Origin of the sequence: Sporosarcina sp. NCCP-2331, from assembly GCF_023707945.1 — a bacterium.
In the GTDB taxonomy this organism is placed as follows: domain Bacteria; phylum Bacillota; class Bacilli; order Bacillales_A; family Planococcaceae; genus Sporosarcina; species Sporosarcina cascadiensis.
Map to the genome: position 1 here is coordinate 112,602 of NZ_BRCD01000004.1, position 52,433 is coordinate 165,034.

Consider the following 52,433-nt stretch of genomic DNA (forward strand, 5'->3'; position numbering starts at 1 on the left):
TTGCTGGATGAGGTTTCTCTGTCCTGGCTGTTCACGGGAATCCCTGCGGCATTTTTAGAGAAGGTCTCTTCTATTATCGGTTATGAGGAAATGATCTTGTATATGGAACAGTATAAACTGCAATAAAAAAAGCGCTGCATCTCTGCAGCGCCTGTAATATGATATTAAACGTTCAATTCTTTCAGTAATTCAGGCGTAAACTTTTTGTTCTTCAGCATAGCGATTTCAACTGCATACGGAGCTCTTTTATTTGCTTTGTCCGTCCCGATGAAAGGCGTCTCCAAAATTTTTGGAACGTCTTTAAACGTCGGGTGATGGACAATATATGCGAGCGGGTCAAAACCAATATGACCAAAACCGATGTTTTCATGACGGTCTTTTCCTGCGCCGCATTCGTTTTTGCTGTCGTTGACGTGGATAACAGAAATCCGGTCAAGCCCGACAATTTTGTCGAACTCTTCAAGAACGCCTGCAAAGTCATTCACGATATCATAGCCTGCGTCGTGAACGTGGCATGTATCGAAACAGACGGAAAGCCGTTCATTGTTTTCCACGCCGTCAATGATCTTTGCAATCTCATCGAAACTTCTGCCGCATTCTGTACCCTTCCCCGCCATTGTCTCGAGTGCAATACGTACATTTGCATTTTCAGAAAGCACTTCATTAAGACCTTCAATGATTTTAGCAATGCCTGTCTCTGCTCCTGCACCTACGTGAGCGCCAGGATGAAGTACAATTTGATTGGCACCCAGCGCTTCCGTGCGTCGAATTTCCTGCTGCAGAAAATCTACGCCCAGACGGAAGGTTTCTGGCTTTGTCGTGTTGGCGATATTGATGATATAAGGCGCGTGGACAACGATATTTGACTGTCCGCTCTTATTCATCAGCGCAGTTCCGCTCTCTATATTCAATTCCTCTATCGGTTTACGTCTGGTGTTCTGCGGTGCTCCAGTGTAGATCATAAATGTGTTGGCTCCGTAGCCTGCCGCCTCTTCACTGGATCCTTCCAGCATCTTCTTGCCGCTCATGGATACGTGGGAGCCTAATAGGATTTCATTTGCACTCATGATTTCTTTTTTATTCTCCTTTGTCTCTTCTTGAACTTTTCTTTTTCTTCTGCCATTTTCTTCTTATAGCCAGGCTTCACTTTATCAGGTTTACGGACAAACGAATCTGCTTTCTTATCGATTTCATCTGTTTCTCTAACCCGTTTCTTCCGTGCCTGACGTTCTTTCACTTCGATCCATTCGCCGTTTTTGACATCTTCGTGGGCGAACGGTATGCCAAGCTTTTCAATACGGTTAATCGCATCTTCATCTGCCGGTTCGTATAACGTGATCGCTGTGCCCTCTAAACCTGCACGCGCTGTACGACCGACACGGTGAATAAAGAACTCAAGATCTTCCGGCAATTCAAAGTTGATAACGTGGCTGACACCCGGGATATCGATTCCTCTCGCAGCCAAATCAGTTGCGACGATGTATTGATATTCAAGATCACGCACCTGCTTCATCATCCGTGTACGTTCACGCGGTGTCAGGTCTCCGTGTATACGGCCCGGCTTAAAACCATGTGCCGATAAATAGTTCGCAAGCTGATCTGCGTTTTGCTTCGTATTCGTAAAGATGATCGCCAAGTAAGGCTGTATCGCATCCATTACATGAAGCAGTTTCTTATTTTTGTCCATACTTCTGACAGGAACCAATGAATAGTGCATGTTCTCCGTCAACGGCTTTTTATCATCCATTTGTACATGTACAGGCGAATTCATATATTTAGCAAGGAACGGTTTCAGCTTTTCGGGAATTGTTGCTGAAAATACATACATGTTGAGCTTATTCGGCATTCTGGAAGCAAATTTATCAATATCTTCAATGAATCCCATATCAAATGCAAGATCGGCTTCATCAATTACAAGCTGAGTCGCCGTATGAATTGCCAAGGCACCTGTCTCAGACATATCCTGTATCCGGCCTGGTGTTCCCACGATGATATGCGGCGTACTGCGCAAACGATCTGCAGACCTTTTCTTATCGGTACCGCCAATAAGAATTGCACTTTTAATATCGGTGCCGTCAATCAGCTTCTTCAATTCATTATGAAGCTGGGTCGCTAATTCACGGGTTGGTGCAGTGATCACCGTCTGCAGTTCATCTGTCTCTGTGTCGATTTTTTCCACAAGAGGAATCAGGAAACTGTGTGATTTTCCTGTCCCTGTATGTGCCTGTCCAATCGCACTGGTATTTTTCATTATAAGTGGAATCATTTCTTTTTGAATGGGTGTCGGTTCTTCAAACCCTAATTTTTGAATGGCTTCCCTCAAAAACGGTTTGAATTGATAATCTGTAAATTTAGACATATCGTTCCTCCTCTAGCGTATTTCTTATTGTAACATGATTCGGTGCCATCAGCTGTTTTTTTCGCATAGGATATGAAGAGAAGCAACTAAAAAATTTCAGAAAGGAGTTTGTGATGAGATATCAATCATTTTATCCGTTCAGCAATCAGCAGCAGCCCATGAGACAGATGCCACCTGCGTCGCAACTTCCTCCCGGCGGTCAGTCTTTTCCTCAGGGTATGGGCACGCAGCAGAACCCAGGATTTCAGCAGGCTGCTAATCAGCAGATGAGGGCCGGGGCCGGGGCCGCGACCGGAGCAGGAGCTGGCGGTGCGTCGAGAGCTGATCAGTATATGCAGACCGCCAACCGTTTCCTGAACACTGCACAGCAGTTTGCGCCGCTCGTGCAGCAGTTTGCACCGATGATTCAAAACCTGCCTGCCATGTGGAAATTATATAAAGGGTTTCAATCCATGCCTGATGCCCCGGCTCCCTCTTCCATTGCAAGAGGGAATAATCCGGTGCCGCCTGTTTCCAGCACACCCGGCCCGATAGCAGAACAGCCATCTTCGCCAAGGATTTTTCAGCCTCCGTTCTGAACTCTTTGAATCAGCCGCGAATCTCCGCTATAATGAAAGAGAAGTTACTAGAGGAGTGGAGTGGAATAAATGAAAGTACTCAAGATTTCACCTAGAGGTTATTGTTATGGTGTGGTTGATGCGATGGTCATTGCAAGAAATGCTGCACTTGATACATCCCTGCCGAGACCCATTTATATATTAGGCATGATCGTCCACAATAAACACGTTACCGACGCTTTTGAAGAAGATGGGATCATTACGCTGGATGGAGAAAACCGACTGGATATATTGCGTAAAGTAGATAAAGGAACTGTCATCTATACAGCACACGGAGTTTCTCCTGAAGTCCGCAAACTGGCAAAAGAGAAAGGCCTAGTGGCCATTGATGCCACTTGTCCCGATGTCTCTGTGACGCATCACCTGATTGAAGAAAAAGTTGCGGAAGGCTACGACATTCTCTATATTGGTAAAAAACATCATCCTGAACCGGAGGGAGCCATCGGCGTAGCACCGGAGTCTGTTCATCTAATTGAGAGACTGGAAGATATTGATAATCTGAATATCAGCAATGAGAAGCTGCTGGTTACCAATCAAACCACCATGAGCCAGTGGGATGTTGCACATCTTATGGAAGAGCTGCAGAAGAAGTACCCGCATATAGAAGTTCATGAAGAAATCTGTCTGGCGACTCAAGTACGTCAGGAAGCAGTGGCAGAGCAGGCGGGAGAGGCAGATCTGCTGATCGTTGTAGGCGATCCGAAGAGCAATAACTCAAACCGTCTGACGCAGGTATCTGTAGAGATTGCCAATACTCCTTCCTACCGTATCTCTGATGTCTCGGAGATTGACACAGCATGGCTGATGGATATAGAGACAGTCGCGGTGACGGCAGGAGCTTCTACACCTACTCTCATCGTCAGAGAAGTAATTGCTTATTTGACTGCATTTGATCCGGCAGACCCTTCGACTCACAAGGCAGAGCGCCAGTTCAAACTGGATAGAATTTTACCTAAAATCAAAAATCCTTCACCTGTCATTCGAATTGAACCATAAATAATAAAAAACCGCTAAGAGATAATTTTTCTTAGCGGTTTTATTTATTTACAGAAACTGAAAAGGTTCGGTAATCACGCGGGATTCGAGAATTTCGATATCAAAATTCTTATCCTGACAGAGAGAAATCAATTTTTCAGCCACTCCCCCGATCATAATTTTTTCAATATTATGTCCCGGGTCGACAACAGCCAGTCCCAGCGCCTCCGCGTCTTGTGCCGTATGATAATATAAATCGCCAGTCACGAGCACATCTGCACCTTTGCGCTTTGCGGCTAAAATGTATTTGTTGCCGTCTCCACCGAGAACAGCCACTTTGCGTACAACCGTCTCCGGATCTCCGACGAAACGCAGAGCAGGCACTTGAAATGCCTCTTTTACATGCGCGGCAAATTGCTTCAATGTCATATCTTCTGCCAAACGGCCTACTCTACCGATTCCCTGAATATTCGTTGTCTGCTGCATTTTAAACAGATCAAACGCCGGTTCTTCATAGGGATGGACTGTACACATGGTCTTGATTATTTTAGACTGCAGACTTTCAGGGAACACAACTTCGATTCGCTCTTCTTTCACTTCCGCCGGCTTCCCTACTTCACCGATTGCCGGATTCGCTCCATTGACAGGCGTGAAACGTCCTATCCCCTGTGAGCTGAAGCTGCAGCCTGTATAATCCCCAATCGCTCCTGCGCCTGCTGCTGCCAGTTCACTGCGCAGTTGATCTGCATCTCCTTGTGGACAGAATACCGCAAGCTTTACTAAGTGTTCGGAATCCGTCACTTCAATCGGCTCCGTCTCTGTCACGTTAAGACGATCAGCCAGCATATCATTCACACCGCCTTCCGCAATATCAAGATTGGTGTGCGCGGCATAGACAGCAATGTCATGCTTGATGCATTTTTCAATCATCCGCCCTTGAGGTGTATCCGTCAAAATTGCTCTCACCGGTCTGAATAAAGGGGGATGATGCGCAATGATCAGAGCGGCACCCTGTTCAACCGCTTCGTCAATCACCTGCTCATTGACGTCGAGTGTTACCAGCAACTTATTCACCTGGCGATTTAACTGGCCTATGTGCAATCCCACCGGGTCTCCTTCAAACGCAAGCCGCTTCGGTGACCACTTTTCAAATAGCTCAATGATCTGATATCCATTTACCTTTTTCATGCAGTTAACACCTTCCTGACTAATTCTATTTTTTGTTCTATCTCTGTTTTTTTCTTTTGAATTTCTTCGGTTCTTTCTGCTTGCTCCAAGGCTCTTATAACACGTTTCCATTCATGCATTTCTCTTTCCCACTTTGCCTGGAAAACGTCTGAGTTTTTCTTTCGCAGGATGGGGCCTACAAGAAGGTCGGCATCCGAATAATCTGCAATGCCTCTCTCCAAAACCACGACCTCATATATCTTTCCGTCTTCTTGCAAAATCTCTTCATCCGCAATCAAAAAACCATTTTTCACAGCCCACTGCCTGATCGCAATCGCATGAATATTCGGCTGTGCTACAATCCGTTTCACTCCGTCAAGGCGTTTCATGCCGTCTTGAAGAATTGTTGTGATCAGCGTTCCGCCCATGCCTGCAATTGTTACAGTTTCCACTTTATCTGCTGGTTCGATTGCCTGCAGTCCATTTGCCAACCGCACTTCAATATGATCGGAAAAACCATTCAACTGCACATTGCGGCGTGCAGATTCGAAAGGACCTTTGACGACTTCCCCGGCTACTGCGCGCTGTATCTTTCCTATGTTTTTTAAATAGCATGGTAAATAGGCATGGTCGCTGCCGATATCGGCCAGTACCGTGTCTTGCGGAACAAAACTTGCGACCATCGCAAGACGTTCTGATAAGTGATTGGTGTTCATAATTTCCCGCCTTTCATTCCACTCTATTGTATAGTCGGCAAACATTTCATGCAATGCAAAAGAGCTATTAAACCAGGGAAGTAATCCTTGATTTAATAGCTCTTATTCATAAGTAGGCGATCAGTCTAATGATAAAATGTAGTCAACCATTTCATCTATGTTCTCATCTGGAACAAGTCCAGCAGGCATTGCAGTTCCTGGAACGCCGTTTTTGATTGCGTCATGCATTTCATCCGCTTCGAATGATGAACCAGCTAATGCAGGTCCCATTCCGCCGGACAAGCCTTCACCGTGACAGCTTATGCATTTCTGCTGCGCAACTGCCTCCGCATCAAATTCGCCGGTATTTGCATTTTCTTCTTCCTTGCCTTGCTCAGTACCTTCTTCTTCGTTAGCACCGGCAATTTCTTTCTTTTGATCTAAACCATAAAGTGACATGAAGAAAATCAGTCCAATTCCCAGCGCAAAAATCAAAAGATAAGGTATAACAGGATTTTTATTCATTGGATTACCCTCCTTCATCAGAATCTATTCTGTAAAAGATACAGTACACAATTAACATTGTACTGTATCTTTGAGAAAACTGAAAGTGTTATTGGGCGACTTTTCACCTTTTGTGACAGATTGGACATAATTCCGCAGTCAGCAGCCAATTTGTCCTGCGATGACCATACGCTGTACTTCTGAGGTGCCTTCTCCAATTTCGAGCAGCTTCGCATCCCGCAGATATCGTTCGACTTCGTATTCCCGCATATAGCCGTATCCGCCGTGTATTTGAATGGCTTCACTGGCTATCTGCATGGCAATTTCGGAAGCGTAAAGTTTACACATCGATACTTCTTTCGTGAATTTCCTGCCTTGATCCTTCATCCATGCCGCTTTATAGACCATATTTCGGGCAAGTTCGATTTTCATCGCCATATCAGCCAGTTTAAATTGTGTAATTTGAAATGATGACAAACTTTTTCCGAATTGCTTTCGTTCTTTTGAATAATTCAAGGCGCGCTCGTAGGCTGCTTGGGCGATTCCGACTGCCATCGCTCCAATTCCGATACGCCCGCCGTCCAGGGTGACGAGGAACTGCTGAAAACCCCTGCCTCTTTCGCCAAGTAAATTTTCTTCCGGCACGGCAACCTGATCGAGTATCAGCTCCGTTGTATTGGAGGCATGCAGCCCCATCTTTTCATAGTTGTCGATGATAGTGAAGCCTTCTGTGTCTGTCGGAACAATAATCGCGCTGATTTCTTTCCGGCCGTCCTTTCGACCGGTCACAGCTGTCAAAGCCAGATGCTTTGCATAGCTTGCGTTCGTTATATAGACTTTCGAGCCGTTTATTATATATTTACCTTCTTCAAGCACCGCGGCCGTCTCCGTTCCGCCTGCATCCGACCCCGCGTTTGGTTCCGTCAGACCAAATGCTCCCAGTGATGCACCTGTGCAGATTGGCATCAGAAAATCCTGCTTCTGCTGCTCTGTTCCAAATAAATGCAAAGGTGCCCCCCCAAGTGAAATATGTGCCGAATACGTAATCCCTGTGGAAGCGCACGCACGGCTCAGTTCTTCAGTCACAATCGCAAAACTTATTGTATCTGCACCTGCACCGCCATACTTTTCCGGAAAAGGCAGCCCCATCATACCCATCTGAGAAAGCGTTTTGAAGATATCAAGCGGAAACTTCCCGGATCGATCACGGTCTACTGCTCCCGGCGCCACCTCTTCATTAGAAAAATCTCTCATTAACTTCTTCACCATTTGCTGTTCTTGAGTTAAATCAAAGTTCATTTTGATCATCCTCTCATAATGAAAGCCTTTACATTTCATTATATAGAAATCGGATGAAATATAGCAATGATTTCCTTATATTCCACCCAATCTATCAAAAAGATAATATCAAAAATCCGACGATCACTAATAAACCAAGTAAACCTGAGATTGTGAAATAAAGCAGTTTCATCAGTCTGCCTGTAAACAGCCACAGCGCACAATTCAAGACGAGCAGGCCGATTAATAAAGACGTTTCTCCATCAAAAAATGCTGTCCAGATTTTCAATGACATCATCAGTAGTAGAAAGGCCATTGATATGTATAAAAAAGGTGCAAAGCCTTTTCTAATGAAATTCTTTCCGGATGCCATGATAAGTAAAAATACCGAAAGAACCGTTGCTGTCAGCAAAGTAGCTGCCGGGTATTCATTCAGTAAAAACATAGCAGCGGATGCGGCCCCTGCGAGCAGCATGCTGATAAACAGGATCAACAATTGCTTTGTCCTCAGCTGTCTGCTTTCTTTTTGCAGTGTGGATTGTTCTTTTACTGCCACCTCATCAGGATCTTCACCTTGAGCATATAAGGTAATCAAAAAGTCACAATAATGTTCGGGAAGCAATTTATTGGTTTTCCAATAGCGTATTTCAGATATGATGATCTGTTTCTTTTCCTTAGTCATCCTTTCTCCTCCAATGATGCCGATCGTAAAATTTTTAAGATTATGTATACAGAAGAAAAAGCATCGGCTGTTATGAAGCCGATGCAGATGTTATTCTAAAAAGTCTTTCAGGCGCTTGCTGCGGGATGGATGACGCAGTTTGCGAAGTGCTTTTGCTTCGATCTGACGGATACGTTCACGTGTGACGCCGAAGACCTTGCCTACTTCTTCAAGCGTTCTTGTACGGCCGTCATCCAGGCCGAATCGCAGTCGCAAAACGTTCTCTTCCCGGTCGGTAAGTGTATCCAGTACATCTTCCAGCTGTTCTTTCAACAGTTCATAGGCTGCATGATCGGAAGGTGACTGTGCTTCTGAATCCTCAATGAAATCACCTAAATGGGAATCATCTTCTTCTCCAATAGGTGTCTCCAAAGAAACAGGTTCTTGTGCAATTTTAAGGATTTCACGTACTTTTTCAGGAGTCAGATCCATTTCCTCGCCGATTTCTTCAGGTGACGGCTCACGTCCGAGATCTTGAAGAAGCTGGCGCTGGACACGAATCAATTTATTGATAGTTTCCACCATATGCACAGGAATTCGAATAGTGCGGGCCTGGTCTGCAATAGCACGGGTAATCGCCTGGCGGATCCACCAAGTTGCATACGTACTAAATTTAAAGCCTTTTGTATGATCGAATTTCTCTACGGCTTTAATCAGACCCATATTCCCTTCCTGAATTAAGTCAAGAAACAGCATTCCACGGCCGACATAGCGTTTTGCAATACTTACGACTAGGCGCAGGTTAGCTTCCGCCAATTTCTTTTTGGCATTTTCACCGCGCAGGATAGTTTTATCTATCTTAGGAGTCATCGTATTTGTTTCTGCAAGTTCCGCTTCTGCTTCCAAACCTTCTTGAATCCGGATAGCAAGATCTACTTCTTCTTTACCTGTTAATAAGTCAACACGGCCGATTTCTTTCAAATACATCCGAACGGGATCGTTGATTCTGACACCTGGCGGTACACTCAAGTCATTTAAGTCAAATTGTTCTTCCTTGTCACTCTTGGGATCAGCCTCTTCTTTTCTATCCATTTCGATTTCCTGTGCTTCTATCTGATCTAGAAACTCTTCGAATTGCTCAGGTTCCATTTCAAAAGATGCCAGTTTTTCCGTGACATCCTCCAAAGTTAGTTCACCTGTTTTTTTACCAGCCTCTATAATAGCTGCTTTTGCTTCTTCAAGGGTCAATTCCGCTTCTCCCGCTTTTTCTTCTTTTGTCATAGTGACTATACCTCCTTACAGAACCTTTAACGATCTCACAAGATGGATAACTTCCGTTGCCAACTCCATTGCTTTTAGTAGGTCGTTCCTTTTTTCTGCTTCTTTTGATTCGTGCTGTTTTTGATTAATTAGACGTTTTAGCTGGCTTCGCTTTAAATGGCGAATACAGTCATCCACCTCTTGTCCGGTATGCTCTTGAGAACGCTCGGTCAAAATGGCTTCCATAACAATTTTCTTTAACTGCCGGTCTTCCAGCATTTCTGCAAACCGCTGATAGTTCGGCATGTCGTACTGTTCATAAAAAGCAGCCAACTTAAAGAAGATTTTAATCACATCTTCCCTGACAAATAAGTCTTGAAGCTCCAGCCGTTTTTCCTCAAACAAGTCGGCATCCATTAAGAGATGTGCCAGAAGCAGCTGTTCTGCCCGATCTGTTTCTGTTCTGTTCGCTGTAGTGCGGCTTACACTTACCGGTTGGCTTGCCTGTACGGGATCTGCATCTCGTTTATGCTGAGCCTTCCGGGCAATCGACTTAGTGAATTCCTGTCCAAGCGATTCTTTTGAAGCATGTGTTTCACCGTGGAGCTGCTGAATCAGTAAGTCTTTCTCAATAGGAGAACAACGGTGGGCAAGCTCATTGAACACTTCATGAACATACTGCTTAATATCATGATCAACCGTCAGATTTTTGTCTCTTTTATAATAAGCCGCGACAAACGAGATGTATGAGAGCGGCTGATCAAGAACCTTCTGACTGAAAGCTTCCACTCCCTTTTCCGAAATGAAATCATCAGGATCCATCCGGTCAGGCAGCGTGGCCACAAGCACATCCATCCCGCTGTCGATCAAGCTGTCGGCAAATCGTTTGGCGGCCCCCCAGCCGGCAGAATCACCGTCGCAGCAAATCACGACTTTTTTTGCCATACGCTTCAGTTTCACAATATGATGAGAGGACAAGGCAGTTCCCATGACTGCGACTGTATTTCCAATACCCCCGCGGTCTGCGGAAATCGTATCCATGAAACCTTCGAATAGTATTACTTTACCCGTTTTCCGAACATTAAGACGTGCACGGTGAAAATTAAACAAAACCTTGCTCTTTTCAAAAATGGGTGTTTCCGGACTGTTGATGTATTTGGCATCAGTGGAAGAGTCCTCCAGCCTTCTTCCGGAGAAGGCAATGGTTACTCCATTATCGTCTTGTATCGGAAACATGATTCTTCCTCTGAAGCGGTCAAAAAAACCAGAGCCATCGTCTTTCTGCAAACAAAGCCCTGCAGTTTCCATTTCTTTCAGGTCGTAACCCTGTCTTTTTAATAAGGAAGACAGAGCATCCGATTGAACAGGAGACCATCCTATTTCATACTGTTCGATTTGATCGCGCGTAAACCCTCTTTTTTCTAAGTATTCCAGTGCTTTTTCGCCTTCTATGGTGTTTAAGAGCAGATGGCTGTAAAAGTTGGCGGCAAGCGCATAGGCTTTTTGCATCTGTTGATGAGAAGAGCTTTTCGATGCCTGCTGTTCATTCGCCGACGCTTCGAGTTCGATCCCCATCCTGCTGCCCAGCTTAACAATGGAATCAATAAACGTTCGGTTTTCCATATCCATCATAAACGTAATTGCATTGCCGCTCGCTCCGCAGCCGAAGCAGTGAAAAAGCTGTTTGTCTTCGGAAACAGAAAATGACGGGCTGTTCTCTTCATGGAATGGACAAAGTCCAAACCAGTTCTTGCCTCTTTTGGCTAACTGGACATACTCACTGATCAAGTCGACAATGTCGGTTCCTGTACGGATTTCCTCGATTGTCTCGTCAGATATTCTTGTCATTCTATCACCATTTCTACTCTATATACATAAATTCGCGGTCTTTCTAAAAAACCCTTCTTTATCGACAAAATTCACTTAAAAACTTTCATTCTGTTCGAAAGTTAGCAAACTGCCGTAAAAAACAGCCAGTTTCATGCACACAGAAAAAAGAAGACCTAACCATCCGGTTTAGTTGGCCTTCCTTTGAGCGATCCATTTTAAAATCATGTTGGCTGTTTCTTCCACTGCACGATTGGTTACGTCAATGACTTCACAGCCGATTCTTGTCGTAATTTCATTAAAGTACTCAATTTCTTGTTGAATACGTGCTATTTTCGCATAGTTTGCGTCATCTTTCAAGCCTAATGTCTCCAAGCGGGCTTTTCTAATCGAATTCAGTTGATTAACGGATATGAATAATCCAAAACATTTCGCAGGGTCTATTGAAAATAATTCCGCTGGCGGATCTACTTCCGGAACAAGCGGAACGTTGGCAACTTTATAACCTTTATTGGCGAGAAATTGAGATAATGGTGTTTTGGAGGTTCTTGAAACACCGATCAGTACGATATCCGCCTCCATAACCCCGCGAGTGTCACGGCCGTCGTCGTATTTCACCGCAAACTCAATAGCTTCGATCTTTTTGAAGTACTGATCATCCAGCTGCCGGACCAGTCCAGGTTCTTCAAAAGGTTCCTGACCAATTTGATTTGCCATTTCTTCTATAAGCGGGCCCATTAAATCAACGCACTTCACTTCAAGCTCCCTGCACAGCATCTGCAATTGCTGACGCATAGAGCTTTTTACCAGTGTAAAGACAACGAGTGCCTGCTGCTGTTTTGCCAGGAAAACAATTTCCTCAAGCTGAGAGTCTTCCTCTATGTAAGAGAATATCTTTATGGAGACTGTCTCTAAATCATGCCGGAACTGACTTGCAGCTGCCTTTGTTACAAGACCAGCTGTTTCTCCAACAGAATCTGAGACAATGAATAATGTAAATTTCGGCATACAGTCACTCCTCATAAATCATGATCTTCTGCTAATGAAAGAAATGCGGCTGTAATATTCGTTTTCGTGATACGGCCGATTACTTCCAGTCCTTCATCTTTCTTATTAATGATAGGCAATGAATCAATTTGGCTGTCCATCATCTTTTTTGCCACAGAAATCAGCGTATCTTCTTTCAAGCAATAAGTGATATTCGGCATTCTGGTCATAATGACATGTACCGGAATTTTGTCCAGCTCTGTCCTTCCAATGCTCGTCCTTAATAAATCTTTTCTTGAGAGCACACCCGTCAGCAATGATTTCTGATCCACTACAAACAGCGTACCGACATCTTCTAAAAACAGCTGGCATATTGCATCATAGACTGAAAGATTTTCTGTCACCACTACGGGTCTTGATTGAAAATCCGCAGCTTTCATATCCACCATACCGTCCGCCACCGATTGAATCGGTTTCTTGCCAGAATAGAAATAACCTACACGCGGTCTTGCATCTAAATATCCCGCCATCGTTAAGATTGCCAAATCGGGCCGGATTGTTGCACGTGCCAGTGAAAGACGCTCCGCAATTTGTTCTCCTGTAATAGGTCCATTTCCTTTAACGATGTCAAGGATTTCATTTTGACGTGTATTTAATTCCAAACATGTCACCGCCTTCAGACTTCAAAGTAGTATTTACTATCTAATTATATATCAAGACGCTGACTATTGCGAAGAAAGGAGAAGCATGCTAAACTAATTTTGAATGAAGTAAGCGAAGAACGGTCAATAAGTAGTGTAAACGAAAAGCGAGCAGGGATAGTGAGAGCCTGTAATTACACGAAAACGGCACCCGGGAGCTGAACTATTCATTATGAAAGTGGGTTGAAAAACCAATCGGGGTGGAACCGCGGGTCATCATGCACTCGTCCCCGGACATGTCTATGTCCGGAGACGAGTGCTTATTTTAATTGGAGGGATTTTATTATGTTATCGATGGAACAAGTAGTGAATTTATCAAAACAGCGGGGTTTTGTATTTCCTGGATCTGACATCTACGGCGGTTTGGCGAATACCTGGGATTACGGTCCGCTGGGTGTCGAACTGAAAAACAATATTAAGCGTGCCTGGTGGCAGAAATTCATTCAGGAGTCACCATATAACGTCGGACTTGATTCCGCTATCCTGATGAACCCGAAAGTCTGGGAAGCATCTGGTCATATCGGCAACTTCAACGATCCGATGATCGACTGTAAAAAATGTAAAACGCGTCATCGTGCGGATAAGTTAATCGAAGAAGCATTGGATGCAAAAGGAATCGAATTGGTTGTCGACGGGCTGCCGTTTGAAAAAATGTTTGATCTAATTCAAGAGCACAATATCGTCTGCCCTACTTGCGGCGCAATGGATTATACGGAAATCCGTCAGTTCAATCTGATGTTCAAGACGAGCCAGGGAGTGACAGATTCCTCCGCCAACCAAATTTTCCTGCGCCCTGAAACAGCACAGGGGATTTTCGTCAACTTCAAAAACGTTCAGCGTTCCATGAGAAAGAAAGTGCCATTCGGTATTGCACAGGTCGGTAAAAGTTTCCGTAACGAAATCACACCGGGTAACTTTACGTTCCGTACTCGTGAATTCGAACAGATGGAACTTGAATTCTTCTGTAAACCGGGTGAAGACGAGCATTGGTACGGGTACTGGCGCGATGCTTCCAAGAATCTATTGCTGAATCTTGGATTGAAAGAAGACAATATCCGTCTTCGCGAGCATAATGAAGATGAGCTTTCCCACTACTCAAAAGGGACTGTCGATATTGAATATAAATTCCCGTTTGGCTGGGGCGAACTCTGGGGTATCGCAAATCGTACGGACTTCGACTTGAAGCGCCATATGGAATATTCAGGCGAGGACTTCCATTATCAGGACCCTATTACGAATGAAAAATATGTTCCATATTGCATCGAGCCTTCTGTAGGAGCCGACCGTGTTACCCTTGCCTTCCTTTGTGATGCATTCGACGAAGAAGAGCTGGAAGACGGTGACAAGCGTACTGTACTGCGTTTCCACCCGGCACTTGCGCCAATTAAAGCAGCAGTTTTGCCGCTGTCTAAAAAACTTGCAGATGATGCAGACAAAGTATACATGGAACTTGCAAAGCATTTCCCGGTACAATATGACGATTCCCAATCAATCGGCCGCCGCTACCGCCGCCAAGATGAAATTGGAACACCATTCTGTATCACATACGACTTTGATTCATTGGAAGACCAGCAAGTGACTGTCCGTCACCGTGATTCCATGGAGCAGGAGCGTATGCCGATCGCAGACGTGAAAGCATATATCGAGAAACACTTACAATTTTAATAATAGAAAACCCGGAAAAAGTCGGCTTCAGCCTTCTTCTTCCGGGTTTTCTTTTGGTTTCTGAAGCTCGGGTGTACGGTCCAACTGCTCAATGAACTTCCTGGATTTCAAATATACCCCTGTCTGTTCGTGATAAATTGTCGATACCAGTTTCTGCATGAATGTTTTCGTCGGCTTCTTTAACTCCAACTTGCCGATCTGATCCAGCGGTACATTGTAGAACATTCGGATTAATTTAATCTGTGTCGGTGAAAGCCTGATGATATAGGGATCCACACTGAAACAGCGGTGACAGAGGAATCCAATTTGCTGAAAAGAAAAAGCAAACTCCCCTTCCGTCGCCCCGCAGTTTGCACATTCATGAAGAATGGGGTGTATACCGGCCACCGGCAGCATTTTCCACTGCACAAACAACGAGATGGCTTCAGCGTCATAACCTTCTTCCATCGCATGAAAGGACTCCGCAAGCAAACGAAAGACGCCTTCATTTTCCTGCTCACTTTCTGTCAGACGATCAATCAATTCAACGACCAGGCCGGCATAAGCTGTCGTCTCAAGGTCTGAACGGATATGACGGATACTGTCGATCAGTTCCCCCTGCTCAACGGAACCCATCCCCCGGCTCGCACGAATCAAAAAGTAAGCATGAGTGAATGTCTGGGTAATCGCCGCTAATCGGCTCGCGGGCTTTTTTGCTCCGCGCGCCATCGCAGTGATTTTCCCCGCTTCCCTTGTATAAAGTGTGATAATTTTATTAGATTCGCCGTATGGGATACTTTTTAAAACAAATCCTTCTATCTTGTTCAGCAAAGCACTCCCCCCTTAGCTCAAAGGTTTACTACATCAATAATCTTCCTCGTTAAAGCCGAATTCTTTCAGGCGGCTCGGACGATTGCGCCAATCTTTCTGGACTTTTACCCATAACTCCAGGAAAACTTTCTGGCCGAGAAGCATTTCAATATCTTTTCTGGCTTTGGTACCCACTTCTTTCAGCAGTTTACCGCCTTTACCAATGACAATTCCTTTTTGCGAATCCCGCTCAACAATGATTGTTGCCCGAATATGCATTTTTTCAGTAGCAGGATCCTGTTCAATACTTTCAATTGCCACGGCGATGGAATGCGGAATTTCTTCGCGTGTCGTATGCAGGACTTTTTCACGAATCATTTCAGATATTATAAAACGTTCCGGATGATCAGTCACTTGGTCCGTATCATAAAATTGAGGACCTTCCGGCAAATAGCTTTCCAGTGTTTCCGTCAACCGTTCGATATTATTGCCGTTTAATGCAGATATCGGAACGACTTCCGCAAACTTCATTTCTTTCGTATACGATGTAATGATTTCAAAAAGCTGATCGGGATGTACAAGGTCGATCTTATTGATAACCAAGAAAACAGGTGTTTCCGATTTTTCCAGCCATTCCATGATAAAACGGTCGCCAGTCCCGATTTTTTCATCCGCATTCACCATAAACATGATGACATCCACTTCGCTGAGCGTGCTGCGTGTTACTTTCAGCATGAAGTCACCCAGACGGTGTTTCGGTTTGTGAACACCCGGGGTATCAATGAAGATCATCTGAGACGTTTTGCTGGTAACAATTCCTTGCACCTTATTTCTAGTTGTCTGCGGCTTATCGCTCATTATAGCAATTTTCTGTCCGACCATCCGGTTGATGAAAGTGGATTTACCTACGTTAGGACGGCCAATAATAGAAATGAAACCTGATTTAAAGGCATTATCGTTCTTCGGCATAATCTAAATCCCCCTTGGAAAAAGCTCCCGGCAATAGCTGTTCGACAGTCGTCTCCTGCACATTCCCTTTTAGATTAGTCAAATAAACGGGCATATCGGGTGCGCAGAATTCCGCTATGACCTGGCGGCAGGAACCGCATGGTGAAACCGGACCTTCCGTATCTCCTATGACGGTGAGTGTTTTGAAAGCTTTCTCACCTTCTGATATTGCTTTAAATATAGCCGTTCTTTCCGCACAGTTTGTCAGGCCATACGCAGAGTTTTCGATATTGCAGCCGTGGTAAATCTTACCGTCAGCTGTTTCCAGCGCTGCACCTACCGGGAATTTTGAATAAGGCACGTATGCCGTTTTCATCGCAATTTCTGCTTCATTTCGTAATTGTTCAATCTTCATTTACTTCACTCCATTTAATTTTATATTCATTCAGCCGAACCATTTCGGGAAAAAGATCAGACAGCCGATGACCGCGCTTGTCAAAGCAAAGATCAACACAGAACCGGCTGCAATATCCTTCGCCTTTTTTGCTAAAGGATGATATTCAGACGTTACAAGGTCCACGACATACTCTACGGCAGTGTTCATTAATTCAAGCGACATCATTCCGCCAATCAATAGAACGATAATGAGCCATTCCATCATAGACAATCCCGTCAGCCAACCGGCAATCGCTACAACGACCGCCGACAGGCCATGTGATTTCATATTACGCCCTTCTGCAAAGCCGTCAAGAATTCCGTCCCAGGCGTAAACAAAACCCTTTAGAAATTTCTTCACGCTTTCACTTCCGTTCTAAGCCGAACGACGTCAGAATTTCATTTTGCCTTCCGAACATTTCACGTTCTTCTTCCTCATCCAAATGGTCGTATCCAAGTAAGTGAAGGAAACCATGCAGTGCCAAAAAACCAAGTTCCCGCTCGAATGTGTGATTATATTCTTCCGCCTGGCGCTGAGCCGTTTCAATTGAAATAATAATGTCGCCGAGTACAACCGGCATATCCTGCTCGTGTACGATGGCAACTTCACCTTCAGATAATTCTTCTAACGCGAATGAAATGACGTCGGTCGGTTGGTCTTTGCCCCTGAATTCCGCATTGACTGACTGAATTGCATGATCGTCCATAAAAGTGATCGACAATTCATACAAGCCATTCATCTCTTCCATTTTCGCCGCGTGATTCAATAAATCGGTAATTAATTCTTCTGACTGTTTTCCGACTGTCTCGGTATCATCTTGAAAATAAAAGTCTATCATATTCTCTTGCTCCTCCATTAATCCGGATATTCGATTCTATTGTGGAAAATACCGTTCATCGTTTCGCAAATTACTCGTTTTACTTGTTTGATTTCTTTCATTGATAAGTCACATTCATCGAATTGATCATCTTCCACTTTGCTCCGCACGATTGCTTCGACCAATGAGGCGATTTTTTCAGGCGTCGGCTCTTTCATTGAGCGTACTGCCGCTTCCACGCTGTCTGCAATCATGATAACAGCAATTTCCTTAGTCTGTGGTTTCGGACCTGGATATCTGAAATCCTCTTCCTTAACTTCTGTATTCATTTCTTTCGCTTTAACATAGAAGAACTTCAGTAAGCTGGTGCCGTGATGCTGTCTTGCAATCGCAACCAGTTCGGCAGGCATATGATGTTTCTCCAAAATACCCGCCCCGTCTTCTGCATGAGCTATTATCATATCACGACTTTTCTCAGGCGGCAGGGAATCATGCAGATTTTGACCGGCATGCTGGTTTTCAATAAAGAAGCCTGGATGAATTGATTTGCCGATATCATGGTAATAGCTTCCGACACGTGCCAGCAGCCCGTTTGCTCCAATGGCTTCACACGCTGCATCTGCTAAGTTTGCCACCATGATGCTGTGATGATACGTCCCCGGTGTTTCCACTAAGATCTTCTTCAGCAAAGGATGGTTCGGATTGGACAGTTCGACCAGGCGCATATTGGAAAGCAATTGAAAGACCGTTTCAAAAAACGGCAGCAAACCAATTGTCAATGCGCCGGAAAGAATCCCCGACGTGACAGCTGCCGCTGCGTAGAACGTCAGCTCAGGCAGTGTATAGCTGGTCTGCGTCATTAGCAGATAAAAAATAATAAATAACAGGTTTGACGCTGATACTGCAAGACTCGCCTGCAGGATCGTCGACCGTCTGCCTGTCTCGCTGATTACGTAAATACTGACAATCCCGCCGAACAAAATATACAATGCCACTTCCATCTGCATAATGGCCGCGAGACCTTCCTGAAGCATGATTCCTGCAGTGGCTGCTGTTAATATGGCCGATAAGACGGCAGTGCGTTCATTGATCAGCAGTTTAATAAGCATCGGTGCGAGTGCAGTCGGAAATAAAAAAGCGATCTGCACATCAAATTCATGATCGATATAACTGATCATTTTCATTAATAATATGACCGAAAAAAAGATTACATAAAACATTAGCAAGGCTTTCTTTTTAAACTGTGTTTCCTTTTTTGATTTAGAAAAATGGATTCCAATTAACGCTGAAATGAAAAGCACAAATATACTGATGCCAAGCAACGGTTTGATAGAAGACTGATTCGTCAGCACTCCCGCCAGTTTCAGTTGCTGATAGATATCCCGGTCAATCAATTGTCCTTCACGTACAATGACTTGTCCCTGCAGAATACGGATCGGTTCCACTGATTCACGCGCATCCGCTTTGTTTTTCTCCGTCAATTCATCATCGATAACCTCGGTTTCGACCATTGCCGCCCTTCCCAGTGACAGGGCTACATCCAACAGTCCTGACGACGCGGTGCTTGTCTGACGAAGCTGCCGTTCCACTTCATAGCGATGTGTCGGCACTGCTTCCTGTTTAAACGGTTTGGACAATTCTTTGCCTATGATCTGCAGCAATTGCTGATGCAAAGCATCAAGTTCGGATTGCTCTGACGACACCAGCTGTTTTAATTGCTCATCAGATAAACGCAGTAGGGATTCTTCGTTCTCCATTCCGTCAAGTTTTTCTCTGAGCAGTTTCAGTTTCATGCCGGTCGTCATGTCCGGTTCTTTTTTCGCTTCTACTTTCACGTCGCTGACCGCAGTGAAAATAGAGCTGACCAGAGCCTGTCTATTTTTCATGATATCTTCTGAAAAACGGTAGGATTCAGCAACAGCCTGCTCGGCTCTGACCCGTTCCAGTTCCGTCTTCTCTGTATCCTCAATCGTTTTAGGCGAGCGTATCGTTTTTGGTGAGATTTCATAAGCCGAAATTTCATACGTCTCATTCTGACTGTTGCCGTACATCATGAAAAATAAGAGAATGCTGGACAGCGAAACTACCAGAAGCAGCAAAAAAGAAAATTTCACTTTTTTCAGCTGCAAAAGCAATTGCTTAACATTACCCAAGTAGACTGCCTCCCTTCAATAACTTTTGCCGATTGCTTATGTATTCATTTAATTACTTCATCCATTATGACTTTTTTCACATTACGCTTGAACCCTTACAGCTATGTTAGCCATTATACCTCATTAGAGGGTTATACTGCATGTATTTCCTCATTGTCGGAAGTGATGTTTAAGCTCTCCGCCATATTGTTCCTCACACAAAAGCCCGAAAACCTTAAAGCAAAGGTTCTCGGGCTATTTATAATTTATGATTTTGATGATTGTTCTTTCTCATATGCATCGATGATTTTAGCTACAATCGGATGCCGTACAACGTCACCCTGCTCCAGGTAGATAAATTGGATATCCTGAACTTTCTTGAGGATGTGCTCAGCTACAATGATGCCTGACTCTGCTCCGCGCGGAAGATCAATCTGGGTTTTATCACCCGTTATGACCATCTTAGATCCAAAGCCCAGCCGTGTTAAAAACATTTTCATCTGTGCCTTGGTAGTATTTTGCGCTTCATCCAAAATAACAAATGCATCGTCCAGTGTTCTGCCGCGCATATAGGCTAATGGCGCGATCTCGATGACCCCCCGTTCGATAAGACGCTCTGTATGTTCTGCACCTAATATGTCATGAAGCGCATCATACAGCGGACGTAAATACGGATCTACCTTTTCTTTCAGGTCTCCTGGGAGGAAACCGAGGCTTTCTCCCGCTTCTACAGCCGGACGTGTCAGGATAATTCGTTTTACTGAGCCTGATTTCATCGCCTGAACAGCCATGACAACAGCTAAATATGTTTTTCCTGTTCCCGCAGGCCCGATACAGAATACCAGATCTCTGGAACGAATCGCGGATACGTACTCCCGCTGGCCTATCGTTTTCGCGCGGATGACTTTGCCTTTTGTGTTGCGCGCGATTTCTTCGTCGTAAAGAGAAGAGAAATACTCGATTGTACCGTTTTTCGCCATTTCAATCGCAGTGGCAACATCCCGTAAATTAATATTGATTCCTTTGCGGATGACTTTCAGTAATTGCTCGAGCAATGCCTTGGCCGCTATACCTTGTTCTTCTTCTCCGCTGATCGTGATCGTCTCGCCTCTCGTACGGATCGAAATATTCAATTCTTCCTCGATCAAATTCATGTTCTGATCAGAAATGCCAAGAAGCATGATCGCTTCATTTGGTTCTTCAATATGCAGTTGAATGGTTTGTTCGCTCAATATATTCAGTCTCCTTGAGTTATCGGTTGTTTTTCAGCAATATTTTCATTAATTAAAAACAATAGAACTCCTTTAACTTTATCATTAGTGAACGATACATGTAAAATGTTTTCCTCTTTAATCAGCAGTTCGTTTTGTTTCTTCGATAACAGGTCATATTTCAGCAGCGGAAGAATAACCGTCTCTTCCATCCCCTTTTTCAAGCGTACAGTATGAACGGGATCTTTCCGTGTTTTGATTACATCGACCGGACTTCTGAAATGATAGGTCCCGCTTTTGCTTTCAAACCATGGAACTCTCCATTTTACGTTTAGCTGTTCTTCTCCAAGCGAGGAAAAGCTGACTGTGCGCGGCAGCTCAAAATGTACCTCCAGCCAATAATCTGCGAATACCTCGCCGGCTGCTCCGACTACAGTTGTTTTTTCTCCTTGTTCCAGGATACCTGTCGCCAGAAGGTCTCCTTTTTTCACTGTCTGATGAATAATACTCGCACGTTCGCCACGGGTCAAAGCAAAATTGGTGATGACGCCTCCTGTTCTAGCCACTAAATGAGAAGGCTTTTCTTTCACATCTTCTTTCACATCCGTCGACATAGGTGCCAGCATCGGTGTGACCTGTAAAGAAGTTCCCGCCCGCTTAAATCGGATCCAGGACAGAGCAGGCTCATCCTGCATCAGCATTCGCCGCATTTCATCTTCTTCAGGCAGTCGGGACAGTAAGGAAGGCACCGCGATATGCGCTTGAGTCATTTTTTTCTCCAGCCGCTCAGCCAGTTCGGGTACTTCGCTGTCTACTTGAACATTCCATAAAAACATGGATGCCAAAAGGGGCAGCAGACAGCCGATCAGAAAAAGAAATGAAGAGAACAAACGAAAATGAAGCGAATCACTTCCTTTACGGGAGATTTTCACTTTTACTCTGTACTTTTTTCTGAAACGCCGAATCGTCTGAATGCCTTTACTGTCCGTTTCAAAATACACGGACTTTCCCGCGACATATAAATTTTTTATCTTAACATGCTCAGCTTGCATCTTTCCAAGAAATGAAGATGTTCCGCCGGCAGCACTCAGCTGGACTTCAAAACGTTTAGTAGCCATAAGCCGATTCCTCGCGAGGCTGATAGCGGATTGATAAATCTTTCAGCTCAGAAATGGAGATATGGGCATGCTGTTCAGTCAGCGCGAGCACAGTTATCTCCTCAGCCTGAACAGTTAAAGAAAAATCATCAGTTTGAAAGGAAACGGCTTGTTCGCTCAGTGCTTTCAATTGATAAGAGCCCGTAATCCGTAACGTGTGGAACTCATCTAATATGACAGATGGATGAAGTGCGAATAATTTTTTCACGAAAAAACCCCCTGTCTCACTCTATGAAAGTGACAGGGGGTACATGCTTATCGTTTTGATTTTGGCGGACCTAAAATTTCAGAATAAACAATCCCTTGCAAAACTTGCTGACGGGTAGTCGGAATCAAGTCTTCCTGCAAAATGCGGTCATTTGACTGAAACGCTTCCTGCTGATCTGAACTGAATCTACCTCTAGCGTTGGACTGACGCTCTGAACGCGGCGTAGAAACAGCCTTTACAGCCCGTTCCTGACGCTTCTTCTCCAAGGCAGGTTCCGGGTAGAAGATTTCTGTTTGAGGCGCCTGGGATTTTACAGGGGCTTCTTCTGGCTGTATTTCTTGCTGAAGCTCTTTAAATTCCTTTTGAATATCTTCAAACAGGTTTCTTGAAAGATCTTTCAGCGAACGTGATTTGTTTACAGGCGCTGCATTTGAGCGCTGCGGTTCTCTCGAGTCTCGCTGAACTGTCTGTGTATAAGTCGGTTTTTGTACTGGCGGCTGTTTTTTCGGTTCGGGTTTTTCTTTCTTTTTGCCGAACAGGGAGCCCAGCGCCAGCATGATGACCAAAATGATGAGCTGTTCCATTATGCATCCCCTTCCCGGGAATTCATTGTTTTACTGTTAATCAGTCTTTTTTGTGCTGCTCGGGACCTTGCTGGTCGCCGCCTACTTTACTGATGGAATCACGCATACCTGTATCGGCCTGAATATTTTTATAGTTCATATAATCCATAATTCCGATATTTCCTGTACGTAGCGCTTCTGCCATTGCTAGAGGCACTTCAGATTCTGCGCCCACCACTTTCGCGCGCATCTCCTGAGTCTTCGCCTTCATTTCCTGCTCGCTGGCAACAGCCATCGCACGGCGTTCTTCCGCTTTGGCCTGGGCAATGTTCTTATCTGCCATTGCTTGCTCAGTCTGAAGTTCCGCACCGATGTTTTTACCGATATCCACATCGGCAATATCAATCGACAGAATTTCGAAAGCGGTACCTGAATCCAATCCTTTTTTCAGGACAGTTTGAGAAATCATATCCGGGTTTTCCAATACTTTCGCATGGCTGACAGAAGAACCGATCGTCGATACAATACCTTCACCGACACGGGCTACCACTGTTTCTTCCCCTGCACCACCGACGAGACGGTCAATGTTTGCACGTACTGTAATTCGGGCTTTCGCTTTTACTTCGATACCGTTCATCGCAACACCTGCGATAAATGGCGTTTCAATAACTTTCGGGTTAACAGACATTTGAACTGCTTCCAGTACGTCACGTCCCGCCAAGTCAATCGCCTGAGCTCTTTCGAATGTCAAATCAATGTTCGCGCGCTGTGCTGCAATCAGTGCATTGACAACGCGGTCCACGTTACCACCCGCTAAGTAGTGGCTTTCCAGCTGGTTGATCGATACCGTCAGACCTGCTTTATGTGCTTTAATCAGCGGATTAACCACTCTGCTCGGGATTACCCGACGTAAACGCATCCCGACCAGTGTAAAGATACTTACTCGTACTCCTGCCGCCATAGCGGAAATCCACAGCGTTACTGGAACGAATGTAAAGAATATTGCCAGTACGATGATGATAATAAAGACTGCTGCTACCAGTCCGATTGTTCCTAGTCCCATCATAAGCCTTGTTCCTCCTCTTTCTTCTTCTCTCTTACAACGATTCTAAAGCCTTCCACCGCCACGATCACTACTTCTGTATCTCGATCAATATAACGCCCCTCTGACACTACATCAATCCGTTCGCCGTCTAATTCAGCAACTCCGGAAGGATATAGCGGAGTCAGCGTGACCGCAACTTTATTCAGTAAGTCCGTGCGGTTTTCATTGGATACGTAACCGCTTTCCGTATCCATCGTATCCATTAAGATGATTTTATTCAACAGATGAAGTTTTTTTCCGAAGAATTTCATTATAACCACCGCTCCTATACTTGCTACGGCTATCGCAATCAGCACCGAGATTGCCATGAATGCCAAATTGGTGCCTGCAAGCAAAATACTTCCTATGATAGCCAGGACTCCGAAGACACCCGCTATCCCTCCTGCAATGAAAAACTCGGCGATGATGAGTCCGACGCCCAATAGGAATAGGATCAGTGTCTCATATCCCGCGAGCCCTGCTACTGTATGTCCGTAGAAAAATGAAAACAGAGCAATGAGCCCCATACTTCCCGGCACACCGAAACCTGGCGAATAAAGTTCCACTATCAATCCAAGACTGGCGATTGATAGTAAAATCGGAACGACTACCGGATTGGTAATGAAGCGGGCAGCTTTCTCTGAGAACGTTTCCGCTGTAGAGATCACTGTTGCATCTTCCAAGCCCAATTTCGCAAGCAACTCATCAAACGTCGCAACCGTTCCTTCACTATAACCTACTTCTTCTGCTTCCGAAGCGGTAAGTGTTAAAAGTTCACCTTTTGGTGCCCGCAAGTCCGGCAAATGAATGTCTGGATTTGCCATAGCCAATGCATATTGCTCATCGCGGCCCTCTTTGTGCAGAGCGGCATTTTTCATTTGAGCCAGCCAATAGCTGTTGGTTTTTGCTTCTGCTGCGTTTCCGGAGCCGTCGATTACTTGCGCTGCACCCATTGATCCGTTCGGCGTCATATAGATTTGATCTGCATAGAGTGCAAGGAACGCACCCGCCGACAAGGCACGGTTATTAATGAACGCAACGATCTCTGCATCCGTTGATTTCATCAACTTGGCAATCTGGTCAGCTGCATCCACGAAGCCCCCGGGTGTGTCTATATCTAATACAATCGTGTCAGCACCTGCATCAGCTGCTTCTTTGAATGAGCGCTGAAGAAATGCATGGAGACCTTTTTCTACTTCTTGATGAAGAGGCACATGATATACTTTTGTTTCAGCTGCTGCTGTATGCATAAAAGGCAACGCGATTGTCCCGATGAATAAAATGAGCAGAAAAACTGACCTAATCATTTTAGTCATTGTTTTCTCACCTCTCTCTACTGCCTATTATACTTACTATTTACGTTTGAAAAAGCATTTGGTTTCATTTCTTGAAAAGAATTTTAAAAAAATGAAGTTTTCTCATAAAACTTTGTATTAAAGCAGGTGTTTGATAAAATTCAGCACGGCGGCCGGGCATTTGCAGAACGAACTTTGAGTTAAAGCAAAAAAATGCAACACAATAAAATAAACCGAAAATCCTTTATGGATCTTCGGTTTATCTGATATTGCAATAATTGTTAGTCTCAAAATTCAATGTAGGCAGAAATTAGAATTTGCGCTTACGTGCCGCTTCTGATTTCTTTTTACGTTTTACACTTGGCTTTTCATAGAACTCGCGCTTTCTTACCTCTTGTATTGTACCACTTTTAGATACAGTACGTTTGAAGCGGCGAAGAGCGTCTTCAAGTGATTCATTTTTGCGAACGACTGTCTTAGTCATATCTCTTGTCCCTCCCTCCGAGCACACTTCATACATAGCTGTTTGCCATGTACTAGCAAATTATAACGTAAAAAATGCTGCCGGTCAATAAAAAACTATTAGAATATTAATAAGAATTTTTGGGCCGTTGCGGTGTTAAAGGTAAAGTCAGAAAGGCGTCTTTATTTTAAGCTCTTCGACGCCGGTCGAAGCTGAACGGCAAACTACACCGCATCGCAGCTTTGCCTTATGCCTGCCGCCTCTGAACAGCCGCTTCCGCTTTTGATTTCATCTAGCTGCAAGCGCCAGCCTCTTGGGTCACTTCAGGTAGGCTGTAAAGGCGCAAAGGGCGCACCTTTTCAGCTTACCCTCCAGTGCCTGTCGAGGCTGAACGGCGCTTTCCGCTTTTGATCTCATCCAGCTGCAAGCGCCAGCCTCTCGGGTCACTTCAGGTAGGCTGTAAAGGCGCAAAGGGCGCACCTTTTCAGCTTACCCTCCAGTGCCGGTCGAGGCTGAACGGCGCTTTCCGCTTTTGATTAATAATCAGAAGTTGACTCGAGACCCTTTATGATAGCAACACCTGAACTTGCTCCGATACGCGTTGCACCGGCTTCGATCATCTTATTGACGTCTTCAAGGCTGCGGACGCCTCCTGATGCCTTGACGCCGATCTCCGGGCCTACAACTGCACGCATTAACTTGACGTCTTCAGGAGTTGCGCCGCCGGTTGAGAAACCAGTCGATGTTTTTACAAAATCAGCACCTGCCAGTACCGCCAATTCACTGGCAGTCCGTTTTTGCATATCATCGAGCAAAGATGTTTCTAAAATGACTTTAACCAACGCTTTGCCTTTGGCCGCCCGGACGACTCCTTCTATATCCTTCTGCACATTATCAAGCAATCCGCTATGCAGCGCGCCGATATTCAGTACCATATCCACTTCATTCGCTCCGTTGGCAATTGCATCTTCTGTTTCAAAGACTTTTGTTTCTGTTGTGCTTGCGCCCAGCGGGAAACCGATGACCGTGCAGACCTTTACTTCGGTTCCCTGCAGTGCTTCGGCTGCTGTGTGAACCCAATGCGGATTAATACAAACAGAGGCAAATGAATATTTCTTTGCTTCTTCACACAATTCCAGAACTTGCTGTTTTGTTGCCTCTGCCTTTAGCAATGTATGATCAATATAAGCGGCATATTTATTCGTCAATGAAAGCGCTCCTTTTTCTATATCATTTCTTTCAGTATAGCAAAGCTTGAAATTGCTTGCACGAAAAAGACCGCCAAGTCCGGCGGCCTCTTCTTATATCGTGATTTTTTGGTCTTCAATGATTCGCACAGGCTGTCCTTCATTGTAAGGATACCCGGCTTTAGAAATTTTCACGCGCACAATTTGTCCAACCATCGTTTCATCGGCAGGCAGAACGACTTTTAGATAGTTATCAGTGTAGCCCTCATATAAACCAGAGACCTGATCCAGTTTATAGCGCTCTTCCGGAATAACTTCCAATACTTCGCCTTCAAATTGTGCTGCATAATCTTTAGCCAGCTGATCATTCAGTGTGATCAGACGGTGCACACGTTCATTCTTGATGCTTTCATCAATTTGATCTTCCATTCGAGCAGCAGGAGTTCCCGTCCTCATGGAATACGGAAAAACGTGAAGTTCAGAAAACTTGTGGTCGCGAATAAAATTATACGTTTCCATAAATTCTTCTTCTGTTTCACCCGGGAAACCGACAATTACGTCAGATGTAATCGCCAATTGAGGCAGAGCTTCATTCAGACGCATAAGACGCTCAGAGAAGAATTCCATCGTATACTTGCGGCGCATCCTCTTCAGTACAGTATTGGAACCTGATTGAATCGGGATATGCAAGTGACGAACCACAATCTTCGAGTCGCGCAGTACGTCGATGACTTCATCTGTTAATTGGCTTGCTTCAATTGAACTGATCCGCAGACGTTTAAGCCCTGTAACTTGTTCTTCCAGATCACGCAGCAGACGGGCAAGATTGTAATCCTTCAAATCTTCTCCATAACCGCCTGTATGAATCCCTGTCAGAACGATCTCCAGATAGCCCGCATCCACAAGCTGCTGTGCCTGATGGATGACTTCCTGAGGATCACGTGAACGCATTAACCCGCGCGCCCAAGGAATGATGCAAAAAGTACAGAAGTTATTGCAGCCTTCCTGTATTTTCAGAGAAGCGCGAGTACGGTCCGTAAATGAAGGCACATCAAGCTCTTCATAAACGCGGTTCTTCATAATATTCCGCACTGCATTGATCGGCTGCCGCTCTTCGCGGTACTGCTCAATCAACCCTAAAAGTTTTGTGCGGTCTTGTGTACCGACAACGATATCCACACCGGGAATCGCCATGATTTCAGCAGGTGATGTCTGCGCATAGCATCCTGTGACGCAAATGACCGCGTCGGGATTCTTACGGATCGCGCGGCGGATCACCTGCCGGCTCTTTTTATCACCTGTATTGGTTACGGTGCAGGTGTTGATTACATATACGTCTGAACTCTTTTCAAAGTTCACGCGCACGTAACCGGCTTCCTGGAACAACTGCCAGATCGCCTCTGTTTCGTAATGGTTCACCTTGCAGCCTAATGTATGAAAAGCAACCGATGACATAAGCTGCTCACCTCTTTCATTCAAATTCATAAGACATAGCGGACAATAAGTATAAGGGCGCCGTTTCCGTACGCAGTATTCTGGGTCCCAGCGATACTGGAAGAAACCCTGCATCCTGCAGCATTTCAACTTCTTCCCTCGCCAATCCGCCTTCCGGTCCGAAAACAACTAATATCGATTGTTTATGATACACGTTTTTCAGCCGGTCTGCAATCTTATGAGGGATATCGCTCTTCGCATCTTCTTCGTCTGCGAACAGTTTGACGTCAAAGTCTGCAGCTGTTTCGATCAATTGTTTCAGATTGAGGACCGGAGAAATCTCCGGTATGTAATTGCGATGGCACTGCTCGGCTGCTTCTTTTGCGATTCTTTGCAGACGATCGATCTTTTTACCGCTTTTTGAAGCATCCCATTTAACAATAGAACGGCCGGCAGCGAAAGGAATCAGAGCAGTCATTCCGAGCTCTGTTCCTTTTTGAGTGATCAGATCCAGCTTATCGCCTTTAGGCAGCCCGCACGCGAGCGTAACTTGAACAGGCATTTCAGTATCCTTTCCAAGCTCACTCCGCTTTTCGACGACTACCTGGTCATCTGTTATTTCTTTAATGACCGCCACAGCTGCGGATCCATTGTAAACCGTAATGATTTCATCACCAGTAGTCATTCGCATCACCTTGACGATATGCTTGAAGTCTTCTCCGGCTATAGAGAGTGTACTTTGCGCGTCAAAAGCATGTTCTGTAAAATATCGCTGCACACTTATTCACGCCCTTTGCGCGCAATGATGGCCACCCAGTCTTCCATGAGCACCGACTCCACAATTTCGAAGCCTTTGGTCAGTAAATCCTCCCGCACTTCATCACGCTTTTGTCCAATAATGCCGGACGTAATAAATAAGCCTCCCGGTTTGACCAGGTCAAATGCATCTTTAGAAAACGACATGATCACGTCAGCCAGTATATTCGCAATGATTACATCCGGTGGTTCTTCTATTGCTTCCAATAAATTACCTTTCAGAACAGTGATGCGGTCATCCACATGGTTATACGCAACATTTTCCTGCGCCGCCCGGACTGCCACTTCATCTAAATCAAGTGCAGTAATTTGACTGGCGCCGAGCAGTGCTGCTCCAATTGCGAGCACACCGGACCCTGTACCGACATCGACAATCGTCTGCCCGGGCTCTAAATACTTCTCCAGCGCTTGGAGGCACAGAACGGTTGTCGGATGGGTACCCGTGCCGAAAGCCATTCCGGGATCCAATTCGATGATCAGTTCATCCGTCTCGACAGGCGTATACTCTTCCCAAGTCGGCACAATGGTGAACCGCTTTGAAATTTTCACCGGATGATAATACTGTTTCCAGGAATTTGCCCAGTCTTCTTCGTCGACTTCTGTTATTCCAATCGTGAATGCTCCGGGATCCAATGAAAATTGACGGAGTCCTTCAATTTCCAACTCCAGCTCCTGCACCGTTTCATTAATGAAACTGTTGACAGGCAAATACGCTTTAATAACGACTCCTTCATTCGGAAAATCTGAACGATTCAGAGCATACATCTCTCCGAACTGATTGACACGTTCTTTATCGGGTTCGTTGGAGTCTTCTATGATGACGCCGCTTGCTCCTGCTTCGTGCAGGATGTTCGCTACTGCCTCAGTTGCTTCGTGGGTAGTGTGGACGGAAACTTCTGACCATTTCACAGTTTCTTCAATCCTTTCATTCGCCTTTGAAAGTACGTTTGATTTTGTCAAAGAATGAACTGGAGTATTCATCAGGGGTTTCTCCTTCAATAGAAGCAAACTCTCGCAGCAATTCTTTTTGTTTTTCGGTCATTTTCTTCGGTGTAACCACTTTGACAATCACGTGCTGATCCCCGATTCCGTGGCCGTGAACATTTGGGACTCCTTTACCGCGCAGACGGAAATTCGTGCCATTTTGTGTGCCTGCAGGAATTTTCAGCTTCACTTTTCCGTGAACAGTCGGAACTTCTAATTCATCTCCGAGAGAAGCCTGCGGGAATGTCAATGAAAGCTCAAGGATAATGTCGTCTTCTTCACGAATAAACTTCTTATGAGGACGTACATTAAAGACAATATATAAGTCACCCGGAGGTCCTCCGTTAATTCCGGCTTCGCCCTGACCGCCGACACGCAGACGCTGTCCCTGATCGACTCCGGCAGGGATGGATACTTCAATTATTTTCTTCTTATTTACGCGGCCTTTACCGTGACAAGTCTCACATTTTTCAGGAATAATCTTTCCAGTTCCCTGACATGTCGGACATGTTCTTCGGTTAACAACTTGACCGAATGGTGTATTCTGCGCAACAGAAATTTCACCGGAACCATTACATTCTGTACAAGTCTTTACACTCGTACCTTTTTTAGCACCTGTTCCGTCACATGTGTCACAGACTTCTTCACGCGGAATCTCGATTTCCGTCTTTTTGCCGAAGATCGCATCCATGAAATCCACCGTCATTGTATATTGCAGGTCGTTTCCTTTTTGAGGAGCATTCGGATCGCGTCTTCTGGCACTGCCGCCGAAAAATGTACTGAATATATCTTCGAAGCCGAAACCTTCAGCACCGCCGCCGCCAAATCCGCCAAACCCTTGATTCGGACTTTCATGGCCGAACTGGTCGTAGTTTGCACGTTTATTTTCGTCGCTCAGCACTTCAAATGCTTCTGTGACTTCTTTAAACTTCACTTCAGCATCCGACTCTTTATTTAAGTCCGGATGGTACTTCTTGGAAAGTGATCGATATGCTTTGCGTATTTCTTCTTTTGTGGCTGATTTAGACACACCCAGCACATCATAGTAATCTCGTTTACTCATTCATTTGCACCCCTTATCGCATTTTACCTGTGGCCCATTGTACCACGTGGAAAATGAATTGTGTTAACAAACGAAAAAGTCAAAGCCGGAATTTCGGACTTTGACTTTTCCGTCAACATCTAGTTTTGTTTAATTATTATTTATTGTCTTTGTCGTCTACTTCTTCAAAGTCCGCGTCGACTACATCGTCGTCTGCAGGACCCGGCTCTGCGCCTTCAGCTGCCTGTGCTTCTGCTGCAGCCTGCTCGTATAATTTAACAGAAAGTGCCTGAACCAATCCGTCCAGTTTTTCTTTCTTTGTACGGATTTCTTCAAGATCTCCAGATTCATTGGCAGCTTTTAGCTCATCCAATGCATCCTGTGCTTCTTTAATTTCCGCTTCGTCCACTTTGCCTTCCAGATCTTTCAAAGTTTTTTCAGCCATGAATACTAACTGATCCGCTTCGTTGCGCAACTCTGCTTCTTCTTTACGCTTCTTGTCGTCTTCAGCATGTGCTTCTGCATCTTTAACCATTTGATCAATCTCATCGTCAGAAAGGCCTGATGAAGACTGGATTGTAATGTTCTGTTCTTTTTGAGTTCCAAGATCCTTCGCTTTAACATTTACAATACCATTTTTATCGATGTCAAAAGTTACTTCAATTTGTGGAACGCCGCGCGGTGCCGGTGGAATATCAGTCAATTGGAAACGGCCGAGCGTTTTATTGTCTGTTGCCATCGGACGCTCCCCTTGCAATACATGGATATCCACTGCCGGCTGATTATCCGCTGCTGTCGAGAATACCTGTGACTTACTAGTCGGAATCGTTGTGTTCCGGTCAATCAGTTTTGTGAAGACAGACCCCATCGTCTCAATTCCCAATGAAAGTGGTGTTACGTCAAGTAATACTACGTCTTTTACGTCACCAGTCAGGATTGAACCTTGAACCGCCGCACCCATTGCGACTACTTCATCAGGGTTAACGCCTTTAAACGGCTCTTTGCCTGTTGCTTTTTTAATCGCTTCCTGTACAGCAGGGATACGTGTTGATCCTCCGACAAGAATTACACGGTCGATTTCAGATGGAGATAGTTCTGCATCTTTTAACGCCTGGCGTGTAGGAACCATTGAACGTTCTACTAAACCAGCTGTTAATTCATCGAATTTACCGCGTGTTAATGTGATTTCCAAGTGAAGCGGACCTGCATCTCCTGCAGTGATGAACGGCAGTGAAATCTGTGTTGATGTAACTCCTGATAAGTCTTTTTTCGCTTTTTCAGCTGCATCTTTCAAGCGCTGCATCGCCATTTTATCTTTGGAAAGATCGATGGCATTTTCTTTACGGAATTCCTGCACTAGATAGTCAATGATGATATCATCAAAGTCATCTCCGCCCAGTTTATTGTCTCCTGCTGTAGAACGCACTTGGAAGACACCGTCGCCTAATTCAAGAATCGATACGTCAAATGTACCGCCGCCGAGGTCGTAAACCAGAATTGTCTGGTCTTCGTCTGTCTTATCCATACCGTAAGCAAGCGCTGCCGCCGTCGGCTCATTGATAATACGCTCAACTTCCAGTCCGGCAATTGTTCCGGCATCTTTTGTTGCCTGACGCTGTGCATCGTTAAAGTAAGCTGGTACAGTAATGACTGCCTTTGTTACTTTTTCTCCAAGATAGTCTTCTGCATACCCCTTCATATATTGAAGAATCATTGCAGAAACTTCCTGAGGCGTATATTCTTTTCCGTCTGCTTCTACTTTGAAGTCAGAACCCATATGTCTTTTAACAGACATGATGGTGTGAGGATTTGTAATGGACTGGCGCTTTGCCACTTCCCCTACTTGACGCTCCCCGTTTTTAAATGCAACGACAGAAGGTGTTGTCCGGTTGCCTTCAGGGTTTGGAATAACTTTCGCTTCTCCGCCTTCATATACTGCTACTACTGAGTTTGTTGTACCTAAGTCAATACCGATAATTTTACTCATGTGTGATTTTCCTCCTAATTTTCATCAATAAATGTTATTTACTCGTTTACTTTAACCATGGAAGGCCGTAAAACACGTTCTTTCAGCTTATACCCTTTTTGAAGTTCTTCCAAAACAATTCCAGACTCTTTATCTTCATCGCTGCCTGTCATTACAGCCTGGTGGAAGTTTGGATCAAACTCCTGATCCTTCGCTTCGATCTCTTCTAAACCTTCTGCCTTCAGTGCTTCCACTAATGAACGGTATACCATGTCCATCCCCGTGAGGAGCGATTGACTTTCCGCTTCCTTTGCTTCAACAGAAAGTGCGCGTTCGAAGTTGTCCAGGACCGGAAGAATATGCACCATCACATTTTGTGCCCGATAGGTCTGCAGTGCTTGGTAATCGAGTGAAGCCCGTCTCTTTACATTTTCCATATCCGCCAGCACACGTAATTTCTTGCTCTCTTCTTCTTCAAGGGCTTTTGTCAGTTCATCTATTTTTGCTGTAAGGATTTCTGTTTCACTGAGCTCTTCAGCAGGTTCATTCTGCTGTTCAGTCGTTTCTTCCAAAGCCTGCTCGTCTTCAGAACTGTTTTCATCCTGAGCGTTTGGCTGGAGTTCGTCTTTTTCAGTCACGTGTCTTGCCTCCTGTCTGCGTCTTGTCCGATCGTCAGCCGATGAAGCGCAGAAGATAAGTCGCTGCTCAGTATGTCGAGCAAAGTGATGACTCTTCCGTAATCCATTCGTTTCGGACCGATGATTGCAATGGAACCTTCCATATTCTCACCTGCCGAATATGTCGAAGTAATTACACTGTAATCTTCCATATCAATTACCTTGTTCTCAGAACCGATGCGAACGTGAATCCCCTGGTCGTTCTTTTGAAACAGGGACATAGCTGGATTGCCTTTTTCCATCAGTTCAAAGAATGACTTCATTTTCTGGAAGTCATGAAATTCGGGCTGCTTCCACATATTCAGCTTGCCGCCAAAATAAAGACGTTCTTCAGGCTCGACCGCAACTGCTTGCTGAAGCGAGCTGAATAACTTCTCGGCCTGGTTAATATGCTGCTGAAATACATGCTTTGCTTCCTGCATCAGCTTTTGTTGAAGCTGTACAAGAGAGGTGCCGATCAGGCGTTCATTTAAAATATTGACTGTCTTTTCAATTTCAGAAGCAGACAGTCCTTCCGGAACATCGAAAATTCGATTTTCCACATGACCGTTGTCCGTTACGATAATCGCAACAGCTTTCTTCTGATCCAACGGAACAATTGAGAATTTCTTTACAGCATGCGTCGAGGTATCCGGTCCGAGCAAGATAGAAGTATAATTCGTCAGCTCGGATAAGATCGTTGCTGAATTTCGAATCAATTCTTCTGATTCCCCCACTTTATCTTGGAATAAAGTACGCAGTTGCAAGCTGTCTTCCAAATTCAAGGTTTGCGGCTGTAATAAATGATCTACAAAAAACCGATAGCCTTTTTCAGATGGAATTCTTCCAGATGATGTGTGAGTCTTTTCTAAATAACCCATATCCTCCAGATCTGCCATGTCATTCCGAATAGTAGCTGAACTGAATGGCGCTTCCGGTTTCTTTGACAGCTGTCTGGAACCAACAGGCTGAGCAGACTCGATAAAATCTTTCACCGTCAATTGTAGTATGAGTAATTGTCTGTTTGTCAACATGATCATCACTCCTGTTAGCACTCATTAACTTCGAGTGCTAATACTACTCATAATTTATCAAATTATAATTTGCCTGTCAACGAATCAAACTTCGTCTTCGAGCAAAAATTGTTCGAAGACATTATTTCCTTGAAAAATCCCGTTTCTCGTCAGGCAAAGATGGTCATCTTTCACTTGCAGCAAGCCCTGCTTCTGCATTTTTTCAATCGGGCGGCCAAATACTTCTTCGATGGGCTTATTGAATTTTTCTTTAAAATGAGGAATCGAAACCCCTTGAATTTTCCGCAGACCCAAGAACATTTCTTCTTCCATGGATTCTTTCCAAGTCACTTCATGAGCCTCTTTAATCGGCAGTTCATCTAATGCCAGACGTTCTATATAATGTTTCAGCGGACCGACATTTGCATATCGCTGTGTTCCTAAGTATCCGTGAGCTCCTGCTCCGATTCCGGCATATTGAGAGTTTTCCCAATAGATCAGGTTATGAAACGAAGGATAGCCCGGAATCGCAAAATTACTGATTTCGTACTGTAGCCGGTTCGCTTCATTCATACGATCCATAACCATCGCGAACATTTCCGCTTCGGCATCTTCTCCCGGTAGCGGCAATTTGCCTTTTGTCATCCGGTTATAAAATACTGTTTTCGGCTCCACTATTAATGAGTATGCCGAATAATGCGGCAAATCGAGTGCCAGAGCACGATCCAGTGTTTCTTCCCATTCTTTAACGGTTTGCGTCGGTAAGCCATACATTAGATCGAGGCTGATGTTTTCAAATCCGACAGCACGCGCTGAAGAAATGACACGCTCAATATCGTCGGCAGAATGCGTTCTCCCTATTTGCTGCAGCAGTCTTTCATTAAAGGACTGCACACCAATAGACAGCCGGTTGACGCCTTTTTCTTTTAAGATAGCCAGTTGACCTTCAGATAGATCGTCAGGATTGGCTTCTGATGTGAATTCGCGCAACGACTCTACATCAACGAATTGTGCAATGATCGTCAGTAATCGGTCCAGCTGCTTGACATTTAGTGCAGTTGGTGTGCCGCCGCCCAGAAAAACGGTTTCCACCTGTTCAAAAGAATGCCCTGCTTTCTGCATAAGTCGGAACTCGTCACCGATTGATTCAATATATTGATCGACAGGCTGGTTCTTCAGAAATACTTTGTTGAAATCACAGTAATGGCAGATTTGCTGACAAAATGGGATATGAATATACACACCGCGCATGCTTGTAACTCCTTTTATTTAAGTATGTAAACAGCAAAAAGAGGGCGTTTTTTTGCCCTCTCATGCAACTATTTGTTAATCTTCATCCATCTTCAGAACGGCCATGAACGCCTCTTGAAGAAATGACATATCAAAACGTATCATACAGTAACGCGCTTTAATGTACAAACGTTTTGACTATGCGGTTTTATAAGTGTTGTTTTTAATCTGACAGCACGTATAATATTTTACGATATCTAGGTGTATTTGCTTCGCTCGGTGGCAACACGGCGGCACATTTATAATATAGGAAGACAGTCAGAATCTACTGGCTGTCTTTTTTTATTCACCACAATAACCAATTCTCGAATCGTGGTTTACTTCTGGGGACAGGCGTCTGATCCCCTTCACGTTCGACAAGCCAATTATAGAACGGTACCTTCTTCACTTTACGACTATTCTCTTCTGCAGCTACTTTCTGTTGCTTGTCCATCCGTTCTTTCGCCTTCTCATATGCACCGCCAAACACAGCGCGTAATGTACTGGACACGGTCAGCACTCCACTATTAATATCCCGCACAATATTCAGCAGCACATCTTTGGCACGTACAAAGCTTTTCAGGTCATTCACCTCTGATGCCAGCACTACCTTATGCAGCTGATCTTTTATCTCATCAGGCAACGGTAGAGAGTGGAATAGATCATACAAATTAATTTGCCACTCATTCATGAACGCCTTTTTGTTTTCAGCTTGCAAAGCCAATTGCTCACCAACGCTTATAATATTATTTGCTTGTTTAGAACTTAAAAGATTAAAAGAATCTAGTGATTGATTTTCAGATTGTGGAGGTTCAACCGCGTCGTTACTAGTTTGAACGTCTGTCTCTCGTTGGGACAATTCCGATGGGACATTAGGAAGTATACGGTAGATACTAGCCCCTTTTATGCCGTTTAATTTCGTCCCAGGTACTTTTTCGATGATGCCTAGATCGACTAGTTTTTTAACAGAGCGATAAACTGTCTTCGTGCTGATCTCCAGTGCTTCTGCAATAGTGGAAGCTTTAAGATGGGACGCACCTGGGTACAATAGTGAACGAGAAGCGATAGAGAAAACGATGGCGCGCTCACTATCTGTTAAGTCGTAGTAGTGTGCAGCAATATGGTCTTCCACATTCTTGTCCATGTCTGATACAGATTCAAATGTTGCATACTGTGCTAAATATTCAAATGCCATCGTTATCACCTCGCTTTTTATCAACATATCAATATGTCGTTATATACATATTAATATCTATATATCGATATGTCAATATTTATTTCAAAAATAGCGATATGATGATATAATTAGTAATAATATGAAATATAAGAGGAGGGAGATAAATTGGAGATACAATTTAAGTTAAAGGAAGTATTAAACCAACGCGGGATGTCTCAAAAGGATCTAGCAGAAAAGACAGGCTTACGAGCAAATGCGATAAGCGAGATGGTCAATAACCAACGAACTACTATTAATAGAGAACATGCTGCTATCGTAGCGAATATGTTAGAAATAACCGATATGAACGTCCTTTTCACACTTCATGACAAATAAAAGGAGATGAGAACAGTGGAAAATAAAAGAATTGATTTAGAAAATAGCTTCAGTGTAGAGATAGGTAGAATCAAAAATATTATTACTGGCTTAGAGAATGGTTATATTCAAGAACTTACTAACTCTTCATATCACGGAGCATTATCTACGAATGTTGGTAATTTGAAGAAAGAGCTAAATGAGTTATTCGATAAGATTCAATATGGAAAAGAATCAGATTCGGATAAAATGAGCGATTTATTTTAATAGACAAATAAAAAAGCGACTCCGTCCACTAATGGATAGAGTCGTTTTTTTAGCCAGACCTTCAGAAAACCGATTGGAGTATACCAAACTGGTGATATTATCATAAAGAAACTCCGAGTGTATAACGTCAGGTCAGACACCACTCGGAGACAACCGGCCGGAATATACCGACTGATGTAATTGTATTATAACTGTCTGACAATTACAATACTTATTTATTCTGTTTATGCATTTTAATAAGTGTACCTGCCATCAATCCGGCAAAGTCTCCCGGCTCAATCTTGCCGTCTTCTAAATCCTTGATCCACGCCTTACTATATCCGGCATCTACCGCAGCTTGTATGACAATCTCACGTTGTGCTTTACTGGTTATCATCGTCTCCCACAATGCACGGGCAGATGGGCTAGAAAATTTCAATTCGTCATCATCCTCCTTTGCTTTATCGACTGCAGCTACTGTCTTGCCTGCATACTCGTCCAATACGAACTGTTTAAACTGCTGCCAAGTAATACCCTTACGTCCACTACGTAAGTTTTCCGGGCAATTTTTACCTGACCAATGATTATGCTGCACTACTCTACCGATCGGGATGTTATGCAAGAGCATGAGTTGAGCGGTAACAGACGCGGCATTTTTAACAGCTGTGGTAAAATCGCCGTCACTATTTACACAAATCTCTATTCCAATGGATCTGGGATTGCCTGACGTTTGAGGATACGAAGCGCCGGCATGCCAGCAGACAGACGTATCTAAAAACGAGCGAATAGCCTGTTTGTCATCCACAGTTATGTGCCAAGACGCCTGCCGACTATTACCGTTTGCTTGCAGATTCGCATGAGCATTTGCATCAGCGCCCTTTGCTGTATTGCCTGTCTCGTGGATGGTAATGTACTGCATGCTGTTTTTACCCGCGCTGATGACTTTGGTTGCGATGTTATTGGGGACTAGATTATTTTTAATCGCGGTCATCATTTACCCTCCTTACTCTCGCCATCCTGATTATCCATCAACTCAAACAATCCGGTAGCCGCTAATCCAGCCAATCCACCGGCCCATAACCGCAATACAATATCTAAATCTGTAAACGGCGCTGCTACCACGCCAACAAAAAGGCCCACCGCAAATGCGATGAGCGAGACTAGATTATTTTTAATGTTGACTGTTTTTTTGACCAACTGGACTAGTGCCAAAATAATTGGTGCCAGTACCGTTGCAAAGATTAATACCTCTGTCATATCATTATCCTCCATTATTTCAATATTTGAAGCAAGCCTGCAATACCAGCTAAAACTCCACCAGAGCCTGCAACTGCACCCACAATGCCCAGCACAATCTTTTCGCGAGTGGAAAAACGTTTTAGCGTGATTCTTTCATCTCTGTGGATGACATCCCGCTGCGTTTCTAATCTTGCATTATCCGCAGCAAAATAATGGTCAACGAACTTGTTTAGGATTCCTCGCGTTTCCTGTCCGTCTTTCATCACTGTCAATTCTAAATTGGTCTGCGATGATTTTATTTCCTGCACTTGATTGGCGATAGTTTCTACTTGCGTATTGAAATCTATCTGCGCTTTCTCGACCTTTTCTAATCGCGGTAGAATGTCATGGTGTATCAATTCGTCATGTCTTTCGAGCATAGTCTGCTCCTCCTCTGATCCTGGCATATCTCACCCCACCACACTTTTCTCTTTTTGGATATAAAAAAGAGCATCCATTGTGGACGCTCCATTGATTACTGTACAGGCTCTACTACGTCTGCCGGCGCTACTAATAAAATAGCATGCTTACTAATAACCAAATCCCCTACAGCTACTACTTGGGCTTCCCGGTCATTGATCGCCTTAGCAAAAGCCGCCCCATTGTATTCCGCTGCATTCGCTGTAAATGTAATCCCATTGTTTAGATAAATTTTAATTTGCATAATAAATCCTCCTAATTAATTGTATTTAGATAGTCTCGTATATTGTTAAACTCACTTGCGTTTATAGTTGCCCCTGCGCTCACCGCATACGGCACTGCGCCCATGCTGGATATAGCCAACCTTGCTTGGTTGTATTGATTGGCTGTAATTGTGCTGCTCATGGAGGCATATGAGTAGGTTCCGGCACTTAACTTTTTATAAGCTCGGAAATCATCAATTCTGTTCAAAAAGCGATTCCATTCAGACGCCATGATATTTAGCGTACCGCCTGATGACTTGGCGCTATCCCATTGCCAATTGGCAGGCCTTCTTTTAATTTCGGGAATTGTGATGTTAAGTGATGTTCGGGATGATCCATTTCCTGCAGTATTGCGCGGTACAACGATAACGTAGTAAGTCCAACCAATAGTCAGTCCGCTGAAAGTAACAGAATTCCCCAGTGTCGAAGTATCTGTTACATATGTTCCATTACTGCGATAAATGGTAACCAGATAATCGTCTGCATCAAAAGCGTAACCCCAAGATACATAGAGCACGCCATCTGTGGATGTAGAAGGTGTCAGTGTTACAGCTCCTGGCTGTCCGGGCGGGCTTCGAAATGTTGGCATCGTGAAACTTCGAGAAGACTGGGGACCGTCCATTTCTCCTGCCCGCTTTCCCCACACAATAGCGTCATAGCTCCCGCCTTGTATTAAGTTTGATACGATGTAGGATGTGTAAGGTGTCGAGTAACTGCCGACAGGGATATACCCATCTTTCCAGAGATGCAGCTCATAAGATGTTGCGTTTTCTGCACTTGCCCAAGAAAGCGATACTTGTCCAGGAATTTGTGTATTGGGGTTCGCTGTAAACCAATATATGTCGCCAACAGTATGATCAATCGGACATTCCAAAGTTTGAAAAGATCCACTGCCGGTTGCTGTACTGCCACCCTTAGATTCGATTTGCCATTGAACATCATAGCGCCTGCCACACGATAGGCCCGGTACCGTCCAAGTTTCTGAGTTTTGAGAGACATATGACTTAGCAAGGTTTGGAGATGCATATCCATTGCACTGGATATAGACAGTTTTATACGTAGTCGATAGATTTAAGTCCATAACATACAGTCCGGCTGTGTCATACCCTCGGTTAATGACTGCTAAATACGCCACTTACTCACCCCCATACAGCTGTTGGCCGATTGCTGCCCCAGTTTATCGAGTTGATAGACGCGAAGCTTACCGAAGTACCTGTAAATACAGCATTTTCTATACCTACACCAGAAACGGCAGTAAGCGACATGCTCCATCCGTCCGAACTTATTGCCACGCCATCCGCTAACGTCATGCGCTTAGTGCCTGTCAGATAGCGTCCGAGCCGGATATTATTTCCGACAAATAAATCTTGTGAGATGTTGATATTTCCGGATGTTATTGTACCTAAATTGCCGCTAATATCCGACAGCACATTTACAGCCCCTACCAGATTAATTTTTGAAGCCTGTATATCAATCGTGGTAGACGTTTGGTTAATAAGGGACGTTATGGTATTGCCGTTATAGTCCGACTGACTGACTTTCTGACTAATTTGCGCGTTCGCTGCATCTAAATTGAATTCTACGCTATTGACACGACTACCTAAACTATCAACTGTGGAAGACTCTGCTTTCAAATTAATTCGGTCAGATAACTGTGTAATGGACGAGTTAGCCGTATCAATACGGCCATCCACTCGGGTTACCTCGCTGCTAACCTCCGAACGTATTTGTCCAGCTGTTTGAGTAATGCTAGATTGCAATCCGGATTTTACGTCCGCAACCTCCGAACGTATCTGTGAGGCTGTAATACTGATGGATGAACGCAAATCACTTTCCAAATCAGCAACTTCCATTCTGATTTCGCGGGCAGTTAATTCTATTTTTGCATAAGCTTTTAATATTTCACCGGCGAATTCTTCCACGGCCAACGTGATCCGGTCATTCGTCTGCTCGATTCTTGATCTAGTTTGTCGGGCATTTTCATCAATCTGGATGTTAGTAGATGCCAGGATATCAGACAATGTTTTACGCTTTGCATTCCCGATCGTAATAGATTCTGTGACGAATTTATCTTTTCGCCATACAGATTTCTTTGCAAGTATGCGAGTTTGAAACTCAATATTCATCGGCTCATAGATTAACCAGATCCGCTCGCCAATTTCCTTATCTAATAATTCCGCTACATCTAAATCAAAGATAACTTCTGGATAGTCTGTGAGTTCTCTGACGAGCCTTTCTGACATTAAATCAGCAGTTGCATACTCTTCGTCATAAATTGGTTCGGCGTCGATAATGCCATATTTCCGTGCAGCGTCTGATGTATAAGTAACCTCTACACCATCGCCGCCGTACCCTTTAATACGGGTGCGCAGATTAGTAGTATCGACTGACTTGGACAGAGCCTTTACATTGTGGCCATAACGATACTGCACGTCATTGTCCGGACCAACTTGTTTGGCGAATTGTATTTTCTTGCCGGGCAAGATACGATACTCACATTCATAAACTCCGCACAAAATATTGACCAATTTAATCACATTATCATTTCCGAAATTCGCGATAAACGCCATACCCGAAACTCCTTGGATATCCACAGTCCAGCCAGTGCCGGAAAATACAAAGTTCGCAAAGTCGTTGAATGATCGAGTGCCGCCGAATATTTCATGTTTCCATGTCCCTGCTACATCAAAAAACGTGTGGATGGCTACGGCTTCTTTCCGTCCTTTGTTTTCCTTCAGCTGCTTAATTCGGTAATCATGGTCTTCCACACTGATAATTGATTCTTCTTCAATCAACGCATGCCCCGGATTATTATCATGAAAAAAAGAAGTAAGCGCGAGCGTAAATGCCCCGTTTACTTCTTCGTTGATTTCGACTCGTTGGATATGGTTCAGCGGTTCAGTGTTACCGTTTAGGTCTGTGACGTAAAGCATATATCATCACCTACTTTCTATGCTGATTTCACAAACTTCATTACTCAACAGTTTGGTCCAACTGTTCTATATACACAAAAAATCTAACAAACCGACCTATTATGTGTTACCTTATTATATAAAAGGGGGTACATATATGCAGCGCAATGGAATCATTGGAAGAAAATCGCATGTTCAATTCAACACTATTGTTTTATCATGTTTTTTCCTCCTTTTACTTTTAGCCACTATAAACAATACCGGAACAGCTTTAAGTCAATTGGGAACTCTATTCTTGTCAGCGATACTAGGAATCTCTGCACTTTTACTTATATTCCATTATGCTAAAAAGGGAGAATTAAGCAGGTTGCATTTGTCACTAGTCTACATTTCTATTGTTTTCGTATTTATATCTATAGTTGGATTCTTCAACCAATTCACCTTACGTGGCATAGTGACTATTAGCCAATTTGTTTTATTAATTAGTTTTACAATGCTTTTATCAACAATTAACTGGAATACCTTTAAAATAAAAATAATTGGCGTTATATCTTCATTGTTCATCTTATTGCATTTTGTAGTATGGATAACATCGGGGTTCAGCTCTTCTTTTTCAAGTGTTTATTTGAATTCAAATATAATTGGTCCATATATGCTTTTTACATCCTTCTTTGTTATTTTATCCATGTCACTGTCCAAAAGAAAATTCTCACATGCGATTATTATAATTATGAGTTTTCTATTAATCTTGGCAAGTGAGACTAGATCGATTCTATTAGCAATCGCTATCGCCTTATTAACATATGTTTCATGGAAATTCATCTGCAAAACCAAGATAAGATATGTGTCTTTTATTCTTATTGTGTTTCTTTTTCTCGGCGCATTCGTATTCGTATACCCATACCTCCCTTATTGGGATAACTTCCATTCAATTAATGATATGGCGATTCAGTTGACCGGCAAAAGGATTATGTCCGGCAGGGAAGCTATATGGGTTCCTTTAATCGAGATAATAAACAACCATCCTTTTATAGGTCACGGGCCGGGAGTTACCACCGAGCATGTTATGAGTTTGGATTTTTCTAGCCACAATTTATATCTTCAAGTTGCGTTACAAAATGGCTATATTGGTTTAGCATTGCTACTCCTCTTGTTTTTCATTATATGGATTTCCTTTTGGAAAGTGCGTAAAGACAACACTATTAAACTAGTTTCATCATTTTTTATAGCAATACTTATACACCAATTATTTGAAGTATCATTTACTCAAAATCAATTAACTGTAGGAATGTTGCAGTGGCTCATTATCTCCGTTGGTTTTAGTGTGCTATTAGCAAAAAAGCGATCGGATATAAAAATTTAATTCTGCGGCAGACGGCGTATACCTATCATTCTTAATTAGACGTTGTTTGCCGATTCTCCTATTGACCCCTCTAAAAAAGATACCTTTTCCCACTTAGATTTAATTACATTTCCCACAACTACAATTTCACTACCCTTTCTAACTCTTACGCCATAGGAATTAAGTGCTTCAATATTGTTTCCCATTACTGAAATTCCGGAAATTTTGACATAACCTGCGTTATTAAAATCAATTCCATCTTGAGAAAGATTCTTTAGTATATTTCCTATTATTTGGATGTTATTTATTTCTCCCTGTATATAAATACCTACCTTGCCGTTAATGATTTGGTTGTAAGCGATAACTAAGTCTGCCACTTTGTTAGTGACACTGATTGCACCATACCACGGCGGTATAGTTGATGTAGTAGTTATCTTATTTCCTAATACTGTTATATTCTTAATTAAGGACAAAGAAGAATCTACCCTGATAGGCGTATAAAAAGAGCCAGCCAGATCATTGCCCTCTATTCTTGTATTGCCTGCTAGAGCCTGTATGCCGCAGTTTTGAGAGTCTTTATAATCTGTCTGAACACCCGAAAAATCATTTAATATTTTATTGTTCACAATCACAACTCCTGGCGTCATTACTTTGACTGCCCTTCTACGACAATTAAAGAATCGGTTCTCTTCTATAAATACCCGGCAATTTTCATTCCAACCTTGTACAGATACGCCATCAGCATCCTCAGACAACAAGCTGCTTATATTGTTGTATTTAATAAAGATGTTTTCGCAAACTGATTGATTATCAAGAGGAGACACTAAAATGCCTCGGGCGGTTCCCGGGCCATCTCCAATAACCGAATTATTTGTTGCCTCTATGTCGTAAATATAATTATTAGTTATGTGGACATTTTTAATATTTCCCTCCAATCTCACTCCGCAAGCAGGATCGTTATAATCATTTTGATTGCAATTAAATATCTCACAATCCTCAATGAATATATTTTCACATCCTCCGACAATTCTCAGACCTCTAAGAGCCAAGTCGTTTCCGTCAATCTGTAGCCCTTTAATAGTAACCCCACTTGAAGCTATCGTAACAAAGGAAAACAATTTTTGATTCGCTTTAAGTGTAGCGTTGTGCATTGCTCTTATAGTTATGTTGTTTTTGTTGATTAATAGATTACCTATCTCGTATAAACCCGCATTTAAAAACACCTCACCGCCGCTTTCGGGTAGCTTGTTTATAGCTTCTTGCAACTCTTGAGAGTCATTGACTACTACTGAAACTTTACTTAAATTTGTAGCAGTATCCGCCAACTGTTGAGTAACATCGTTCAACCTGCCGTCAAACTGAACTGCATCCACGCTTTCTAGTTCTGTAATTCTCGTGCCAGCTAAATCAGCTTTTTCTTGCGCAAAGTTAGCTTTTTCATCCGCATTTTCTGCCGCAGCTTGAGCGATTAACGCCTTATCATTTGCGTTAGTAGCCGATTGATCGGCATTTAGTGTAGCGGTTTCCGCATCAGTTATTGCTGTTACAGTGGAGCTGGCTGCCGTTTCTGCGCTGGTAATAGCTACGGCAATATCGGCATCAAGGATATTTAACTCGTCAATCCTCGATTGTGCTAAGTTCGCCTTTATATTAGCCTTTAATGCAGCGTCGTTTGCGTTTGTGGTAGCCGTTACTGCATCGTTAGTGGCGCTAATCGCGCCAGCCGTGGCCACTTCCGAGTCGGCAATCACTAACCTGACATCAGCAGCCGCTGCGCTCGCGTCACTTGCTGATGTATTAGCGACTTGCGTGGCGTCAGTTACAGCGACTTTTAAACCATCCAGATTAGATGCTTCGAGGTTGGCATTATCTGCCGCATTATTGGCAGCAATCGCCTTTTCATCTGCGTAGTCACCTTTTAGTGAAGCATAATCACCTTGTTCTTTTGCATAGTCACCCTGTGTGTTTGCGTAATCCGCTTTTTCATTTGCGCTAGCGGCCGCAAGTTTAGCTGTAGATGTTGCTGCACTAGCCGCACTTTTAGCATCTTCAATTGATTGGATAATAGCTTCAACCGATGTGCCTGCTAAAAAGTCATCACGTTCTTTCGATTCTTTTTCTATCCGTTTCAAATCTGCTAGTAATGCCGTTTTATTTTCAGCGGAAATGTAATCAGAGTTACGTATATCAGCGTCTATTTTTTCAAAGTTCCAATTCAGATCATTGCGATATTCACGGCTAAGATCTGTACCGATCGTTCTATATTTCCCCACATTATCGCTCCTTTCTTAGTAATAATAAAACCTGTGGTCAAAACTAATTAAAAAAGAACCACTAGTACCCGTCAGAGTAAAGTCGTTCCAACCTGGTGCAATACTTATTAATTTCTTGTTTGTATCTTTAAAAATACTAGCGCTATTCTTTAATGAGTGAACGCCGTCTAATACAATCTGGTCACTTGCCCCACTGCTTCCGGAATACATCCACACATCGCCTGTGGTATTGTTCTTAATTTGCAGATTGCTGGACGCTCCGCGGTAAATAATCTTCAACGGAAATTGACGCGGATCGATCTTTACATCACCGGCGTTAAAGACGCGGAAGGTTGCCGTCTGATGAGTGTACTTTGGTTCTTCTAAAATTAAACCTTGTCCAACTTGCCATTTTTCAGCAGTAAACGTTAGTTCATCCAGTGTGGTTCCGGCTGATTCGGCCAGTCCGCTCATCGCGACTAAAGGAACACTGAAAGTCTGCATCGTATGATTCAGTCGATCCATCTCATAAGCGTCTGAAAAGTGCACACGCCATCGTTTGTGCGGCAGTTTAGATTCTGAAATATAAAACTCTCCGCCGCTTATTTGCCTGTGGATGACATCACGTAATAACAGACTGTCTGTATAATCTTTTGCTTTCATGTAAAAATCAGCGGTCAAGTGACGGGGCTGCAATGTTTTATCTATTACAATTTCCCCACCGCGACCGTCAATCTTTTCAACTTCCACATCATATGAAGGGGATGGAATAGTAAGCTTTAATCCGCTGTATCCATTTAGTTCTAACTGATTTCCGTTTATATCATATAAATTAATCAAGCTCACAAACTCCCTCCTCTCATATACATGGCAGCTGACGTTTTATCGTAATTCATGCCGTCCACAGTATCATAGACGCCTTGACCGACTAGCTGACCATCAAGATACACGTCTGTGTTTTTCTGCAGCAGCTGCATGAGTAGTTTATTTTGTTCTAGTAAAATGCTGACCATTTCTTCAAACACGCCACCATTACCGCTCATACCAGAAGGGCGAACATTGTTGCCTCCGCCGCCTGTAATAGATTTAGCGGCCAGTGCCAATAACTTCATGGCATCTGGACGGCGTTTAGGATCAGTAGGAATAACAAACTCGCCGTGACCTTCTTCAGCCAAGTTATACATTCCTGATTTCCCGATATAGCCACCTGAAGCAAATCCTTGTGGGTCAATATTCACGCCATTCTTAAACACTTCATAGTGCAAATGGGGACCTGTACTCCATCCAGTCGATCCAACTAATCCGACCGTTTGACCTTTGCCGACAGATTGACCTACTCTGACAGAGTTACGAGAGTTATGCTGATAGATTCGTTCCATGATTCCGGATTTAATTCGGACGTAATTGCCGCGACCTTCCATGTAACCGGAATTAACAACTGTTCCTGCTACTTGGTTAGGTATTGGCGTACCGGATGGAGCGCCCCAATCATCGCCCCTGTGGAAGGTTTTGACGCCTGTGATTGGATGGATGCGCCAACCATAGCGAGAGTTCAGACGGAAGGGAGGGCCGAAACCATCGCCTTTTAATTCTTCGGCTTTTTTAAACATATTCTTTAAATATTCGGCAGCCTTACCTTTAACAAATCCAAAGGCGCCTTTTGCTATATTAGCCATGCCTCCGGCTAGACCTGTGATACTGCCCAATCCCATCGCATCGATTAACTTGCTTGGATTGGTTGCGTAATCCCAGACATTAGACAGGACGCTTTTCAGACCTACCGCTTTTTCTTTCATCCAGTCCATAACGCCGGCACCTTTGGCGAAGTGCGGAATATCACCTTTCAAATACTGCTCTGTAATCTTGTTAGGAATAACCCGCGTACCTTTTGGAGCGTTTACTAATGTATCTGTATCTGGACTAATAAAAGATTGACCGTTAGGCAACTCTACAATTTCACGGCCAAATTTATCACCGACTACCATCAGGCCGCCTTTGTGGGAATCAGTTCCATATGCAAATTTAGGGACATTCCATTTCGGAATGTTACCACCTACTCCAAGCGTCTTGGTGATCGAGTTCAATCCGCCGATTAACCCATTGACAATAGCGCCGAATTTATCAGCCATCTTCTGACCGACATTTTTAATTCCGTCCACTGCCAAGCCGGCCATGCTGACAATGCCGTCTTTCATTTTTCCGGGCATCGCCTTGGCGCCTGCAACTATTTCGGTGAAAATAGAGAGTGCGCGTTCTTTCATTTTGGTTGCCGTATTAACTACAAGGTTTTTGGTTGTTTCAAAACCATTGGTTACGCCCGTTTTCATTTCAGCGGTTTTCTGGACTACGTTACTTTTCATATCGTTGTATTTAGATTTTACGGATGCGCCCATAGAAGTCGCTTTTTCAACGACATTATCTTTCATGCTAGACCACCCAAGTTTCGTCTGCGCCCAGCCTTCGCTAGAATCTTTCTTAATGCCCGTCCACATATCAGAGCCGGCCTTCTTAGCATCCGTTCCTAATTTCTTGGCTGTGTCGACTACGCTAGTCTTCATGACTTCCCACTTGGATTTAATTTCTCCGGTTTCCCAGTTGACTTCTTTGACGTGTTCTTTTGCTTGTTTCTGGGCCTCTGTCACAACGTCTTTGTGCTTGTTTTGGGCGTGCTTGACAGATTCATCTCGCTGCTTTTTCGCTTCATTAATAATGTCCTGGGCCTCTTTAGCGGAAATACTTCCTGTTTCATCACGCTCTTTTGTAGCAAAAGCAACAACATCATTAAACTTTTTGTCAGCATCTTTAATAACTTCATCGCGTGCCTTTGCGGATTCTTTCACAACTGCAGCAGCTTGTTTTGCAGATAGTTCAGACGCGGTTGCTTTCATTCTTTCCAGGATGACTTTCTGTTCGCGTTCATTTTCTGTTAAATAAACGACTGCAGTTTCATTCATTTTCTGCTGAATGGCATTAATCTGCTGTTGTTCGCTTTCTGTCAGCTGGCGTTTTTGGTCTGCGGCATTCTGTAAAATTTGTTGAATGCGTTCTTCTGCGTGCCGCTGCTCAACTTCCTTGTTTTGGTTCTGCAGTTTTTGCTTGTTTAAAATTTCTTGTTCACGCTCATCAGACAGAGCGGAAGAGTTCAGGAAAAATGATTCCATTTCTTTGATTTGCTCGCCGTGCTCTTTCTTCATGTTGTCCGTAATCTGCTTATTCATTTCTTTGAATTTACCAGACAAGCTGTTAGCCATTTCTTGCGTAATCGTCTTGCTGTTGATAGATAAGTCGGCTAGTTCCGCGCTGGCGCCGTCAGATAATTCGAAGAAACTACCAAGCGCCTCTTTTGTGGATTCAGAAACTTCTTTACCGAATCGATCAATTTCCGGAATGGCATCTTTCTTCAGATGTCCAACTAATGCGGTTACCCCTATTCCTACGCCGGTGAGAGCGGCAATCGTTAATCCAATCGGTCCTGTAAGAACTGTGAAAATAGATGCTAAACCGCCAATTAGCGGAGTGGCAGCTGCAACGCCGGTTCCCATAATTCCAATTGCAGAAGAGACGGAACCTATAAATCCAATAACAGATCCGAGTGCAACCGTCATCGTTCCCAATCCAACTAATACAGGTCCGATTGCTGCGGCAATTCCACCAACTACCAGAGCCGATTTTTTAGCGGCTGGAGATAAATCATTTAGCCATCCGACAAATCCTTTTATTCCCGCAGCAACTTTTACGAGCGATGGTTCCATCTCTTCGTATAAAGATATAGCGAAACCTTCAAGGCCTGATTTAATCTCTCGAATGGTTCCACCAAGCTTGCCTTCCATAATATCAGCCATTTCCTTGGCTGCGCCCGTAGATCCAGCTACCGCTTTAGTCAGTTTATTATAATCGGTTTCAGATGCGTTGATTACAGCGAGCGCGCCGGACATGGCTTCTTTCCCAAATAACATAGCTGCATATGACGCTTGTTGTTCTTCTGTCAATCCGCCGAAACCTACACGTAAATCCGACATTATTTCATCAAGTTGCTTCATGTTTCCTGACGAATCGGTTAATGATATATTCAGTTCGTTCATGATTGCAGTCATTCTTTTGTTAGGCGTTACTAGATTGGTCAGCATAGAACGTAATGCTGTACCACCCTTATCCGCTTTAATACCGGCGTTAGCCATTAGTCCGAGAGCGACTGCTGTGTCTTCCACAGAGTAACCTAATGCCCCGGCAACCGGAGCTGCATACTCGAACGACTTACCGAGCATCCCTACGTTTGTATTCGCGTTAGCTGAAGCGGCAGCCAGGACATCGGCAAATCTTCCGGAATCCTTTGCTGACAATCCGAATGCCGTCAGTCCATCTGTTACAATATCACTCACTATTCCTAAATCTTCACCCGATGCAGCGGCTAAATCCATTACACCTTCCAGACCATCCAACATGTCTGTGGTCTTCCAACCGGCCATAGCCATATAGTTCAGGGCTTCCGCACTTTGACTGGCACTAAATTTGGTTTTTGCGCCCATCTCTTTAGCTTTTTCACGTAAGTTGTCGAGATCTTTTCCTGTGGCGCCAGATACCGCTTGAACCTTTGCCATTGAGTCGCCAAAATCTATGCCTGTCTTAGCGGCCACCGCACCAAATCCGACAAGCGGAGCTGTAACATACATGGACATGGATTTACCGACATCTTTCATGCCAGCGCCTACAGATTGCATCTTACTGCCGACGCTCTCCATCTTTTCGCCAAACTTTGTGAAACCTGATTCGGCTACTCTTTGTGCTTCAGCAAACTCTTTCATTTCCTGTGTGACGCCATCCACATGACGTTCTAGGTTATTCAAAGCAGCAGCCTGATTATTGTATTGAGTGGCAGCTTTCTCGGCTTCCTTGCTACCCTCGCCATGCTCTCTAACCATCTTTTCATAATTCTTTTGCGCGGCTGCGGTGACAGCTTTCTGAACTTCGATTTTCTTGTTCAATCCGTCGAGCTGCGTCTGATACTTACTAAGACTTTTCTCGCCTCGATCGAAAGCAGACATGTTCGCCTTCATTTCAGAGTTGACCATTGTGAGCTTTGATTTTAAATCTTTCAAACCTGTATCAACCTTAATAGTATCGAGCGACAAGCCTATGGAGAGACCGTCAATTCGTTCTGCCATGGGTTACCTCCTTCCCTCAATAGTAAAAAATCCTCAACCACCGAATGCGGCAATTAAGGATTGTTGTTGTTTTGGTTTATTCTTTTCTTCAAGAATTTGGAGGACGAAATGGAACGGCATAGCAAGTACTTCGTTAATGTCCTTACCTTGCTCCATCATGTTTAGGATGAGCTTATCCATATATTCTTTTTGTTTGGCGTAAGAAAAATCCTCATCCGTTAGTTTTTCTTCGCCAGGAAGTTTTTTGTTTCATCGCTTTGATAACCATTAGTCGAGAAGATTAATTGTTCTTGAAGAATATCAATAGCTTCCGGACCATGTAACCCATTAACAAGTTCTTCGGTTGTGAACTGTCCTTTATAGAGAGTATCAGCTGTGAAGATTGCCATTTTCTCCATCTTTTCACGTTCGGTTAGGCCGCCGTTTTCTACAGCATCAGCAACGTCTAACCCCTCATACATTACGCTCATCGGCAAAAACGGAGGAGTGAGAAAAGTCTTCGTAATAATTTCGCCTTCTTTTACTTCAGTCACCAGATTGATTCTACTTCTCTTTAAATTAGCCATGATATTTTCCTCCTAATATTAAAAAAAGAACAGGGAGTTACTCCTGCTCTCTCGTTTCCTCAATCAGCTTTTTGCCGAGTTTATTTTTTGTGGATGACAGTTCTTCGATACGATCTTTTTTAATTTTCTTGTTAGCAGGCTGCGGGAAGGAATTGCCTTTACGGTAGATTTTCCCTTTATCCTCTAAGTCTTTGAAATCATGCAAGACTTCATATTTTGGCATTCAAATCATCCTCCTGTTTTTTATGCTCCATCTGGTTCTGTAACTGGCGCACCTGGATGCGCTACACCGAAT

The 52,433-nt window shown here is 43.8% G+C and carries 53 protein-coding genes (1 of these 53 only partly in view); 7 read left to right on the forward strand and 46 right to left on the reverse strand.

What is annotated here, in order from left to right; translation table 11 throughout:
* Nucleotides 1–126 carry the 3' portion of a hypothetical protein gene (locus NCCP2331_RS03840; protein WP_153722320.1) on the forward strand. 117 nt of this gene lie to the left of the window's left edge, so the window shows 126 of its 243 coding nt (coding positions 118–243); its start codon lies off the left edge, out of view; the stop codon is at nucleotides 124–126.
* Nucleotides 127–164: 38 nt separating this feature from the next.
* Here the strand turns inward: NCCP2331_RS03840 and NCCP2331_RS03845 are convergent, their stop codons facing one another.
* Both NCCP2331_RS03845 and NCCP2331_RS03850 read right to left on the reverse strand, forming a co-directional pair.
* A complete protein-coding gene (locus NCCP2331_RS03845) occupies nucleotides 165–1,052 on the reverse strand; it encodes a deoxyribonuclease IV (protein ID WP_251668712.1) in 888 nt (295 codons plus the stop codon).
* Between the two features lie 11 nt (nucleotides 1,053–1,063).
* Complete coding sequence (locus NCCP2331_RS03850) at nucleotides 1,064–2,359, reverse strand: DEAD/DEAH box helicase (RefSeq protein ID WP_153722319.1); 1,296 nt, start codon at nucleotides 2,357–2,359, stop codon at nucleotides 1,064–1,066.
* Between the two features lie 113 nt (nucleotides 2,360–2,472).
* On the opposite strand from NCCP2331_RS03850, the gene vrrA reads away from it, so the two are divergent.
* Together vrrA and NCCP2331_RS03860 are read left to right on the forward strand one after the other, a co-directional pair.
* The gene (gene vrrA / locus NCCP2331_RS03855; protein WP_251668653.1) at nucleotides 2,473–2,937 is read left to right on the forward strand and encodes a VrrA/YqfQ family protein; all 465 of its coding nucleotides are present in this window, start codon (nucleotides 2,473–2,475) and stop codon (nucleotides 2,935–2,937) included.
* Between the two features lie 69 nt (nucleotides 2,938–3,006).
* On the forward strand, nucleotides 3,007–3,972 hold the full coding sequence (locus NCCP2331_RS03860; protein WP_153722317.1) for a 4-hydroxy-3-methylbut-2-enyl diphosphate reductase: 966 nt from the start codon (nucleotides 3,007–3,009) through the stop codon (nucleotides 3,970–3,972).
* Between the two features lie 48 nt (nucleotides 3,973–4,020).
* Here NCCP2331_RS03860 and NCCP2331_RS03865 read toward each other — a convergent pair whose 3' ends face one another.
* From NCCP2331_RS03865 to ccpN, 9 genes are all read right to left on the reverse strand, one after another.
* Nucleotides 4,021–5,139, reverse strand: a complete 1,119-nt coding sequence (locus tag NCCP2331_RS03865) for a Nif3-like dinuclear metal center hexameric protein (protein WP_251668661.1) — start codon at nucleotides 5,137–5,139, stop codon at nucleotides 4,021–4,023.
* Nucleotides 5,136–5,834, reverse strand: coding sequence for a tRNA (adenine(22)-N(1))-methyltransferase (locus NCCP2331_RS03870; RefSeq protein WP_251668664.1), 699 nt, complete (start codon nucleotides 5,832–5,834; stop codon nucleotides 5,136–5,138). Before NCCP2331_RS03870 ends, NCCP2331_RS03865 begins: the two co-directional genes overlap by 4 nt.
* Nucleotides 5,835–5,954: 120 nt before the next feature.
* A complete protein-coding gene (cccA, locus tag NCCP2331_RS03875; RefSeq protein WP_228551080.1) occupies nucleotides 5,955–6,338 on the reverse strand; it encodes a cytochrome c550 in 384 nt (127 codons plus the stop codon).
* A 138-nt stretch (nucleotides 6,339–6,476) separates the two neighbouring features.
* Nucleotides 6,477–7,616 carry an acyl-CoA dehydrogenase family protein gene (locus tag NCCP2331_RS03880; RefSeq protein ID WP_251668666.1) on the reverse strand — a complete coding sequence of 380 codons (1,140 nt, stop codon included), beginning with the start codon at nucleotides 7,614–7,616 and terminating at the stop codon, nucleotides 6,477–6,479.
* Nucleotides 7,617–7,710: 94 nt separating this feature from the next.
* Nucleotides 7,711–8,277, reverse strand: coding sequence for a hypothetical protein (locus NCCP2331_RS03885; protein WP_153722312.1), 567 nt, complete (start codon nucleotides 8,275–8,277; stop codon nucleotides 7,711–7,713).
* A gap of 90 nt (nucleotides 8,278–8,367) precedes the next feature.
* Entirely contained in the window at nucleotides 8,368–9,537 is a 1,170-nt protein-coding gene (gene rpoD, locus NCCP2331_RS03890) for an RNA polymerase sigma factor RpoD (RefSeq protein ID WP_153722311.1), read from the reverse strand.
* Between the two features lie 15 nt (nucleotides 9,538–9,552).
* Nucleotides 9,553–11,364: a DNA primase gene (gene dnaG / locus NCCP2331_RS03895; RefSeq protein WP_153722310.1), complete on the reverse strand. Its 1,812-nt coding sequence runs from the start codon at nucleotides 11,362–11,364 to the stop codon at nucleotides 9,553–9,555.
* A gap of 168 nt (nucleotides 11,365–11,532) precedes the next feature.
* Nucleotides 11,533–12,351: a pyruvate, water dikinase regulatory protein gene (locus tag NCCP2331_RS03900; protein ID WP_153722309.1), complete on the reverse strand. Its 819-nt coding sequence runs from the start codon at nucleotides 12,349–12,351 to the stop codon at nucleotides 11,533–11,535.
* Between the two features lie 11 nt (nucleotides 12,352–12,362).
* A complete protein-coding gene (gene ccpN / locus NCCP2331_RS03905; RefSeq protein WP_153722308.1) occupies nucleotides 12,363–13,001 on the reverse strand; it encodes a transcriptional regulator CcpN in 639 nt (212 codons plus the stop codon).
* Nucleotides 13,002–13,316: 315 nt separating this feature from the next.
* Between ccpN and NCCP2331_RS03910 the strand changes: the two genes are divergently transcribed.
* Nucleotides 13,317–14,696 (forward strand): glycine--tRNA ligase, encoded by a 1,380-nt coding sequence (locus NCCP2331_RS03910; protein WP_153722307.1) that lies wholly within the window; start codon nucleotides 13,317–13,319, stop codon nucleotides 14,694–14,696.
* 27 nt (nucleotides 14,697–14,723) lie between these two features.
* On the opposite strand, the gene recO is transcribed toward NCCP2331_RS03910, so the two are convergent.
* From recO to NCCP2331_RS04025, 23 genes are all read right to left on the reverse strand, one after another.
* Nucleotides 14,724–15,506, reverse strand: coding sequence for a DNA repair protein RecO (gene recO / locus NCCP2331_RS03915; RefSeq protein ID WP_153722306.1), 783 nt, complete (start codon nucleotides 15,504–15,506; stop codon nucleotides 14,724–14,726).
* A gap of 33 nt (nucleotides 15,507–15,539) precedes the next feature.
* Nucleotides 15,540–16,454, reverse strand: a complete 915-nt coding sequence (gene era, locus NCCP2331_RS03920; RefSeq protein ID WP_153722305.1) for a GTPase Era — start codon at nucleotides 16,452–16,454, stop codon at nucleotides 15,540–15,542.
* Nucleotides 16,438–16,848 carry a cytidine deaminase gene (locus tag NCCP2331_RS03925; protein ID WP_153722304.1) on the reverse strand — a complete coding sequence of 137 codons (411 nt, stop codon included), beginning with the start codon at nucleotides 16,846–16,848 and terminating at the stop codon, nucleotides 16,438–16,440. Before NCCP2331_RS03925 ends, era begins: the two co-directional genes overlap by 17 nt.
* A 30-nt stretch (nucleotides 16,849–16,878) precedes the next feature.
* On the reverse strand, nucleotides 16,879–17,229 hold the full coding sequence (locus tag NCCP2331_RS03930) for a diacylglycerol kinase family protein (RefSeq protein ID WP_153722303.1): 351 nt from the start codon (nucleotides 17,227–17,229) through the stop codon (nucleotides 16,879–16,881).
* A 4-nt stretch (nucleotides 17,230–17,233) separates the two neighbouring features.
* Complete coding sequence (gene ybeY, locus NCCP2331_RS03935) at nucleotides 17,234–17,707, reverse strand: rRNA maturation RNase YbeY (protein ID WP_153722302.1); 474 nt, start codon at nucleotides 17,705–17,707, stop codon at nucleotides 17,234–17,236.
* A 17-nt stretch (nucleotides 17,708–17,724) separates the two neighbouring features.
* A complete protein-coding gene (locus tag NCCP2331_RS03940) occupies nucleotides 17,725–19,839 on the reverse strand; it encodes an HD family phosphohydrolase (protein ID WP_228551079.1) in 2,115 nt (704 codons plus the stop codon).
* 245 nt (nucleotides 19,840–20,084) lie between these two features.
* Nucleotides 20,085–21,050, reverse strand: a complete 966-nt coding sequence (locus tag NCCP2331_RS03945) for a PhoH family protein (RefSeq protein ID WP_194841129.1) — start codon at nucleotides 21,048–21,050, stop codon at nucleotides 20,085–20,087.
* 5 nt (nucleotides 21,051–21,055) lie between these two features.
* On the reverse strand, nucleotides 21,056–22,147 hold the full coding sequence (locus NCCP2331_RS03950) for a sporulation protein YqfD (protein ID WP_251668669.1): 1,092 nt from the start codon (nucleotides 22,145–22,147) through the stop codon (nucleotides 21,056–21,058).
* On the reverse strand, nucleotides 22,137–22,394 hold the full coding sequence (locus NCCP2331_RS03955) for a hypothetical protein (protein ID WP_153722300.1): 258 nt from the start codon (nucleotides 22,392–22,394) through the stop codon (nucleotides 22,137–22,139). The genes NCCP2331_RS03950 and NCCP2331_RS03955 overlap by 11 nt, the downstream gene beginning before the upstream one ends.
* 47 nt (nucleotides 22,395–22,441) lie before the next feature.
* On the reverse strand, nucleotides 22,442–22,978 hold the full coding sequence (locus tag NCCP2331_RS03960; RefSeq protein WP_153722299.1) for a hypothetical protein: 537 nt from the start codon (nucleotides 22,976–22,978) through the stop codon (nucleotides 22,442–22,444).
* Between the two features lie 40 nt (nucleotides 22,979–23,018).
* On the reverse strand, nucleotides 23,019–24,020 hold the full coding sequence (gene floA, locus NCCP2331_RS03965) for a flotillin-like protein FloA (RefSeq protein ID WP_153722433.1): 1,002 nt from the start codon (nucleotides 24,018–24,020) through the stop codon (nucleotides 23,019–23,021).
* Nucleotides 24,020–25,357 (reverse strand): NfeD family protein, encoded by a 1,338-nt coding sequence (locus tag NCCP2331_RS03970; protein ID WP_153722298.1) that lies wholly within the window; start codon nucleotides 25,355–25,357, stop codon nucleotides 24,020–24,022. The genes floA and NCCP2331_RS03970 overlap by 1 nt, the downstream gene beginning before the upstream one ends.
* A gap of 289 nt (nucleotides 25,358–25,646) precedes the next feature.
* The gene (gene rpsU / locus NCCP2331_RS03975; protein WP_009496905.1) at nucleotides 25,647–25,820 is read right to left on the reverse strand and encodes a 30S ribosomal protein S21; all 174 of its coding nucleotides are present in this window, start codon (nucleotides 25,818–25,820) and stop codon (nucleotides 25,647–25,649) included.
* A 515-nt stretch (nucleotides 25,821–26,335) separates the two neighbouring features.
* Entirely contained in the window at nucleotides 26,336–27,007 is a 672-nt protein-coding gene (gene deoC / locus NCCP2331_RS03980; protein ID WP_251668670.1) for a deoxyribose-phosphate aldolase, read from the reverse strand.
* Between the two features lie 93 nt (nucleotides 27,008–27,100).
* Nucleotides 27,101–28,441: a tRNA (N(6)-L-threonylcarbamoyladenosine(37)-C(2))-methylthiotransferase MtaB gene (mtaB, locus tag NCCP2331_RS03985; RefSeq protein ID WP_251668672.1), complete on the reverse strand. Its 1,341-nt coding sequence runs from the start codon at nucleotides 28,439–28,441 to the stop codon at nucleotides 27,101–27,103.
* Between the two features lie 16 nt (nucleotides 28,442–28,457).
* Nucleotides 28,458–29,198 (reverse strand): 16S rRNA (uracil(1498)-N(3))-methyltransferase, encoded by a 741-nt coding sequence (locus NCCP2331_RS03990; protein ID WP_251668674.1) that lies wholly within the window; start codon nucleotides 29,196–29,198, stop codon nucleotides 28,458–28,460.
* A gap of 2 nt (nucleotides 29,199–29,200) precedes the next feature.
* Nucleotides 29,201–30,145 carry a 50S ribosomal protein L11 methyltransferase gene (gene prmA / locus NCCP2331_RS03995; protein WP_251668714.1) on the reverse strand — a complete coding sequence of 315 codons (945 nt, stop codon included), beginning with the start codon at nucleotides 30,143–30,145 and terminating at the stop codon, nucleotides 29,201–29,203.
* Nucleotides 30,146–30,161: 16 nt separating this feature from the next.
* Nucleotides 30,162–31,283: a molecular chaperone DnaJ gene (dnaJ, locus tag NCCP2331_RS04000; RefSeq protein ID WP_251668677.1), complete on the reverse strand. Its 1,122-nt coding sequence runs from the start codon at nucleotides 31,281–31,283 to the stop codon at nucleotides 30,162–30,164.
* A gap of 136 nt (nucleotides 31,284–31,419) precedes the next feature.
* A complete protein-coding gene (gene dnaK, locus NCCP2331_RS04005) occupies nucleotides 31,420–33,249 on the reverse strand; it encodes a molecular chaperone DnaK (protein WP_251668679.1) in 1,830 nt (609 codons plus the stop codon).
* A 38-nt stretch (nucleotides 33,250–33,287) separates the two neighbouring features.
* Nucleotides 33,288–33,866 carry a nucleotide exchange factor GrpE gene (gene grpE / locus NCCP2331_RS04010; RefSeq protein ID WP_153722291.1) on the reverse strand — a complete coding sequence of 193 codons (579 nt, stop codon included), beginning with the start codon at nucleotides 33,864–33,866 and terminating at the stop codon, nucleotides 33,288–33,290.
* Nucleotides 33,863–34,918 (reverse strand): heat-inducible transcriptional repressor HrcA, encoded by a 1,056-nt coding sequence (gene hrcA, locus NCCP2331_RS04015; RefSeq protein WP_153722290.1) that lies wholly within the window; start codon nucleotides 34,916–34,918, stop codon nucleotides 33,863–33,865. The genes grpE and hrcA overlap by 4 nt, the downstream gene beginning before the upstream one ends.
* Before the next feature lie 84 nt (nucleotides 34,919–35,002).
* A complete protein-coding gene (gene hemW, locus NCCP2331_RS04020) occupies nucleotides 35,003–36,148 on the reverse strand; it encodes a radical SAM family heme chaperone HemW (RefSeq protein ID WP_153722289.1) in 1,146 nt (381 codons plus the stop codon).
* Nucleotides 36,149–36,473: 325 nt separating this feature from the next.
* On the reverse strand, nucleotides 36,474–37,361 hold the full coding sequence (locus NCCP2331_RS04025) for a helix-turn-helix domain-containing protein (protein WP_251668680.1): 888 nt from the start codon (nucleotides 37,359–37,361) through the stop codon (nucleotides 36,474–36,476).
* Between the two features lie 147 nt (nucleotides 37,362–37,508).
* Here NCCP2331_RS04025 and NCCP2331_RS04030 point away from each other — a divergent pair, with 147 nt between their 5' ends.
* Both NCCP2331_RS04030 and NCCP2331_RS04035 read left to right on the forward strand, forming a co-directional pair.
* Nucleotides 37,509–37,718 (forward strand): helix-turn-helix domain-containing protein, encoded by a 210-nt coding sequence (locus tag NCCP2331_RS04030; RefSeq protein WP_251668682.1) that lies wholly within the window; start codon nucleotides 37,509–37,511, stop codon nucleotides 37,716–37,718.
* A 15-nt stretch (nucleotides 37,719–37,733) separates the two neighbouring features.
* Nucleotides 37,734–37,964, forward strand: coding sequence for a hypothetical protein (locus NCCP2331_RS04035; RefSeq protein WP_251668684.1), 231 nt, complete (start codon nucleotides 37,734–37,736; stop codon nucleotides 37,962–37,964).
* A gap of 211 nt (nucleotides 37,965–38,175) precedes the next feature.
* On the opposite strand, the gene NCCP2331_RS04040 is transcribed toward NCCP2331_RS04035, so the two are convergent.
* The 6 genes from NCCP2331_RS04040 to NCCP2331_RS04065 all read right to left on the reverse strand — a co-directional run bounded on the left by NCCP2331_RS04040 (nucleotide 38,176) and on the right by NCCP2331_RS04065 (nucleotide 42,837).
* Nucleotides 38,176–38,934: a peptidoglycan recognition protein family protein gene (locus NCCP2331_RS04040; protein WP_251668685.1), complete on the reverse strand. Its 759-nt coding sequence runs from the start codon at nucleotides 38,932–38,934 to the stop codon at nucleotides 38,176–38,178.
* Nucleotides 38,934–39,200: a holin gene (locus tag NCCP2331_RS04045; protein WP_251668687.1), complete on the reverse strand. Its 267-nt coding sequence runs from the start codon at nucleotides 39,198–39,200 to the stop codon at nucleotides 38,934–38,936. The genes NCCP2331_RS04040 and NCCP2331_RS04045 overlap by 1 nt, the downstream gene beginning before the upstream one ends.
* A 14-nt stretch (nucleotides 39,201–39,214) precedes the next feature.
* Entirely contained in the window at nucleotides 39,215–39,601 is a 387-nt protein-coding gene (locus NCCP2331_RS04050) for a hypothetical protein (RefSeq protein WP_251668689.1), read from the reverse strand.
* Between the two features lie 95 nt (nucleotides 39,602–39,696).
* On the reverse strand, nucleotides 39,697–39,885 hold the full coding sequence (locus NCCP2331_RS04055; protein ID WP_251668690.1) for a hypothetical protein: 189 nt from the start codon (nucleotides 39,883–39,885) through the stop codon (nucleotides 39,697–39,699).
* A gap of 11 nt (nucleotides 39,886–39,896) precedes the next feature.
* Nucleotides 39,897–41,039 (reverse strand): fibronectin type III domain-containing protein, encoded by a 1,143-nt coding sequence (locus tag NCCP2331_RS04060; protein ID WP_251668692.1) that lies wholly within the window; start codon nucleotides 41,037–41,039, stop codon nucleotides 39,897–39,899.
* Nucleotides 41,040–41,043: 4 nt separating this feature from the next.
* On the reverse strand, nucleotides 41,044–42,837 hold the full coding sequence (locus tag NCCP2331_RS04065) for a phage tail spike protein (RefSeq protein ID WP_251668694.1): 1,794 nt from the start codon (nucleotides 42,835–42,837) through the stop codon (nucleotides 41,044–41,046).
* A gap of 136 nt (nucleotides 42,838–42,973) precedes the next feature.
* On the opposite strand from NCCP2331_RS04065, the gene NCCP2331_RS04070 reads away from it, so the two are divergent.
* Entirely contained in the window at nucleotides 42,974–44,179 is a 1,206-nt protein-coding gene (locus NCCP2331_RS04070) for an O-antigen ligase family protein (protein ID WP_251668696.1), read from the forward strand.
* Between the two features lie 35 nt (nucleotides 44,180–44,214).
* Here the strand turns inward: NCCP2331_RS04070 and NCCP2331_RS04075 are convergent, their stop codons facing one another.
* From NCCP2331_RS04075 to NCCP2331_RS04095, 6 genes are read right to left on the reverse strand one after another with little or no spacing between them, the layout of a single operon-like run.
* Nucleotides 44,215–46,431, reverse strand: a complete 2,217-nt coding sequence (locus NCCP2331_RS04075) for a hypothetical protein (protein WP_251668698.1) — start codon at nucleotides 46,429–46,431, stop codon at nucleotides 44,215–44,217.
* Between the two features lie 15 nt (nucleotides 46,432–46,446).
* Nucleotides 46,447–47,256, reverse strand: coding sequence for a phage tail family protein (locus tag NCCP2331_RS04080; RefSeq protein WP_251668700.1), 810 nt, complete (start codon nucleotides 47,254–47,256; stop codon nucleotides 46,447–46,449).
* Entirely contained in the window at nucleotides 47,253–51,572 is a 4,320-nt protein-coding gene (locus NCCP2331_RS04085; RefSeq protein WP_251668702.1) for a phage tail tape measure protein, read from the reverse strand. The genes NCCP2331_RS04080 and NCCP2331_RS04085 overlap by 4 nt, the downstream gene beginning before the upstream one ends.
* Before the next feature lie 33 nt (nucleotides 51,573–51,605).
* The gene (gene gpGT, locus NCCP2331_RS18465; RefSeq protein ID WP_376776795.1) at nucleotides 51,606–51,752 is read right to left on the reverse strand and encodes a phage tail assembly chaperone GT; all 147 of its coding nucleotides are present in this window, start codon (nucleotides 51,750–51,752) and stop codon (nucleotides 51,606–51,608) included.
* A 38-nt stretch (nucleotides 51,753–51,790) separates the two neighbouring features.
* Nucleotides 51,791–52,138 (reverse strand): phage tail assembly chaperone G, encoded by a 348-nt coding sequence (gene gpG, locus NCCP2331_RS04090; RefSeq protein WP_251668704.1) that lies wholly within the window; start codon nucleotides 52,136–52,138, stop codon nucleotides 51,791–51,793.
* Nucleotides 52,139–52,175: 37 nt separating this feature from the next.
* Nucleotides 52,176–52,361, reverse strand: a complete 186-nt coding sequence (locus NCCP2331_RS04095) for a hypothetical protein (RefSeq protein ID WP_251668706.1) — start codon at nucleotides 52,359–52,361, stop codon at nucleotides 52,176–52,178.
* Between the last annotated feature and the right edge of the window lie 72 nt (nucleotides 52,362–52,433).

Coding starts and splice junctions, on each gene's coding strand:
- NCCP2331_RS03850 (WP_153722319.1), bottom strand. CDS start 2,359: ATGTCTAAATTTACAGATTATCAATTCAAACCGTTTTTGAGGGAAGCC.
- vrrA (WP_251668653.1), top strand. CDS start 2,473: ATGAGATATCAATCATTTTATCCGTTCAGCAATCAGCAGCAGCCCATG.
- NCCP2331_RS03860 (WP_153722317.1), top strand. CDS start 3,007: ATGAAAGTACTCAAGATTTCACCTAGAGGTTATTGTTATGGTGTGGTT.
- NCCP2331_RS03865 (WP_251668661.1), bottom strand. CDS start 5,139: ATGAAAAAGGTAAATGGATATCAGATCATTGAGCTATTTGAAAAGTGG.
- NCCP2331_RS03870 (WP_251668664.1), bottom strand. CDS start 5,834: ATGAACACCAATCACTTATCAGAACGTCTTGCGATGGTCGCAAGTTTT.
- cccA (WP_228551080.1), bottom strand. CDS start 6,338: ATGAATAAAAATCCTGTTATACCTTATCTTTTGATTTTTGCGCTGGGA.
- NCCP2331_RS03880 (WP_251668666.1), bottom strand. CDS start 7,616: ATGAACTTTGATTTAACTCAAGAACAGCAAATGGTGAAGAAGTTAATG.
- NCCP2331_RS03885 (WP_153722312.1), bottom strand. CDS start 8,277: ATGACTAAGGAAAAGAAACAGATCATCATATCTGAAATACGCTATTGG.
- rpoD (WP_153722311.1), bottom strand. CDS start 9,537: ATGACAAAAGAAGAAAAAGCGGGAGAAGCGGAATTGACCCTTGAAGAA.
- dnaG (WP_153722310.1), bottom strand. CDS start 11,364: ATGACAAGAATATCTGACGAGACAATCGAGGAAATCCGTACAGGAACC.
- NCCP2331_RS03900 (WP_153722309.1), bottom strand. CDS start 12,351: ATGCCGAAATTTACATTATTCATTGTCTCAGATTCTGTTGGAGAAACA.
- NCCP2331_RS03910 (WP_153722307.1), top strand. CDS start 13,317: ATGTTATCGATGGAACAAGTAGTGAATTTATCAAAACAGCGGGGTTTT.
- era (WP_153722305.1), bottom strand. CDS start 16,454: ATGCCGAAGAACGATAATGCCTTTAAATCAGGTTTCATTTCTATTATT.
- NCCP2331_RS03925 (WP_153722304.1), bottom strand. CDS start 16,848: ATGAAGATTGAACAATTACGAAATGAAGCAGAAATTGCGATGAAAACG.
- ybeY (WP_153722302.1), bottom strand. CDS start 17,707: ATGATAGACTTTTATTTTCAAGATGATACCGAGACAGTCGGAAAACAG.
- NCCP2331_RS03950 (WP_251668669.1), bottom strand. CDS start 22,147: ATGGCTACTAAACGTTTTGAAGTCCAGCTGAGTGCTGCCGGCGGAACA.
- NCCP2331_RS03960 (WP_153722299.1), bottom strand. CDS start 22,978: ATGGAACAGCTCATCATTTTGGTCATCATGCTGGCGCTGGGCTCCCTG.
- floA (WP_153722433.1), bottom strand. CDS start 24,020: ATGGGACTAGGAACAATCGGACTGGTAGCAGCAGTCTTTATTATCATC.
- NCCP2331_RS03970 (WP_153722298.1), bottom strand. CDS start 25,357: ATGACTAAAATGATTAGGTCAGTTTTTCTGCTCATTTTATTCATCGGG.
- rpsU (WP_009496905.1), bottom strand. CDS start 25,820: ATGACTAAGACAGTCGTTCGCAAAAATGAATCACTTGAAGACGCTCTT.
- mtaB (WP_251668672.1), bottom strand. CDS start 28,441: ATGTCATCGGTTGCTTTTCATACATTAGGCTGCAAGGTGAACCATTAC.
- dnaJ (WP_251668677.1), bottom strand. CDS start 31,283: ATGAGTAAACGAGATTACTATGATGTGCTGGGTGTGTCTAAATCAGCC.
- dnaK (WP_251668679.1), bottom strand. CDS start 33,249: ATGAGTAAAATTATCGGTATTGACTTAGGTACAACAAACTCAGTAGTA.
- hrcA (WP_153722290.1), bottom strand. CDS start 34,918: ATGTTGACAAACAGACAATTACTCATACTACAATTGACGGTGAAAGAT.
- hemW (WP_153722289.1), bottom strand. CDS start 36,148: ATGCGCGGTGTGTATATTCATATCCCATTTTGTCAGCAAATCTGCCAT.
- NCCP2331_RS04025 (WP_251668680.1), bottom strand. CDS start 37,361: ATGGCATTTGAATATTTAGCACAGTATGCAACATTTGAATCTGTATCA.
- NCCP2331_RS04040 (WP_251668685.1), bottom strand. CDS start 38,934: ATGACCGCGATTAAAAATAATCTAGTCCCCAATAACATCGCAACCAAA.
- NCCP2331_RS04045 (WP_251668687.1), bottom strand. CDS start 39,200: ATGACAGAGGTATTAATCTTTGCAACGGTACTGGCACCAATTATTTTG.
- NCCP2331_RS04050 (WP_251668689.1), bottom strand. CDS start 39,601: ATGCTCGAAAGACATGACGAATTGATACACCATGACATTCTACCGCGA.
- NCCP2331_RS04055 (WP_251668690.1), bottom strand. CDS start 39,885: ATGCAAATTAAAATTTATCTAAACAATGGGATTACATTTACAGCGAAT.
- NCCP2331_RS04065 (WP_251668694.1), bottom strand. CDS start 42,837: ATGCTTTACGTCACAGACCTAAACGGTAACACTGAACCGCTGAACCAT.
- NCCP2331_RS04070 (WP_251668696.1), top strand. CDS start 42,974: ATGCAGCGCAATGGAATCATTGGAAGAAAATCGCATGTTCAATTCAAC.
- NCCP2331_RS04085 (WP_251668702.1), bottom strand. CDS start 51,572: ATGGCAGAACGAATTGACGGTCTCTCCATAGGCTTGTCGCTCGATACT.
- gpGT (WP_376776795.1), bottom strand. CDS start 51,752: ATGGATAAGCTCATCCTAAACATGATGGAGCAAGGTAAGGACATTAAC.
- gpG (WP_251668704.1), bottom strand. CDS start 52,138: ATGGCTAATTTAAAGAGAAGTAGAATCAATCTGGTGACTGAAGTAAAA.
- NCCP2331_RS04095 (WP_251668706.1), bottom strand. CDS start 52,361: ATGCCAAAATATGAAGTCTTGCATGATTTCAAAGACTTAGAGGATAAA.